Origin of the sequence: Allobosea sp. FBZP-16, from assembly GCF_002831785.1 — a bacterium.
GTDB lineage: Bacteria > Pseudomonadota > Alphaproteobacteria > Rhizobiales > Beijerinckiaceae > Allobosea > Allobosea lupini.
Map to the genome: position 1 here is coordinate 47,009 of NZ_LNCQ01000055.1, position 54,940 is coordinate 101,948.

The window sequence follows — 54,940 nt, forward strand, 5'->3', positions numbered from 1 at the left end:
CGCCTTCTGCGGTGAGGGCAGGCCCTCATCCCTGCCCTTCTCCCACACGGGAGAAGGGTTCCCCGCGCCCTTCATCCCGCTCCTCCCCCATGCGTCCCACGTAGAGCCTCCTGTCGCGCCCACCCTTGCCGCCGCCTCCCGCTTGAGCCCATAAGCCGCCCTGCTCCCGCAAGGCCTTGAACAGTGTCCAATCCCGCCTCCTCCCGCCTCGCCATCGGCTTTGCCTTCGGCATCCTCTCGGCCGTGATCTGGGGCGTGCAGTCGGTGGTCTCGCGGCAATCGGTGGTCGACGGGCTCTCGGCCGGCGACGTCACGATCCTGCGCTTCCTCGCCGCCGCGCTGGTGCTGCTGCCCTTCGCCATCGCGCGACTGAAACCCTTCCCGGTCGGCAAGCTCGGCTGGAAGCGGGCGCTGATCCTCACCGCCATCGTCGGCCCGAGCTACAGCCTGATCCTGGTCGGCGGCGCGCATTTCGCCCCGGCTCTGCACTCCTCGGTGATCTCGCCCGGGCTGATCCCGGTCGCCACCGCGCTGCTTGCCGTCTTCGTCCTCGGCGACCGGATCAGCCCGCTCAGGGTGATCGGGCTCGCCATCATCGTCGCCGGGATCGTGGTCTTCTCCTTCGAGGCGATGGCGAACACGCCGACCCGCGAGGGCGCCTGGATCGGCGACCTGCTCTTCGTGCTGATCGCGGTGCTCTGGTCGGTGTTCGGCCTGCTCGCCCGGCGCTGGGGCGCCGATGCGGTCGAGGTCACCATGGCGACCTGCCTGCTCTCGGTGCCGCTCCTGCCGCTGCTGGCGCTGGTCCAGCCGGTCAACCTGCTCTCGGTGCCGCTGCCCGCGATCGCGCTGCAGGCGCTCTATCAGGGCGTGCTGGTCGGCGCCGTCGCGCTCTTCCTCTACACGGAAGCCGTCGCGATTCTCGGCGCGGCCCGCGCCGCGCTGTTCCTGCCGCTGGTGCCGGTGGTCACGGCGCTGTCGGGCGCGATCATGCTCGGCGAGCAGGCCTCGACGCTGGAGATCGCCGGCATGCTGCTGGCGGTCGCGGGCATGGTGGTGGCGCTGAAGGCGCCGAGCAGCGCGTGAACCAATCGCAGCCCTCATCCTGAGGAGCCGCGCAGCGGCGTCTCGAAGGATGCTCGACCTGTTCCGGAGCCTCCTGAAGCATCCTTCGAGACGCAGCCTGAAGGCTGCTCCTCAGGATGAGGGCTGAGGATATCCTCAGCCCTTGTGGTCCTTGGCGATCGGCTCGACATAGGCCAGGCCCATGTCCCAGGGGAAATAGATCCAGGTGTCCTGGCTGACCTCGGTGACGAAGGTGTCGACCACCGGCACGCCGGCCGGCTTGGCGTAGACCGTGGCGAAATGCGCGTTCGGCAGCATCTCGCGCACGACGCGGGCCGTCTTGCCGGTATCGGTCAGGTCGTCGACGACGAGCACGCCCTTGCCCTTGCCGTCGCCGATGGCGCGGATCGAGGGGGCGATCTCCTTCATCACCTTGAGCTCCGACTGGTTCTTGTAGTCGTGATAGCTGGCGATGCAGACCGTCTCGATCAGGCGCAGGCCGAGCTCGCGGCAGATGATCGCCGCCGGCACCAGCCCGCCGCGGGTGATGCAGACCATCGCCTCGAACGGGCCAGCATCGGCAAGGCGCCAGGCGAGCGCGCGGGCGTCGCGGTGGAACTGGTCCCAGGAAACGGGAAAGGCCTTGTTGGCGGAAGCGTCAGCCATGGCGGCGGGTCCTGCGGCAGTCTGAAAAAGAGGCTTTCCGCAAAGCGCATTCGGCCGGCGCTGGCAAGAGCCGTGCAGCGATAATCCCCGCCGCGCAGCTCCTAAATCGCCTAGAACTCGGCCCAGCCGTCGTCGCCCCGGCCGCCATTGGCCACCCTGGCACGCGGGAACGGCACGGGTTTGCCCGGCGCGGCTGCCGCCTTCATCGCCGGCAGGACCGAGCGCAGATCCGCCGCCAGTCGCGCAGGCTGGTCGCTGCCGCCGAGCCGGAAGGCGCCGACCAGCGCCGCCAGCGCCTGCGTCTCGCCCTGCAGGTCGCGCGACAGCTTCGAGCTGGCGTCGGCCATCAGCGAGTTGCGCTGGGTGATCTCATCCATATGGGCGACGGTCTTGGCCATTTCCTCGACGCCATTGGCCTGCTCGGTCGCCGCGCTCGAGATCTCGGCGATGGTGCCGGCGACCCGGTTGGCCGCATCGACGATCTCGTCGAGCGTGCGGCCGGCATCCTTGACCAGCTGGACACCGGAGCGGACCTGCTCGCTGGAATTGGCGATCAGCGACTTGATGCCGTTGGCGGACTCGCTGGAGCGGCCGGCGAGCGCCCTGACCTCCGAGGCGACGACCGCGAAGCCCCGTCCGGCATCGCCGGCCCGCGCCGCCTCGACCGCGGCATTGAGCGCCAGCAGGTTGGTCTGGAACGAGATCTCGTCGATCATCGAGATGATGTCGGCAATCGAGGCCGAGGCCTGTTCGATCCGGCCCATCGCCGCCACTGCATCGGTGACGATCGCCCCGCCGCGCGAGGCGACGGTCTTCGCCTCGTCACCGAGCGCCGCCGCCTGGCGCGAATTGCCGGCGCTGGTCTTGATCGAGGCGGCGAGCTCCTCGGTCGTCGCTGCGGTTTCCTGCAGGCTTGCGGCCTGGGATTCGGCGCGTTCGGCGAGCTCGACGCTCTCGCTCGCCATCTTGTCGGCCGCGGCGCCGACCTTGCCCGAGATCGCGCCGACGGCGCTGATCATCTGCGCCATCGTCTCGATCAGCTCGTTGATGCCGCCGCAGAGGACGGCGACCTCGCCCTCCTTGCCGGCCATGTCGATGCGCGGGGTCAGGTCCTTGTCCTTGGCCCGGCCGATCACGCTCTGCGCCTCGCCCACCGCCTTGGCGAGCTGGCGCGCCGCCTTCTGCTCGGTGATGTCGGTGGCGTATTTCACCACCTTGGTCGGCCGCCCCTTGGCGTCCATGATCGGGTTGTAGCTCGCCTGGATCCAGACTTCGCGGCCGGCCTTGCCGAAGCGCTGGTACTGGCCGGAATCGTACTCGCCGCGGCCGAGCTTCTCCCAGAAGGCGCGGTATTCCGCCGAGCTGCGATAGGCCGCGTCGCAGAACATGGAATGATGCTTGCCCTTGATCTCGTCGAGCGAATACCCCGTGACGGCAAGGAAGTTCTCGTTGGCGTCGAGGATATGGCCGTCGAGCGTGAACTCGATCACTGCCATCGCCTTGCGGATCGCCGAGACCTGCCCGCCCATGTCGGCTTCGCGGTTCTTCTGGTCGGTGATAACGGTCGCGAACTTGACGACCTTGACCGGCTTGCCGCTGGAGTTGAGGACAGGGTTGTAGCTCGCTTCGATCCAGAGCTCGCGGCCATCGGCGCCGACGCGCAGGAACTGCCGCGCCTCGTATTCGCCGCGCGCCAGCCGCGCCCAGAAGTCCTTGTATTCGGCGCTCGCCGCTTCTTCCTTGGTTACGAAGATGCTGTGATGGCGCCCGCGTACCTGATCGAGCGTATAGCCCATCGCCTTGAGGAAGTTCTCGTTGGCGTCGAGGATCGTACCATCGAGCGCGAAGCCGATCACCGCCGTCGAGCGGTTCAGCGCCGCCATTTCCGCCGCGAGGTCGCGGCGCGAGGCGCCGCTCCTGAAAGGATTGAGCCGCATGCCTCTTGCCCCCATTAGAACAGGTCAAGAATGCAATTAATTCGTTTACGGACTGATAATGACAGCGCGAATGCTTGATACGGCAGCGCTGGAGCCTGACGAAAACGCTTGCACCTGCGCTGGCCCCCAAGGCAAGAGCTTTCGTGTGTATGCAAATGAGACAGTAACATGCAGATTGTATGGAAGATTAAGCCTCGATATCCAGGACGCGCGGCGGTGGCTGCCGGGAATACTGACCGGCTGGACTAGTAGCGCGGCACTCGATCGTTCATGAGCAGTACGTCACACTCGTAAAAAGTGTATTTTTATACGACACAACCATCGAGAAGTTCGCTCGCCTGGGTTGAATTGACCTGAGCCAGAGTGCTTTTGGTCAGAACGACAATGTCACTCCCGCCGCATCGCGACGCGCGCGGGAATGATGGTTCCGCCCAGCAGGCGACGTCTCTAACGGCGCAGCCGCGACCGCTCTGCCTCGACCATAGCCTTCACGGCTGCCGTTGCCAGCGCCAGCTTCTCCGGATCGCGCGAGCGGACGACGATATTGGTGTCCGGCCCGGTTTCCGACCAGAACGGGTAGGAGCCTATCGAGCAGTCGGGATGGGCTTTGGCGATCTCGGCGAGCGGCGTGCCGATATCGCCCTCGCGCAGGCCCGCCTGCACCGTCTCCGACAGGATCTTGGCACCGGTCTTCAAAGTCGGTCCGACGACGTCGAGCATGGCCTGCATGATCGCCGGCACGCCGGCCATGACATGGACGTTGCCGATCTTGAAGCCCGGGGCCTTCGACACCGAATTGGCGATCAGGTCGGCGCCGGCCGGAATGCGCGTCATCCGCATCCTGGCCTCGTTGAGCTGATCTTTGGGGAAGCGCTCCAGCAGCATGTCGATCGCGCGCTGGTCGTAATCGATCGGCACGCCGAAGGCGGCCGCGACCGCATCTGCCGTAATGTCGTCATGGGTCGGGCCGATGCCGCCGGTGGTGAAGACATAGGTGTAGCGCGAGCGCAGCGCGTTGAGCGCCGAGACGATCTCGTCGGTCAGGTCGGGCACGACCCGGACCTCGCGCAGCTCGATGCCGATATTGGTCAGGTACTCGGCGATGTAGCCGATGTTCTTGTCCTTGGTCCGTCCGGACAGGATCTCGTCGCCGATCACAAGGATCGCGGCGGTGATCACCGGCTGGAAGGCGGGCGATGGCTCTGCCGTCATGGGCTTTTCCTTGCTGTTTGATTTCGCCGCATGCGTGCCCCGATACGCCAGCGAGCTAAGCCGCTTGCGCACAAGTGCTCAAGCACCGCGCCAGTCGGAGCGGCCATGCGCGCGCGGCGCAGCCGCTCACGAGGTCGTGCGCTCGTAGACCAGGTTGAGCCGGGTCTGGGCGATCAGCCTGTAGCCCTTGCTTTCCAGCAGGGCCGGCAGGTCCGCCTGCCAGCGGCCGCGCGAATCCTCGACGATGATGAAGCCGGGCCAGAGCGCCTCGGGCGCATCGTGCAGGAAGGGTTCGAGGATCAGGTCCTCGGCGCCTTCGACATCGAGCTTGATCGCATCGATCCGCTCATAGCCCTCGCTCTGCACCAAAGCGAGCAGGGTCGTCGCCGGCACGCGGACCGAGTTCGCATTGCTGGAGCGCAGGATGCGCACGCTCGATTCGCCCTTGTTGGCGGGGTCGAGGAAGAGCGTCAGCTCGCCCGGCTTGTCGGCGAGCGCGCAGGCGATCGCCTTGACCGTGCCGAACGGGTTCTGGGCGATGTTGTAGGTCAGCCGCGCGAAGATGTCGGGCTGCGGCTCGATCGCGAGGATGCGCGCGCTCCGCCCCGCCCGCGCCGCGACGAACAGCGAGTAGGCGCCGATATTGGCACCGACATCGATGAAGCTGAAGCCGTCGCGGATGCGCGCGGCCAGGAGCTCGCGCTCCTGCGCATCGAAATATTGCGGCGTGAACAGCACACGCTTCTCGCAGACATTGCCCTCGGGATAGAGCCGCATCTGCGCACCGAGGGCCTCGATGTCGACAGGCTGGCCCTTGAGCCGGTTCAGCCCGAGGCGGCGCAGCGCGAAGGCGACCTTGCGTCCGAGGAAGGAGCCGGAGGCGCAGCGCGTCCAGCCGATGATGCGGGCGATGAGCCCCTGCGGCGCGAAAGTGCCGAAAGGCTGGTCCTCGACCGACCTGATCTCATTGAGTGCCATCGGCGGGCTGATACACCCCAAGCGCGGATGGCGCCAGCGGCTTCGTCGGCGATCCCGGCGGCGCATCCGCCTTGCACCGCACCCCAAACCCAATAAATAAGGAAACCAAGGAGCGGCCTTCCGGAATGACCCTGAACGAATCGATCTCGCGCGGGCGGCGCGATCCCGCCATCAAGCTGCATGGACCCGAAGCCTTCGCGGCGATGCGCAAGGCCGGGCAGCTGACCGCGCGCGGCCTCGACATGCTCGCCGGCGAGGTCAAGCCGGGTGTCACCACGCAGCGCCTCGACGACCTCGCCTTCCAGTTCGCCATGGACCACGGCGCCTACCCGGCGACACTGTTCTATCGCGGCTACACCAAGTCGATCTGCACCTCGATCAACCACGTCGTCTGTCACGGCATCCCCGACGACAAGCCGATGCGCGAGGGCGACATCATCAACATCGACTACACCCTCATCGTCGATGGCTGGCATGGCGATTCCAGCCGGATGTTTGCGGTCGGCGATATCCCGCGCAAGGCCGAGCGATTGGTCGAAATCACCTATGAGAGCCTGCTGCGCGGCATCCGCGCCACGCGCCCGGGGGCGACCACCGGCGATATCGGCTTCGCCATCCAGCGCTATGCCGAGGGCGAGCGCTGCTCGGTGGTGCGCGACTTCTGCGGGCATGGCCTCGGCCAGGTCTTCCACGACGCGCCGAACATCCTGCACTATGGCAGCCCCGGCGAAGGCGTCGAGCTCAAGCCCGGCATGCTCTTCACCATCGAGCCGATGATCAATCTCGGCAAGGCCAGCGTGAAGGTGCTCTCCGATGGCTGGACGGCGGTAACGCGCGATCGTTCGCTCTCGGCCCAGTTCGAGCATACGGTCGGCGTCACCGAGACGGGCTGCGAGATCTTCACGCTCTCGCCCGCCGGCCTCGACAACCCGCTCGCGCCGCGCCCATGAAGACCAGCGGCAACGGAAAATCAGCCCCGCTTGCCGCCGCTCCGGCCGAAGCCCCTCCGCATCATCTCGGCCATCGCGACCGCCTGCGCCAGCGCTTCCTCGACGCCGGCGATGCCGCCCTGCCCGACTACGAACTGCTAGAGCTGCTGCTCTTCCGCTCGATCCTGCGGCGCGACGTCAAGCCGCTCGCCAAGCAATTGATCCAGCACTTCGGCTCCTTCGCGGAGGTGATCGGCGCGCCGATCTCGCGGCTCACGGAGGTCAAGGGCGTCACCGAAAGCGTCGCGCTCGACCTCAAGATCGTCGAGGCAGCGCTGAAGCGCACGATGAAGGGCCAGGTCGCCAAGAAGCCGGTTCTGTCCTCTTGGTCCTCGGTGATCGATTATTGCCGCCTCGCCATGGCCTTTGCCGAGCGCGAGCAGTTCCGCATTCTCTTCCTCGACAAGAAGAACGCACTGATCGCCGACGAGGTGCAGCAGACCGGCACGGTCGACCACACCCCGGTCTATCCGCGCGAGGTGATGCGCCGGGCGCTGGAGCTCTCGGCGACCGCGTTGATCCTGGTGCATAACCACCCCTCCGGCGACCCGACCCCGTCCGGCGCCGACATGCGCATGACCCGCGAGCTGGTCGATATCGCCAAGCCTCTCGGCATCGCCATCCACGACCACATCATCGTCGGCCGCGACGGTCATGCCAGCTTCAAGGGCCTGGGGCTGATCTGAGGCTGCCCAAGCGCAGCACGCCGGGACTGGCGCGGCCGGTCACGTCTCCCGCATGACGATGCCGAACCCGGCCAGCCGCCGCATCAGATGGCCGGTTTCGACCAGCGTCTCCGGCAGATGCAGCCCCGAGGTCGGCCGCGGCTTGCCGGCCAATCCGAGCAGGCCCTCGATCACCACGGCGATGCCCTTGGCGCTCAGAGCGGCGTAGCCGTCTGGATCGACCAGCTCCCACCGGAAGCGCCCTTCCCGGCCGTCCTTGCGCAATCCGGTGATCTCGATGATCACCTCATGCGAGGGCTTCTCGCCACGCAAGGTGCTCGCCGTCTGCCCCTCGGCGAAATCGACGCGAACGCTCTTGGCCGCGCTCGCCGACAGGCTGAAGACGTCGACTAGGCCGACCGTCGCGCCCTGATGCGCGCGGCCGTCGATACCGGTAAAGCTGCGCTCGGTTTGCGGCGCGGCGATCCAGCGCCACAGCCCTTCCGATCTGACGAGAGGCGCTGGGCCGATCGCGCCGATCCGCTCCATGTCCACCTGCGAGGCCAGCCCCAGCGGATCGGCCGGATCGAAGACGAGGCCGACCTCGATCGCCTCGATGCGCTCGAAATCGGAAGCGGCGTGCAGTGCCGCGAGGGCTGGCACCGAGCCCATGCTGTGTCCGAGCAGGACGACCGGCGCAGCGCCCGGCTGGCGGATGAAGCCGGCGATCGCAGGGCCGATTTCGAAGACGCCGTCCGAGAGCGCGATATAGGCCGCGCCCTGCGCGGCGGCCCAGTTCTGCGTGCGCAGCGACAGATCGCGCACCGCCGTCAGCACGACCGCCGGCTTGAGATCAGCCGGCAGGCCGAGATCGTCGCGTTCGAGATCGAGCGGAGCGCTGATTGCGTGACCAAGCTCTGCTGCCAGCGCTTCCGCCTTCGCTGTGTCGCGCCCGGCAATCACCAGCGGCATTTCAGGATGAAGCTGACGCAGGGCGCGGGCCGTACGTGAGCCGACGCTGCCATAGCCGCCCAGGATGAGGACGGGGCCGAAAACGACTTCAGCCATTGGCGTTGCGCTCCGTGAAGACCGCGCCGAATTCCTTCATCCGGGCGAGGTAATAGGCAGGCTCGATGATGCTGTCGGGGAAGTAGAGGCCGGGCTTCAACGCCTCGCCGCCGGCCAGCCCGAGCGCGCGTTCGGTTGCGAGCGCGACGCCGAGCGCCGTCAGCGGCGCCTGGCCCTGCGGATGCACGACCTCATAGGTCCGGGCGCCGCGCTCGCCGGAGTACAGCACGCCCTCGATCGTGATCACGCTCTCGGTCGAGAACGGCCCGCCGGCCCGGCGGCTGGCCGAAACGTCGAAGGCCAGATCGAAGCGGATATCCTTGGCGTCGGTCGCGGTGGCGAGGCTGAGTACATCGAGCGGACCATAGGCCGTGGCCGGCAGCTCGACGCCGTCGACGCTGCGATAGCGCGCCTCGGCCTCCTCGCCCGCGATCCAGGCGAATCGGCCAGCCTTCAGCGTCAACGTCGCCGAGCCCGACTGCGTGATGCGTTCGTAATCGGCCAGCGCCGCCTGCCCGCCCATATCATGCTCGTCGAGCAGCACGCCGACGTGAATCCGATTGATCGAACGGAACGCCTTGGCGTACTCCAGCGCCGGAAACAGCGCCGCGCCAGCCAGCCACTGGCTGGCGAGCACGACCGGCGCCGCCTGCGGCTGATGGATGAAGCCGGCGGCCTCGATGCCGATCTCGAAGGCGCCGCTTGAGACGCTGAGATGCGGGATGCCCTGGCGCTGGGCGAAACGCAGCGCATTGCTCCAGTCGTCCTTGACGAAGACGATGATGGCGCTGAAGCGGCCGCTCTCCGGCAGGCCGAGATCGGGCTTGGAGAGATCGGCGGCAAGCGCCTCGACGCCGAGCTTCTCGGCGACGGCCTGCGCCTTGACGAGGTCGCGACCGGCGATCGTGACTGGCAGGCCGGGATGCAGACGGCGGATCGCCGCAGCGGTCTGCGCGCCGACGACGCCGGAACCGCCGATGATGAGGACTGGATTTTGGATATTGGGCACAGGAGGCCTCCGTCACGGAGCCAACGCCGAAGCGCCAGCTTTATTACTAGAAGTAACTTACTATAAGTAGGAATGCAATTTCCCTCTTGTCAAGCGCGCCTTCGCCGGGATTCTTGAATCGCCATGCCAGAGCCCTTCGCCGTCGCCTCAAGCCGCAAGCTGCCGAAGCAGGAACGCCGCGAGCAGCTGCTCGATTGCGCCCAGGAGATGGTGCGCGAAGAGGGCACCGATGCGCTGACGCTGGCACGGGTGGCCGAACGCGCGGGCGTCACCAAGCCTGTCGCTTACGATCATTTCGGCACGCGCGAGGCGCTGATGGCCGAACTCTTCCGGCGCATCGACGATCGGCAGACCGCCATTCTGGTGGAGACGCTGAAGGCGACCGCAGACGAGCTCGGTGCCGTGGCCGCGACGATCGCCGCGGCCTATATGAGCTGCGCCCGCGAGGTCGGCACCGAATGGTACGCGCTCTCGGCCGCATTGAGAGGCAGCGAGACGATGGAGGCGGTGCAGCGCGAGCTCACCGCCCGCTATGTCGGGATCTGGCAGGGCGCTTTTGCCCGGTGTGCAGGCCACCTTCCCGCTGACGAGTTGCAGCTGCGCTGCGTCGGCATCCTCGGCGCAGGCGAGGCGATCTCGATCGAGCTGCTACGCGGCCATGTCACCGAAGCACGGGCCGCGGCGACGCTGGCGACCCTGATCGCGGCGACCATCGGCGCGCCGGCCGCTGCTGCGGCGAGCTGACCTCTGCCCAAGAAAGAGGCAAGTCTAGCCAAAGTGCTTGGCAAAGGACCCCTTTCCGAACGCGAGCGAATACGCATAGGCTAGCCGAAACAGGGGAAGACGGCTGCATGGTCGCATTCGACGAGATGACCGGGGGAGAAGGCGGCCTGCGGGCGGCCTATGGCGAGCTCGATCGCTGGCTGAAGGAGGCGCCACCCGAGATGCTGGCGCTGCGCCGCTCACAGGCCGAGCTGTTCTTCCGCCGGATCGGCATAACCTTCGCCGTCTACGGCGACGAGGAATCGACCGAGCGCCTGATCCCCTTCGACATCATCCCGCGCGTGCTGACCAAGCCGGAATGGACAAAGCTGGAAAAGGGCCTGCGCCAGCGCGTAACCGCGCTCAACATGTTCCTGGCCGATGTCTACGGGAAGAAGGAGTGCCTGAAGGCGGGGATCATCCCGCCGGAGCTGGTCTATCGCAACGCCTGCTACCAGCTGCAGATGGTCGATTTCCAGGTGCCGCACGGCATCTACTGCCACATCGCCGGCATCGACATCGTCCGCGTCGACGCCGACACCTTCTATGTGCTCGAGGACAATGCCCGCACGCCGTCGGGCGTCTCCTACATGATGGAGAACCGCGAGGTGATGCTGCGGCTCTTCCCGGAGCTGTTCGCCACCCACCGCGTCGCGCCGGTCGACAATTACCCCGACCAGCTGCTGGCGACCTTGCGCTCGGTCGCCCCGCACTCGGCCTCCTCCGATCCGACGATCTGCCTCTTGACCCCCGGCCAGTACAATTCGGCCTTCTACGAGCACTCCTTCCTGGCCGACAAGCTCGGCGTCGAGCTGGTCGAGGGCTCGGACCTGCTGGTCAAGGACGACGTCGTCTACATGCGCACGACGCAGGGGCCGAAGCGCGTCGACGTAATCTACCGCCGCATCGACGACGACTTCATCGATCCGCTTGTCTTCCGCAGCGACTCGGTGCTCGGCGTGCCCGGCATCATCGGCGCCTACAAGGCCGGCAACGTCACGCTCGCCAACGCGGTCGGCACCGGCGTCGCCGACGACAAGGCCGTCTACAGCTACATGCCGGAGATCGTGAAGTTCTTCACCGGCGAGGAGCCGATCCTGAAGAACGTGCCGACCTACCGCTGCCGTGAGCGCGAGGCCAACGCCTATGTGCTCGACAATCTCGACAAGCTGGTCGTCAAGGAGGTCAACGGCTCCGGCGGCTACGGCATGCTGGTCGGCCCGCATGCCAGCAAGCAGCAGATCGAGACCTTCCGCAAGAAGCTGAAGGCGCAGCCCGAGGGCTTCATAGCCCAGCCGACGCTGGCGCTCTCGACCTGCCCGACCTTCGTCGCCTCGGGCGTTGCGCCGCGCCATGTCGATCTGCGACCCTATGTGCTGTCGGGAGCCAACGGCATTTCCTGCGTCCCGGGCGGGCTGACCCGCGTCGCGCTCAAGGAGGGCTCGCTCGTGGTCAATTCCAGCCAGGGCGGCGGCACAAAGGACACATGGGTTCTCGATGCATGAGCGAACGGGAGCGACCTCGATCCAACCTGCCCCCGACGCCAGGCGCTCGCGCGAACTACATCACGCCAAGAGACCGGACCTGATCATGCTTTCCCGTACCGCCGACAGCCTCTACTGGGTCTCGCGCTATGTCGAACGGGCCGAATACCTCGCCCGCATCCTCGACGCCACGACCCGCCTGACCAACCTCCCCTCCGCCTATGGCGGCGCCGGCACCGAATGGCAGAGCGCCGTCGCCACAGCCGGCTGCGAGGATACCTTCGCCAAGGCCTATGGCGAGGCGAACGAGCGCAATGTCTGCGATTTCCTGAGCTTCAATCCGGACAATCCCACCTCGATCCGCAACTGCTTCGCCCTCGCCCGCTCCAACGCCCGCGCAGTCCGCACCGCGCTGACCTCGGAGATGTGGGACGCGCTCAACGGCGCCTGGCTCGAACTGCAGCGCTTCGAGCGCAAGCGCATGGACCGCGAGGAGTTCGCCCGCTTCCTCGACTGGGTGAAGAACGTTTCACTGACCTTCGACGGCTCGGCCTACCGCACCATGCTGCGCGACGACGGCTACTGGTTCTCGCGGCTCGGCGTCAATGTCGAGCGCGCCGATAACACTGCCCGCATCCTCGACGTGAAATACCATGTGCTGCTGCCGGAGACCGAGCAGGTCGGCGGATCGCTGGATTATTTCCAGTGGACGACGATGCTGCGCGAGGTCTCGGCGCTCACAGCCTATCACTGGGTTTATCGCCAGGCGGTAAAACCCGTGCTGATCGCCGACCTCCTGATCCTCAACCGGCGCATGCCGCGCTCGCTGGCGAGCTGCTATGAGAACATCTCGCGCTTCCTCGACCAGATCGGCGACGCCTACAACCGGCACGGTCCGGCCCAGCGCCAGGCGCGCAAGACCCTGACCAATCTCGCCAACACGCCGATCGAAGCAGTGTTCCAGCGCGGGCTGCACGAGTTCATCGAGGACTTCATCACCGAGAACAACCGCCTCGGAAACGTCATTGTCGAACAATACCTGCAATAAGAGTCTCTAACAGAATCTGAGCAGGTCTGGATGGGTCTTGGAGGAGCCGAATGCCAGGAGGAACGCGCAGCCGATATCCTTCGATATCGGCAAGTCGGTCCGACGCCGCAGGCGGCCCTCCAAGGCCCACCTCCGGCGCCGGGAATTCGCCCGCCCGCGGCGTCGCGTCGCTTGCCGATACCAACGGTATCGGCTTCACGCCGCTCCTGGCGGATCGGACGAATTGCCGACGTCCAGACCTGCTCAGATTCTGTTAGAGGCTCTTAGAGCTTCCCTTCCGCGCTCGAATTTGGATTCCTCACCGCATGCGGATCCGGATCTCCCACAGCATCGCGTATTCCTATGCCGAGCCGGTGCGCCAGCTCAGGCAGGTTCTGCGGCTGACCCCGCGCGACCATGACGGTCAGCATGTCATGTCATGGCGCATAGCGCCCAATATCGATGGGCGCCTGCATGCCGGACAGGACCCGTTCGGTAACATCACCCACGACTTCTCGGCCGAAGGATCGATCGACGACTACACGATCGAGATCAACGGCTTGGTCGAGACCGTCGACCTTGCCGGCGTGGTCCGCGGCGTGACCGAGAAGGTGCCGCCGGACGTGTTCATGCGCGACACCCACCTGACGCAAGGCAGCGAGGCTTTGCGTGCACTCGCCGACAAGGCTGCCAGTCGCGACGGCAGCGACCTCACCAAGCTGCACGCCCTGATGGAGACGATCAACACCGAGATCCGTTGCGTGCCGACCGCCGACCATCTCGGCATCGGCGCCGCCGCCTGCGTCGAGGCCGGCGAAGGCATCCCGCAGGACGTCGCACATGTCTTCATGACCTGCGCCCGCCTGCTCGGCGCACCGGCGCGTTATGTCTCCGGCTATGTTGCGGCCTCCGACACCCTGCCTCACGCCGACGGCGCCCATGCCTGGGCCGAGGCCTGGCTGCCGGATTACGGCTGGATCGGTTTCGATGCCGCCAATGGACTCTGCCCGATCGACACCCATGTTCGCGTCGCCGCCGGGCTCGACTTCGCCGACGCCGCCCCGGTCCGCGGCACCCGTACGGGCGGTCAGGGCGAGAGCCTCCTGATCGAGGTCAGCGCCCAGGCAGCCAAGCCCCGTTTCCAGGGGCAGTAGCGGCACCACCGCATTGCCGCTGTCATGACGGCCTGATACCCAGCCTCTCGCGTGCCATGTCGGCGCGCTGCGGAGATCATCGTGACCTATTGCGCCGGTATCCTCGTCCAGGACGGGCTCGTGATGATCGCCGACACCCGCACCAATGCCGGGCTCGACGACATCTCGACCTTCCGCAAGCTGCACGTCTTCTCCTGGCCGGGCGAGCGGACGATGGCGCTCGCCACCGCCGGCAACCTCTCGCTCACGCAGTCGATCGTCAGCCTGCTCCATGAAGGCATTCCCAATCCGGAGACGGGCGAGGCCGAGACGCTGCAGAACGCGCCCTCGATGTTCCGTGCCGCACAGCTCGTCGGCCGCGCCGTGCGCATCGTGCGCGAGACCGATGGCGAGGCGCTGCGCGAGGCCGGTCTCAAATACGACATGTCGCTGCTGTTCGGCGGCCAGATCGTCGGCCAGCCGATGCGGCTCTTCATGGTCTATTCGGCCGGAAACTTCATCGAATGCGGCATGGACGCGCCCTTCCTGCAGATCGGCGAGCACAAATACGGCAAGCCGATCCTCGACCGCGCCGTCACCTTCAGGTCGCATCTCTACGACGCGCTCAAGGTCGGGCTGATCTCGATGGATTCGACCATGCGCTCCAATCTCGGCGTCGGCTTGCCGATCGATATCATCGTGCTCAGGCGCGATGCTGCAGCGCCTGAGCTGAACCGCCGCATCGAGGCCGGCGAGCCCTATTTCCATGATCTGCGCGAGCGCTGGTCGGCGGCTCTACGCGCCGCCCATATGGCGATCCCGCGCCCGCCCTACGAGCCGACCGGCGAATAGTCTCGGCGCGGCGATTTCGGCTGAAGAATCCGCAGCTTCGCTGATTTCTCGGCGATTCTGGAAACCGGATAGCAAGATTCCCCTGCCAAGGTCCGCTGTCAGCGTGCCGCTACAGGTCTGAGTCTTGCCGACGAACGTTAAGATGACGAACACCGAATCGTCGGCACGCATGCTGACACGCACGCTGGCGACCTTGGCCGGTGCGTTCGCGCTGGTTCTGGCGGCGGTACTCGGCGTGATGTCGGCCATGGTGAACGACACCAACCAGCTCGAAGCGACCCGCCAGCGCGACCGTGTCGAGACGGCACTGGCGACGCAGGTGCGCCTGCGCCAGCTGCGCTTCGAAAATCTGCAGGCCGCGGGCGTGCTGCAGCCGATCCTCAACAGCCTCCTGCCGAGCGTCACACTGCAATGGGCCTTCGCCCAGGTCAGCAATCGCTTCCTCGATTTCGACGGCACCTATCTGGTGACCGCCTCCGGCCGCATCCTCGCCGGCGTCCAACATGGCGAAACCGCAACCCAGGCCGACTACGACGCCCTGGTCCGGATCAGGCCGGACCTGCCTGGCGGCACGGCTCAGACGGAACCACACGGCATCGGCGAAGGTCCGGTCACGGCCAGGCTGATCCAGAACGGCCCCGACACCATCGGCGTCATGACCGCCGACCTGCGCAAGGGCGAGCAGACCGGCCGTCCCCAGTTTCCCGAAGCGGCAGCCTTCATCGTCGGCTATCGCAAGGTGACGCAGGCCCAGCTCAACGAGATCGGCCTGCGCTATCGCCTCCCCCAGCTGGCAGTCGTGACCGAACGCCCCGTCAACCCGCTGGGACGGCGCGACATCGCCTCGCCCGACGGCTCCGTCAACGCCTGGCTGAGCTGGACGCCGGAGCGGCCGGGCGATGCGATGATCCACCAGTTCGCCTGGGCGCTCGGCGCGGTCGTCCTGCTGTTCGTCGCTCTGTTCGCCTATGTCTTCCATCGCCTGCGGAGCGCCGCCCAGCAGATCGCCGCACGCGAGAGCCAGATCCATCGCCTCGCCGGCCAGGACGAACTCTCCGGCCTGCCCAACCGCCGCACCTTCGACCTCCGGCTCGACCAGGAGATCGCCCAGCTTGGTCGGACCAAGAGCGGGCTTGCCGTACTGCTGCTCGACCTCGATCGCTTCAAGGCCGTGAACGACACCTACGGCCACAATGCCGGCGACGAGCTGATCCGTCAGGCCGCCAAGCGCCTGACCACCGTCCTGCGGCTGGGCGACACGGTCGCTCGCCTCGGCGGCGACGAGTTCGGCATCATCCAGACCCATATGGAGGCGCCGAACGCCAGTGCCGTGCTCGGCCAGCGCATCCTCGACGCGCTGACGGAGCCTTTCGAGATCGGCGGCGTCGCCGTCAGCATCGGCTGCTCGATCGGCATCGCCCATGCACCGCGCGACGGCGCAGACCGCAGCACGCTGCTGCGCCTTGCCGACACCGCGCTCTATCAGGCCAAGAACGAAGGCCGGAACCGCTACTCCTTCTTCGAGCCGCAGATGAACCGGGCGCTGCATCTCAAGCGCATGGTCGAAGAGGATCTGCGCAACGCCATCGCCCGCGACCAGCTGCTGCTGCACTACCAGCCGCAGGTCTCGATCGACGGCTCCAGCATCGTCGGTGTCGAGGCGCTGGTGCGCTGGCCGCATCCCGAGCACGGGATGATCCCGCCGTCCGAGTTCATCGGCATCGCCGAGGAGCGCGGCCTGATCGTGCCGCTCAGCGAATGGGTGCTGCGCCGCGCCTGCGAGCAGGCCCGGCAATGGCCCGGCATCAAGCTGGCCGTCAACGTCTCGCCGATTCAGTTCCGCCACAAGGACTTCGTCGCGAGCGTGATCCGCGTCCTCGAGGAAACCGGCTTCGACCCCGAGCGGCTCGAGCTGGAGCTGACCGAGGGCGTCGTGGTCGAGGATGCCGATGCTGCCGAAGCCGCGATGATGGACCTGCGTGCCCATGGCGTCAGCCTGGCGCTCGACGATTTCGGCACCGGCTATTCGAGCCTGATCTATCTGCGCCGCTTCGCCTTCGACAAGATCAAGATCGACCGCTCCTTCCTCGAATACATGGAGGCGACCGGCGAATCGGCGATCCTCGTCCATTCGGTCGTGCATCTCGGCCGGGCGCTCGGCCTACGGGTCTGCGCCGAGGGCGTCGAGACGGCCGAGCAGCACCGTTTCCTGCAGGCGATCGGCTGCCACGAATTGCAGGGCTTCCTGTTCTCCAAGGGCGTGCCGCCCGAGGAGATCGACCGCCTGCTGACACTCGACCGGCCGTTCGAGCAGGCGCTCGCAGCCTGAGCGAGACGCTTAGAAGAAGCTCGCCAGCCAGCTCACCAGCGCATAGGCGAAGCCCGCCGACAAAGCGAGGCCGATCGCGCCGACCACGGCCCCGGCAATGATCAGCACGCCGTCACGCTCGACCAGACCGAGCCCGACCAGGCAGACCGCGAGCCCGAGCGGGATCTGGCCGATGAAGGGCGCGGCCACGATCAGCCCAAGCGCCAGGAACAGCAGCACCGCGCCGAGCACCGGCAGCGCGAAAGGGCCGCCGAGCATGGTCAGCCGCGGCTTCGAGAAACGCTCGAGCCGGATCAGCGGCGGCAAGGCGCGTCCGACGGCGCGCGCGAGGTCCGTCTGGGCAATGCTGCGGTTCAGCAGCCGTTGCGGCAACCAGGGCGTCGCCCGCGCCATCAGCATCTGCGCGGCGACGAAGGCGAGCACCAGGCCGCAGACCAGCGGGATCGGCGGCGGCATCGGCAGGCAGTTCGGCAGGCCGAGCAGCACGACGAGCAGCGCATAGGCCCGGTCGCGCAGCGCCGCGACGATGTCGCGGATGGCCACGCGCGGACCCGGCAGATGGGTCAGCGCGATCAGCAACCCGGAAGTGCGCAAAGGGGAGGACAAGCAGGCTCGCCAGGCGATGAGCAGGGCCTGCGGCCTAGCATGCCCCGCGCCAGGCCAACAACCCCACCGGCTGCATGCCCGTCAGTGCAAGGTCAGTACGCCGTTCACATTGACGATCTCGGCCGGGCGGATGAGCTGCGAATGCGCCACCGTGATCGAATGCAGCGGCCCGTCGAGCTCGCGCCGCCAGAAATCGAGGAACCGGTGCAGTTCCGGAAAACGCGGGGCGAGGTCGTAGTCCTGCCAGACATAGGTCTGGAGGAAGTCGGGGTGGTCGGGCATCCGGTAGAGAATCTTGGCGGTCGTCAGCCCGTAACCCGCCAACTGGCGAAGGAAAGCCTGCGAAACCATGACCTATACCCTCCTTGACCCAGGAAGACGATGAGCCGGCTGCCATCAGGCTGCGCCGTGATGGTTAACAAACACTTGCAGGAATTCTGCCAACTGCCACACTCATGACGTGTATTGGCGCCGTCTGAGTATGCGACGGAAGGGGCGTGGGCGTGGCGTTGGGGGTCGCGAAGCATTCGGGCGTGCTCGCCCGCGCCATTGGCGCGGCGGTTGCGCTCGCCTCATCGCCCTTGAAAGCCGATCCGGCGCTGATGGAGCGCAGCCCGCTCTCGCTGGCGATCTTCGGCTCGCTCGAAGCCGACGCCAGCAAGACCTACGGCTCCGTCGGGCTGAAATGGGCGTTTGGCAACAGCGGCGGGCTCGATGCCAGCGGCTTCCGCCTCGGCCTGAAATGGGGCGAAAGCGTCGAGCCGGCCCAGCGCAAGCCGACGCAGGGTCGCCTCTACAAGACCGAGTTCAGCGCCCTGCTCGGCTATGAATGGCGGATCGACGACACGTTTTTGTCGTTCTCGGCCGGTCCCGAGATCGAGGCGCGCTACAGCGAGAACCGCGGCGGGCGCAGCCTCGAGCAACGCGGCATGTTGCGCCTGCAGGCCGACCTCTGGTCGAAACTCGCCGAGAACTGGCTCGTGCAGGCCAATGCCTATGCGATCCCCGGCGACCGCAGCCGCTATTGGGCGCGCCTGGCCGGGGGCTGGCGGCTGATGGATGAGCTCTATTTCGGCCCCGAGATAGAGGGCTACCGCGAGCGCGACTATCACAAGCTCCGGCTCGGGCTGCATCTCACTGGCCTGCAGCTCTTCGGCCTCGACTGGCGCCTCGCCAGTGGCGTCCAGAAGACGCGCGACGACAAGGCCGGCGCCTATATCACGCTCGGGCTGCTCTGGAAGCGGTGAGCCCTCAGCGCGGCCCCTGCCCCGTCAGAGCCTGCAGCGCTTCGGGCGTATCGATGTCGAGCGCGATGGCGGGATCGTCGAGCGCGATCTCCTCGACCGCGTCGCCGGCGGCATCGAGCAGGCGGCGTGCACCCTGATCGCCATCGAGCTTGGAGACCTCCGGGAAGAGCTTTCGCGCCAGCAGCACCGGGTTGCCGCGCTGGCCGAGCAGCGTCGGCGCCACGGCAAGCGCATCGGCACGGTCGGCGAAGGCCTGGGCCAGCCGGTCGATCACCCCGGCGGTGACGTTCGGCATGTCGCCGAGCGAGACGACGACGCCGGGCACATCCTTCGGCAGCGCCGCGAGCCCGGCCTTGAGCGAGCCGGCGAGTCCGTCGGCGAAGGACGGATTGTGCACGAGGGTGACGTCGAGCCCGGCGAGCGCTGCACGGACCTCGTCCTGCTGATGACCGGTGACAACGATGACCGGCGCGGCGCGCGAGGCGAGCTGGGCCTCGACGGCATGGCGCACCAGCGGCTTGCCACGCACCTCCTGCAGCAGCTTGTTGCCGCCGCCCATCCGGGTCGAGCGCCCGGCCGCCAGCACGATACCCGCGATCGGAGCCACCTCGCCCCGGCCGGGCGCGCGCGGCTGCGGCCGCGAGACGATCTCCATCAAGAGCCCGCCGACGCCCATCTTCTGGATCTCGGCGCGCGTTACCGGCACCTTGGCGAGGCAGCGCTGCAGCACCCAGTCGAAGCCGTTCTCCTTGGGCGAGCGGGCACAACCCGGCGCGCCGATCACCGGCTTGCCGTCGAGTTCGCCCAGCATCAGCAGGTTGCCGGGATCGACCGGCATGCCGAGATGCTCGACCGTGCCGCCCGCTTCGACCAGCGCCTTCGGCACGACGTCGCGCCGGTCGGTGATGGCGGAAGCGCCGAAGACGACGACGAGATCGGCCGGCCCGGCCACCGCCTCGCGGATAGCCTGCGCCAGCGGCGGGCTTTCATGCGGGACGCGGGCGTCGCGTTCGATCGTGGCGCTGGCCGGCTCCAGCCGCTCGGCGATGGTCCGCAGCGTCTTGTCGACCACACTGGTCTTGAGGCCCGGCAGCAGCGTCGAGATCACCGCGACCGATGTCAGTTTGTATTCGGCGATCGCGATCGGCTTGGCGGCGCCGAGCCGTTCGAGCGCCTCGGCGATCCGCTTCTCCGGCACGGCATAGGGGATGATCTTGACCGTGCCGACCATCTCCCCGGCAACCACCGGCTTCAGCGCCGGCAGGGTCGCGACCGTGATCGCCTCGTCGACGGCGTTGAGCGCATCGATCACGCCCGCATCGATCTGCAGCACGCCCGGCGCAGCTGCGAACAGGTTGACCCGGCCGGTGAACGGCGCCTCGGTCACCACCGCCCGGCCGGCCAGCGCCCGCGCCAGTTGTTCTGCGGCCGCGTTCTCGTCGATGTCGCCGGTTTCGAGCTGCACCGCGACGACCTCGGTCAGGCCGGCGGCGGCGAGCTTGCGCACATCCTCCTCGCCGATCGTCGCGCCCTTGCGCACGATCGCCTCACCGGCGCGCACCGTATGGGCCGCGACCGCGCCGGCGGCCTCGGCGATAGGGATGGGACCGAACTTCATCGCACTATCATCCTCAAAGTCCGTCCTCCGCCCGCCCTCTCAGGTCGTCCCGGGCGACCGCAGGGAGACCCGGAATCCATTCCGGAGCCTTTCCGAAAGAGGTTCCGGAATGGGTCCCGGATCTCCGCTGCGCTCCGTGCGGGACGGCTCGCGAATGAACCCGGGGAACAGCCAAGTCCCTACATTCAAACCGGCTTGCGGCGCGGGCCACGCAGGGCCTGCACGATCTCGCCGAGGATCGCGAGCGCGATCTCGGCCGGCGAGACCGCGCCGATGTCGAGCCCGATCGGCGCATGGATGCGTTCCACATCGGCCTCGCCGAAGCCGGCCGCGGCGAGCCGCTCCAGCCGCTTGCCGTGCGTCTTCCGGCTGCCGAGCGCGCCGATATAGAAGCAGCTCGAGCGCAGCGCCGCCTGCAAGGCGGGATCGTCGATCTTGGGGTCATGCGTCAGCGCGACAAAGGCGGTATAGCCGTCGAACGGCACGCTCTGCAGCGCTTCCTCCGGCCACTCCGCCAGCAGCGTCACGTCCGGAAAGCGCTCCTGCGTGGCGAAAGCGGTGCGCGGATCGATGACGGTGACGTCGAGATCGAGCAGCTTGGCCATCGGCGCCAGCGCCTGCGAGATATGGACCGCGCCGGTGACGACTATGCGCGGCGGTGGCGCCTGCACGGTCAGGAAATAGGCTTTGCCGTCGACCTCGACAGTGCCGCTCTTGCCGCTGCGCAACTGCTTGTCGAGCGCCTCCGCCAGTTCATCGCCGGCGAAATCGGCCTCCTTGACCAGCCGCTGCTCGCCCGAGCCGAGCTCGGTGATGAGGACCGTCGCGCGGCGGGCGGCGCGCTCGCTGTTGAGCGTGGAGAGGAGCTGGATATCCACGGCGTCAACCCCTGTCGGTGGCGAGCTTGAGGCCGAGCCCGATCATCAGCGAGCCGCCGAGCCAGCGCCCGAAGGCGAAGCCGGCGCGGCTCGCCTTCATCGTCCTCATCACCAGGCTGGCGGCCAGAACGGTGACGAGGTCGGCCGACGAGAAGGCGAAATTGACGATCGTGCCGAGGATCAGGAACTGCGCCCAGACCGGCAGCGCCGCCGTGGGATCGACGAACTGCGGCAGGAGCGCGATGAAGAACAGCGCGACCTTCGGGTTCAGCACCTCGACGATGAAGGAATCGATCAGCGCGCGCCGGACCGTCTTGGCCGGCGCGACCGCCTGCACCTCGCCGCCGAGCCTGGAGCGGATCATGCCGATGCCGAGCCAGACCAGGTAGAGCGCGCCGACGATCTTCACTGCGAGATAGAGCTCAGGCACGTGCTTGAATACGGCAGACAGGCCGAAGGCCGCGGCGACGACATGGACATAGCAGCCGAGATGGATGCCAAGCATCGCCATCAGCCCGGCCTTGCGGCCATGGGCGATGGTCTGCGCCGCCGTATAGAGCAGCGCCGGACCGGGAAAATAGGCGATCAGCAGCGTCACCGTCGCGAAGGCGAGGAGCGTTTCCCAGGAGGCCATCGACGGTTTCCCTTAAGCCCGGACCGGCTCGACATAGACCTTGATCCGCCCACCGCAGGAGAGGCCGACCTGCCAGGCCGTCTCGTCGGCGACGCCGAATTCGAGCGTGCGCGGCCTGCCGTCGGCAATGACGTCGCCGGCTTCGGCCACGACCGCGCCCTCGACGCAGCCGCCGGAGACCGAGCCGAGGAAGTTGCCCTCGCTATCGATGACGAGATGCGAGCCGACCGGGCGCGGCGCCGAGCCCCAGGTCTCGACCACGGTGGCGAGCGCGACACCGCGCCCGGCCTTGGCCCAGGCCTCGGCGGTGGCGAGGATGTCGGTGTCGGTGCTGATCATGGCGCAACCTCGTGAAACGAGCAGATGGCCGCTTCCGTCATTGCGAGCGCAGCGAAGCAATCCAGGAGCGGCCGAGCTCTACGACTCCTGGATTGCTTCGTCGCTATGCTCCTCGCAATGACGTTGGGGCCATCGACAAAACAGATCATGCCTCAACCCGCCTTCTTCAACCACTGGCGCGGATCTGTGATCTGCCGTGCGTCGGCGGACAGCGCGGCGCAGAGATCAGCCATCGCCGCGAGATTGTGGATCGGCCGGAACTGGTCGACATGCGGCAGCATCGCCCGGATGCCGCTGGCCCGCGCCTCGAAGGCATCATAGCGCAGGAGAGGGTTGAGCCAGGTCAGTTGCCGGCAGGAGCGGTGCAGACGGTCCATCTCGAACGAAAGGTCAGGGCCGAGATGTCGTTCCAGCCCGTCGGTGAAGAGCAGCACCACCGCCCCGCCCGCCAGCACCCGGCGCGACCAGACCCGGTTGAAGGCGTGCAGCGCCGAGGCGATGCGCGTGCCGCCCTCCCAGTCCGGCGCCGCCTTGCCGGCGAGCGCCAGCGCCTCGTCCGGGTCGCGGGCGCGGAGCATGCGCGTCACATTGGTCAGCCGCGTGCCAAAGACGAAGGAATGCACGCGCCGGCGCTGCTCGGTGACAGCGTGCAGGAAATGCAGGAAGATCCGCGAATACTCCGCCATCGAGCCGGAGATGTCGACGAGCGCGACAACAGGCGGATGGACCTCGGCGCGCTCGCGGAAGGCGAGGTCGATCGAGGCGCCGCCCCCCCTGAGCGAGCGCCGGAAGGTGCGGCGCGGATCGATCCGCGCCCCGACATGGGCGGGCTGGAAGCGCCGTGTCGGCACAGCATCGTTGGGCAATCGCAGCTCGCCGATGAGCTGGCGTGCCTTGGCGATCTCGGCGGCGCTCATCTGGGCGAAGTCGCGCGATTTCAGCGTCTCGCGCTCGGAGACGGTGAGCCTGGCGCTGAGCTCGGTCAGCTCGACCGGGGGCTCCTCCTCCCGAGGCGGCGGGGTGAAGGCCTCGGCGACGCGCAAGGCGCCGGCTTCCGGCTTCTGCGGCTCGCTGTCGACCCGCGGCGTCACCGGCGACATCTGCGCCATCAATTTCTCGATCAGCCCGCGCCGGCGCCAGAATAGCCGGAAGGCCTGGTCGTAGACCGCCGAATCCTCGTGCTTCTTCACGAAGATCGCATGCAGCGCCCAATAGACGTCGTCGCGCTGCCCAAGTGCGCCATCGGCCAGCGCCTCGACTGCCTCGACCACGGCGCCCGGCCCGACGCGCAGGCCGGCACCGCGCAAAGCGCGGGCAAAATAGGCGACGTTCTCGGGCAGCTTGCCGGTCATCTCTCCACCGTCATGCTCGCCCCTGTGGCGAGCATCCACGTCTCGCATCGCCGATGAAGCACGAGCCGCCCTCTTCCTTCTCCCGGATGGGAGAAGGTGGCGCGGAGCGCCGGATGCGGGCCTGCCCTTTCCACGGAAGGCGCGGCGGCAACCGTCTTGCCCTCGTAATCGGCGGCGGTCCCCCACCCCTGCCCCTCTCCCACTCGGGAGAGGGGTTCCCCGCGCCCTTCCTGGCAGGACAGCTGCTCACGCCGCCGTCTCGGTCATGAACACCTTCTGCGCCACGACCCATTTGCCGTCGACCTTCAGGAAGGACAGAAGGTCGGTGAAATAACGCGGCGGCATCTGGCACTTGACCTTGACCAGCGCCATGGACGGCCCGACCAGATCGATCGCGAGGATATGATCGTCGCGCTCCAGCGCGGTCTCCTTCGGCGACTTGCGCCCGCGCACCGCCTCGAACCACTGCGCGCGCGGCACGACCTTGAGCTCGCCGTCGAGCGATTGGGTGAGCGCGCTGGTCGGATGAAAGACCGAGGCGAGCTTGTCGACATCGCCCTCATAGAGCCCGTCGAGATAGGTCCAGGTCGCGGCCTCGATCGCCTTGATGTCGTCGTTCATCGCTTGCTCCCGTCGTAGCGCGTCATGCTCGGCTCGTCCCGAGCACCTCGGAAACCAGTTTCATCTTGCCTGAGATTCTCGGGTCTGCGCTTCGCTTCGCCCGAGAATGACGGCGAAAGCTCATCCCCGCGCCGCCTGCTTGGCCTGGTCGAGTAGTTCCCCCACCTTAGAACCCTGCATCGCCTGGATGTCGTCCTGGTACTTCAGCAGCGCGCCGAGCGTGTCGGAGACGATGGCCGGGTCGAGCGCCACCGCGTCGAGCTCGACCAGCGCGCTCGCCCAGTCCAGCGTCTCGGCGACGCCCGGCGCCTTGAACAATTCCTCCTTGCGGATCGCCTGCACGAAGGACACGACCTGCTTGGCGAGCTTGGCGGGAGCGCCCGGCGCCTTCGCCTTCAGGATCGCGAGCTCGCGGGCAGCGTCGGGATAGCCGACCCAGTGATAGAGGCAGCGGCGCTTCAGCGCGTCATGGATCTCGCGGGTACGGTTCGAGGTCAGGATCACGATCGGCGGCTCGGCTGCCTTGATCGTGCCGAGCTCGGGGATCGTCACCTGCGCATCGGCCAGCACTTCGAGCAGGAAAGCCTCGAAGGCCTCGTCGGTGCGGTCGAGCTCGTCGATCAGCAGGATCGGCGCCCCGCCCTCCTGCGGCTCCAGCGCCTGCAGCAGCGGGCGCTTGACCAGATAGCGCTCGGAGAACAGGTCGCTCTCCAGCCGTTCGCGGTCGCCGGCGACGCCGCCGGCCTCGGCAAGGCGGATCGCCATCATTTGGCCGGCATAGTTCCACTCGTAGACGGCCGAGGCGAGGTCGAGCCCCTCATAGCATTGCAGGCGGATCAAGCGGCGCCCGAGCGCGGCGGACAGCACCTTGGCGATCTCGGTCTTGCCGGTACCGGCCTCGCCCTCGAGCAGCAGCGGCCGCTTCATCCTGAGCGCCAGGAAGAGCACGGTCGCCAGCGCCCTGTCGGAGACATAGCCCTGGGACTGCAGCAGGGACAGCGTGGCGTCGATGGAAGACGGAAGAGAGCGGCTTGCGGACATCGGCATCCAGTCTAAAAACTCATCTCGACGAGCGGCATGGCCGGACACGGGATCAGCGCGTCGACCAGGCGAACCATAGCGCGACCAGCGCCATTCCCACTGCCGCGCTTCGACGGATCGCACGCTCGCGCGACGGATGGAAGAGCAGCGCGCGCGAGGCGGAGGCACCGACCACAAGTGCGACGTGGATCACGGTTGCGATCACCACGAAGCAACCGGTGAGCAGCAGAAGCTGGTCGCGCGGTGCCGGCACCGGCAGGAACAGCGGAATCACCGCGACATAGAAGATTGCCGCCTTGGGATTGAGCAGATTGGTAACGAGGCCGCGCCGAAAGGACGGGCCGAGTTCGTCACCCGCCCCGGGCGGCGGATCGCGCCAAGCGTTATAGGCGAGCCAGAGCAGATAGGCGATGCCGGCCCAGCGCAGAGCCTGCGCAGCGAGCGGCACCTGCGCGCTGACGAAGGCGAACCCGAACGCCGCCGCCAAGCCGAGAAACGCAAGACCGAGCGCTACACCGGCAACCGCGGCAAGTCCCGCGCGCTGACCGCGCGCCAGGCTGAGCGCGACGAGATAGCCCATGTTCGGCCCGGGCGTGAGCTCGGCGATGACCGCGGTCAGCAGGAACTCCCAGAAGCGCACCCGACCTGGCCGGCGGCGCCACCTATTTCCCCGTCGCCTGCGCCACCGCCTGCTTCGCCATCACGCCGATGAGATGGGCGCGATATTCGGCATCGGCATGGATATCGCCATTGATGCCCTTGGCGGTGTGCTTGAGCCCGTCGAGCGATTTCACCGCAAAACGCGCCTTCAGCGCCGCTTCCGCCTCCGGCCAGCGGAAGACGCCGCCTTCGCCGGCGCCGATGATGGCGACAGCGACCTCGCTGCCGCGCTTGGCGACGAAGACGCCGACCAGCGCATAGCGCGAGGCCGGATTGCGGAACTTGGCATAGCCTGCCTTGGACGCGACCGGGAACGAGACCTTGATGATGATCTCACCCTCATCCAGTGCCGTCTCGTAGAGGCCGCTGAAGAACTCCTCCGCCGGCAGCTTGCGCTTGTTGGTCACCACCGTCGCGCCGAGCGCCAGCAGCGCCCCCGGATAGTCGGCCGCCGGATCGTTGTTGGCGACCGAGCCGCCGATCGTGCCGCGATGGCGCACATGTGGATCGCCGATATGGCTGGCGAGATAGGCCAGCGCCGGAATCGCCTGCTGCACCTCGGGGGATGATGCGACCTCGGCATGGGTCGTCATCGCGCCGATGACGAGGTTGCGGCCCTTGCGGGCGATGCCCTTGAGGTCGGCGCAGGACGACAGGTCGACCAGCGCGCCGGGCGAGGCCAGGCGCTGCTTCATCGTCGGCAGCAAAGTGTGGCCGCCAGCGAGCAGCTTGGCATCCTCCTTCTTGGCGAGGAGGCTGGCGGCCTGGCGCGCGGTCGCCGGGCGGTGATAGGTGAAGGCGTACATGGTCTCGTCCTTTCAGATCACTCGGCAGCCATGCGGCTGAGCGTTTTCTGCGCGGCGCGCCAGACGGCCTGCGGCGTCGCCGGCATGGCGATGTCCTCATGGCCGAGCGCGTCGGTGATGGCGTTGATGACCGCGGGCGGCGCGGCAATGGCGCCGGCCTCGCCGCACCCCTTGATGCCCAGCGGATTCGACGGGCATGGCGTGACGGTCATGCCGACCTCGAAGGACGGCAGATCGTCGGCGCGCGGCATGCAGTAGTCCATGAAGCTCGCGGTCACGAGCTGGCCTTCGGCGTTGTAGCGGGCGCCTTCGAGCAGTGCCTGGCCGACGCCCTGGGCGATGCCGCCATGGACCTGGCCCTCGACGATCATCGGATTGATGACATTGCCGAAATCGTCGACCGCGGCCCAGCGCTCGATCCTGGTGATGCCGGTGTCGGGGTCGATCTCGAGCTCGCAGATATGGACGCCGGCCGGGAAGGTGAAGTTGGTCGGGTCGTAGAACGCCCCCTCCTTCAAGCCCGGCTCGAGGTCCTGGCCGTTGAACTTGTGCGCGACATAGGCCTGCAGCGCGCAGGAACCGAAATCGAGTTTCCGGTCGGTACCCTTGACGGTGAAGTTGCCATCCTTGAAGTCGATATCGGCCTCGTCGGCCTCCAGCACATAGGCCGCGACCTTCTTGCCCTTGGCGATCACCTTGTCGATCGCCTTGAAGATCGCCGACATGCCGACCGCTCCGGAGCGCGAGCCATAGGTGCCCATGCCCATCTGCACCTTGTCGGTGTCGCCATGGACGATCGAGACATTCTCCAAGGGCACGCCGAGCCGATCGGAGACGAGCTGGGCGAAGGTCGTCTCATGGCCCTGGCCGTGGCTGTGCGAGCCGGTCAGGACCTCGATCGTGCCGACCGGATTGACCCGGACCTCGGCCGATTCCCATAAGCCGACGCCGGCCCCGAGCGAGCCGACCGCAGCCGACGGGGCGATGCCGCAAGCCTCGATATAAGCGGAGAAACCGATGCCGCGCAGCTTGCCATTGCGGGCGGAATCGCGCCGGCGCTTCGGAAAGCCTTTGTAGTCGATGATCTCCAGCGCCTTCTTCAGCGAGGCGCTGTAGTTGCCGGTGTCGTACATCATGATCACCGGCGTCTGGTGCGGGAACTTCCTGACGAAGTTATGCGTCCGGAACTTGGCCGGGTCCTTGCCGAGCTCGCGCGCCGCAACCTCGACCAGCCGCTCGACCACGAAGGTCGCTTCCGGCCGGCCGGCGCCCCTGTAGGCATCGACTGGAGCGGTGTTGGTGTAGACCGCGTCGACCTCGCAATAGATCGCCGGGATGTCGTATTGGCCCGACAGCAGCGGCGCGTAGAGATAGGTCGGCACCGAGGACGAGAAGGTCGAGAGATAGGCGCCGAGATTGGCGGTGGTGTGCACCCGCATCGCCAGCATCTTGCCGTCGCCGTCCATGGCGAGCTCGGCATGGGTGACATGGTCGCGGCCATGCGCGTCGGAGAGGAAGGCCTCGGTCCGGTCCGAGGTCCATTTCACCGGACGGCCGACCTTCTTCGCCGCCCAGACGCAGACCGTCTCCTCGGCATAGATGAAGATCTTCGAACCGAAGCCGCCGCCGACATCGGGGGCGATCACGCGCAGCTTGTTCTCCGGCGCGATGCCGATGAAGGCCGAGAGGACCAGCCGCGCCACATGCGGGTTCTGGCTCGTTGTGTAGAGCGTGAAGGCGCTCTCGCCCTGGTCGTAATCGCCGACCGCGGCGCGCGGCTCCATCGGGTTCGGCACCAGCCGGTTGTTGACGATGTCGAGCTTGGTGACGTGCTTGGCCGCCTTGAACGCGGCATCGGTCGCCCCCTTGTCGCCGAGATGCCAGTTGAACACCGTATTGTCCGGCGCCTCGGCATGGACCTGCGTCTTGGACTTCGCCGCGGTCGCGGTGTCGACCACCGCCGGCAGCACGCCGTAATCGACGATGATCGCCTCGGCCGCGTCGCGCGCCTGCGCCAGCGTCTCGGCCACCACCACCGCGACATGGTCGCCGACATAGCGGACCTTGCCCTGGGCGAGCGCCGGATGCGGGCCTGCCCTCATCGGCGAGCCGTCCTTGTTGTGGATCATCCAGCCGCAGATCAGCCCGCCGACCTTGTCGGCAGCAAGATCATCGCCGGTGAAGATGCCCAGCACGCCCGGCATCGCCGCGGCAGCTTTCGTATCGATCGCTTTCAGCGTGGCATGCGCATGCGGCGAGCGCAGGAAATAGGCGTGAGCCTGGCCCGGCCGGTTGATGTCGTCGGTATAGCGGCCCTGGCCGGTGATGAAGCGATGGTCTTCCTTGCGGCGGACAGAAGCGCCGATTCCGGTAGCGGACATGGATTCCTCCTGGCGTGACGCCTCTTATTGGGCGTTGAAGCGACTATGGCTGGATCACATCGGCGAGGCCCGCATCACGGCGCGGCCCGAGACGGCGCTTACTCGGCGGCCTGCCGCGGCGGCTCACGGTCCTTGGTCGAGCCACCCGCCATTGCCTGCGCGCCGGCGGCGATCGCCTTGACGATGTTGTGGTAGCCGGTGCAGCGGCAGATATTGCCATCGAGATCTTCGCGGATCGTCTTCTCGTCGAGGTGGTTGCCGCGCCGGTTCACGATATCGACCGCCGCCATGATCATCCCAGGCGTACAGAAGCCGCATTGCAGGCCGTGATGCTCGCGGAAGGCCTCCTGCATCGGATGCAGCGCCCCGCCATTAGCCAGCCCCTCGATCGTCGTCACCGAGGCGCCCTCGCAGGACAGCGCCAGCGTGGTGCAGGCCTTCACCGCCTTGCCGTCGAGATGCACGACGCAGGCGCCGCACTGGCTGGTGTCGCAGCCGACATGCGTTCCGGTCAGCCGGAGATTTTCTCTGAGGAACTGCACCAGGAGGGTGCGCGGATCGACAGTCGCGGTGACGGCTTTGCCGTTCACCGTCATGGACAGATTGGCCATGGGGCACTCCTCCGAAAGCCTGTTTTCTGAACGGCCCACGACATCTCGAAGACCGCACGATCCATGCGCCGGCCCGTCACGGGCCGGCGGAGAATTTCCTTGGAACAACTTCAAAAACCAATGTGGACCCGGGATTTTCCGCGGTCAAGCGCACCGCCATTCCGGAAGCCTGCTGTTTTGGCGATGTTTTTGCATGGTTTTGACGAAGGACACCTGAACAGCCGCTTCGCGATGCACCATCGCGGCGTCATCCCCTTTGCCGATTCTTAACCACGCCCATGCAACCTCGTGGACTGGAATGACGATCTCCGATCGTCGCGCTCATGGATGGCGCGGTTGGCCTCGATCCTCGAACACGTCCAGCGTCGCCTCAAGGCGATCGGCTATGACGAGCGCCAGCGGCAGCGCCTGCGCCGCTATCGCGCGATTGTCGAGCGGGTCATCACCGAGGTCGTCGAGCAGGATTTCGCGCGCGCCTTCGCCATCCATCCGATGCTGAAGCTCGCGGTCGAGCCGGCCGCCACCGAGCTCTACGCCGCCGAAGCCGACCACTTCCGCCTGCTCTTCGACGGCGATTTCGACCAGCGCTATTGCGATTCGCTCGAGCGGCTCACCATTCTCGAGCGGCACGGCCAGGTCGGCGCCCGTGCCCGCGCCTCGATCGCCTTCACCCTATTCCGGATCTTCCTGCAGGAGAGCCGCACGCGCCTCGTCTTCTCGCGGCGCGACATCCCGCACGACCTCTTCATCATCGAGCGGGTGCTGACCTACGACGTCAACACCGCCATGTCGCTCGACCGCGAATTCGAGGCGGCGGAGGCCCGCCGCCGCGGCGTCGCGCTCGACGAGGTCGCCGCGACGCTGACCTCGCGGATCGGCCAGCTCGACGGCGCGATCAGCAAGGCGGTCGATCTCTTCGTCGAAACCGCCGGCGAGACCTCGGCGGCCAGCAGCTTCATCAAGGATCAGGTCGGTTCGGTCACCCAGACATCGCTGCTCGTCCGCGAGAAGGCGATGCAGACCGCGGCCGCGACCGAGGAAATGTCGGCGAACATCGCCGAGATCGGCCAGCGCGCCCGCCAGAGCCTCGAGATCGCCAACCGCGCCGTCGCCGATGCCGAGGCGATGGACGAGGCGATCGCCCGGCTGCGCCACGTCACCAACAGCATCGGCACCGTTGTCGGCATGATCGCCGACATCGCCGCGCAGACCAATCTCCTCGCCCTCAACGCCACCATCGAGGCGGCCCGCGCCGGCGAATCCGGCCGGGGCTTCGCCGTGGTCGCGGCCGAGGTGAAGTCGCTGGCGACGCAGACCGCCTCGGCGACACAGGAGATCGCCGCCCAGATCGCCGAACTCTCGGCCAGCGCCGAAGCCTGCGGCGTCCGTGCCGCCTCGATCGGCGCGACCATCGGCGAGATCAAGTCGGATTCGGAGGCGATCTCGGACGCGGTCGCCCAGCAGAGCAGCGTCACCGGCGGCATCGCCCGGCACGCCGCCGAGGTCGCGCACGGTTCGGACGAGGCGATCGGCAGCGCGACCCGCGTCAACGACAGCCTCGGCACGACCGAGAGGGCGCTGGAACGCGCCAATGCCGCCGCGGCCGACATCGCCCTCCAGGTCGGCGCGGCCGAGGCGACGGTCAGCGAGGCGCTGGCAGCGCTCCGGCGGGCCTCGTGATCGTCAGCCCTCGCTGACCGCCTTGGCGAAATTGGCGAAGAACTCGTCTGCCAGCTTCTTCGAGACCGAATCGATCAGGCGCGAGCCGAGCTGCATCAGCTTGCCGCCGACCTGCGCATCGACCTCGTAGCGCAACAGGGTCTGCCCGCCTTCGGCGTCCTCCAGCATGACCTTGGCGCCGCCCTTGGCGAAGCCGGCGATGCCGCCCTCGCCTTCGCCGACGATGCGATAGCCGTTCGGCGGGTCGAGGTCCTGCAATTCGACCTTGCCCTTGAAGGTCGCCTTCACCGGGCCGAGCTTGACCTTCACCACCGCCGAGAAATGCGTTTCGTCATCCTTGTTGAGCTGTTCGCAGCCAGGGATGCAGGCCTTCAGCACCTCGGCGTCGTTGAGCTTTTCCCAGACCACCTGCTTGGCCGCGGGCAGCGTCGCCTCGCCGTTCATCGTCATCGCCATGGGCTGAGCTCCTCACCGTTCCCAGGATGGCCGGCAGGTTGCAGCCGGCCCCGCCTCGGGTCTATCCAAGTTCCCTTAATCCATGGCCGGAAATGACCGGCGCGCACAAGAGGACGAAGCTGGGATGTGGGTTGCAATGACCGCTCCGCACCAGGGCGCGCGCCGACATGGCTGAGGCCGGCCTCTATGGCGAGCTCTTCGCCGACCGCGAGATGGCAGCCGTCCTCGACGATCGCGCCGCGCTGCAGGGCATGCTCGATTTCGAGGCTGCCCTCGCCCGGGCCGAAGCGGAGGTCGGGGTCATTCCGCCCGCCGCAGCCGAGGCGATCGCTCCGCAGTGCAAGGCCGAACTCTACGACATCGCCGCGATCGGCAAGGCCGCCACGCTCGCCGGCAATCCGGCGATCCCGCTGGTCAAGGCACTGACGGCCCGCGTCGCCGCTGCCGATGCCGACGCGGCGAAATGGGTGCATTACGGCGCGACCAGCCAGGACGTGATCGATTCCGGCCAGGCCCAGCAGTACCGGGCCGCGCAGGAGCTGATCCTCGCCCGCTCGGCCCGCCTCGCCCATGCTCTTGCCGCCCTCGCTCGCGATCATCGCCGCACGCCGATGATCGGCCGCACCTTCCTCCAGCATGCGGTCCCGATCTCCTTCGGGCTCAAGGCGGCCAACTGGCTGGACCCGATCGTCTCCTTCCATGACGACTTCATGATCTGGGGGGAGTCGGCGCATCAGCTCGGCGGCGCCGCCGGCAGCCTCGCCTCGCTCGGCGACAAGGCCGATGCGGTCTCGGAAGCCTTCGCCCGCATCATGCCCTCGATCGGCGCCGTGCGCGTGCCCTGGCACACCCAGCGCCGGCGCCCGGCCCGGATCGCGACCGAGCTCGGCCTGCTGCTGGGCCATCTCGGCAAGATGGCCGGGGACATCGCCCTGATGGCGCAGACCGAGATCGGCGAGCTGGCCGAGCCGGAGGCTCCGGGCAAAGGCGGCTCCTCCGCCATGCCGCACAAGCGCAATCCGGTCCTGTGCACGCTGATCCTGACCGCGGCCAAGCGCGCGCCAGGATTGGTCGCGACCATGCTCGCGGCGATGCCGCAGGAGCATGAGCGTGCCATGGGCGGCTGGCATGCCGAATGGCCGACCTTGCGCGAGCTCTTTCTGGTCGCGGGCGCAGCGCTGAACCATGCGGTCGCCCTGGTCGAGGGGCTGCAGGTCTTCCCGGAGCAGATGCAGTACAATCTCGACCTCACCAACGGCCTCGTCATGGCCGAACGCGTCTCGCTCGCATTGGCGCAGACGATCGGCCGCGGCGAGGCCCATCATCTGCTGGAGGAGGCCAGCCGCGATTGCATCGCCAGCGGCCGCCATCTCAGGGATGTGCTGGCCGAGCATCCGACATTGGCAGGCAGGCTCACCGGCGAGGAACTCGACGACCTGTTCGACCCGACCACCTATCGCGGCGCGACCGATGCGATCATCGACCGCATCCTCGTGCTCTACGAGGAAGAACGGGAATACATGGGCGGCAATGGCTGAGCCGAGAGGCCTGTCTCAGAAGCCGCCGAAACGGCGATGGCGGTAGACCAGGCCTGGGCCGGAGCCGCCGCCGCCGAGCGCGACCACCTGTCCGATCAGGATGCGGTGGGTGGTGACGCGGTGAACCGCCGCCACCCGGCAATCGAAGCTGGCGAGCGCGCTCGCGAGCACGGGCGCCCCGGTCGAAAGCTCGCCCCATTCGCCCATAGCGAAGCGCTCTTCACCTGTCAGGCCGCGCCGGCCCGAGAACACCGTGGCGAGCTCATGATCGGCCGCCGCCAGCGTGTTGACGCAGAAGATGCCGCTCTCCTCGATCGCCGCCAGCGTCCGGCTGGCGGCCTCGATGCAGACCAGAACGGTCGGAGGCGCAACCGAAACCGAGCTGAACGCAGTCGCCGTCAGCCCCTGGCGGCCGGCAGCGCCGAGGGTCGTCACGATATGAGTAGCGCTCGGGACCTGCGCCATCGCCTCGCGGAAGGCCTGCGCATCGGGGAGCGCGGCGCGTAAGGCGGCATCGACCATGCTGTTCATCGCCCAACTCTGCGCGAGGTTACCGCCTTTTATCTAAGCGCGCAGGTGTAAAAGGCCAGTTGCATCAATTGTCGACATTCCCGGCGATTCTGCAGGAGGGTTAAGATATATCACGTTGGCGGAACGCGCTCACTCGCGCCTCAGGGCGGCGAGCAGCCCGGCACGCAGATGTCCCATCAACGCATCGCTCGCCTCGGTGGCCGCCTCCGCCTCACCTGCAACCACCGCCTGGGCAAGGATCACATGATGCTGCGCGGCCGGCACCAGATCGATCTGCCGGTCGAAGAAATACCAGGCTCGGCGGATCAGCGCCTGCAGCGGCTCGACGGCCCGGCTGGCATAAGGGCTGCGTGCCGCCGCCGCGACCAGCGTATCGAGCTCCTTGTCGAGGCGCATATAGGCGTTGACATCGTCGGCCTGCGCCGCCTCGCGCATCGCCCGGGCCTTGGCCAGGATGGCACTGCGCTCGGACGGGCCGGCGCGCCTGGCCGCCTCGGCCGCGATCAGGCGCTCCAGCACTTCGCGGGCATCGAGCGCGGCCATCACGTCGATCGCGTCGATGGCGGTGACGGCGACGCCCTTGCGCGGCAAAATCTCGACCAGCCCCTGCTGCGCCAGCCGGATCAACGCCTCGCGGACCGGCGTGCGGCCGACGCCGACGAGATCGATCATCTGCGCCTCGGTCAGCACTGCGCCCGGCCGCAGCGACAGCGTCACGATCGCTTCCTCGAGGCGGCGATAGGCCAGGTCGGACAGGCTGGCGGAGGCGCGGCCGCCGACGGAATCCTCGCCGGAAACGCGGGCATCCTCAGTCATGGGCAGCCCCCGTGATGCTTGACGCGTCGGACAGCATTGATATATCAGAACTTTCACCAGAACCGCAAGGCGGGCAAGCCGGCCGATCGACGGTAAATAATCCGCGCATGGAGGCGACATGGCGTTCACCTGCACGATCCCCGCCGTCGCCACGCTTCAGCAGGACGACGACACCGTGCGGATCACCCGCTGGGACTTCGAACCCGGCGCGGTCACTGGCTGGCACAGCCATGGCTGGCCCTATTTCGTGATCATGCTGGTCGCCGGGACCTTGCGCATCCATGACGGCACCAAGGAAACAGACGTGCCGCTGGCACAGGGCCAGGCGTATATGCGCCAGGCCGGCATCCAGCACGACGTGATGAACGGCTCGCCCCACCCGATCGCCTTCGTCGAGATCGAGGTGAAGCAGCCGGCCGCCCTCAAGCTGCTGCCCACCACATGAAGATCGCGATCATCGGCGCCGGTATCGTCGGCACGGCGACCGCCCACGCCTTGCTCGACGAGGGCCACGAGGTCCTTATCCTCGACAAGGAGGGGCCGGCCTTCGGTCCCTCGCGCGGCAATGCCGGCATCATCGCGCATACCGACGTGCTGCCGATCGCCAGCCCGAACATGCTGCGCAAGGTGCCGGGCTTCCTGCTCGATCCTCTCGGGCCGCTGGCGATCCGCCTCGGCTATCTCCCGCAATTGCTGCCCTGGCTGGCGCGCTTCCTGCTCGCGGCCCGCCCGGCCGCCTATGAGCGCTCGATCGCCGGCATGATCGCGATCCAGCAATTGGCGCTGCCGGCCTGGCTGGCGCGTGCCGAAAAGGCCGGCATCAGCAACCATATCCATCGCCGCGGCGCGCTCTACACCTACAGCAATCCGGGCGACACCGCCGGCCTCGAAGCGCTCGCCCGGCGCCAGCGCGCCGCCGGCATCGCCGTCGACATGCTGCCCCCGCAGGAGCTGCGCCAGCTCGAGCCGGCGCTCAGGGATCGCTTCGCTGGCGCCGCCTTCCATCCCGATTGCGCCCATATCAGCGACCCGCTCGCCCTCACCATGGCCCTGTTCGAGACGGCGCTCGCGCGCGGCGCCAGCTTCGAGAAGGCGGAGGTCACCAACATCTCGCTGGGCGAGCGCCCTGCCTTGGTCGGTCCCGATGGCTGGCAGCGCGTCGTCGATCGCGTCGTGGTCGCGGCCGGCGCCTGGTCGAAGCCGTTGGCGGCGGCGATGGGCGATACCATCCCCCTCGACACCGAGCGCGGCTACAATGTCAGCTTCCCGGGCGTGACCGGCCTGACCAGCCGCCCGATCGGCTTCAAGGATGACGGCTTCGTCATGACCCCGCTCGAAAGCGGCTTGCGCATCGGCGGTGCGGTCGAGTTCGGCGGTCTCAAGGCGCCGCCCAACCATGCCCGCACAAGGGCGCTCTACGACAAGGCAACGAGGCTGGTGGACGGACTGCCGGCTTTCGACAGCGGCAGGGTCTGGATGGGCTTCCGCCCCTCGCTGCCGGATTCCTTGCCGGTGATCGGCAAGGCAAGCCGCAACCCCAATGTCGTCTACGCCTTCGGCCATGGCCATTACGGCATGACCCAATCGACCGCGACGGCCGATCTGGTCGCCACGCTGATCGCCGGCCGTTCGCCGGCGATCGACGTCGGCCATTTCAGCCCACAGCGCTTCTGAGGCGGCAATGCCCGGCGCATAGCTCGGCTGACCGAATCGATCTCTCAGCCGACAGGGGCAAGGCCATGATCCGACTCAGCTTTGCGCTTCTGATTGCAAGCACCCTCGCCGGCTGCGCCGGCCTTGCGCCGCAGTCCTGCCTGTCCGGCCAACAGGCAATGCTCTCAGCCGAGCTGCTCTTCGGCCGCAAGATCGGCGACCGTATCGGCATCAGCGAAGCGGCCTTCCGCCGCTTCGTCGATGAAGAGCTGACGCCGCGCTTCCCTGACGGACTGACCATTCTCGACGCCAGCGGGCAATATCGTGACCGCGAGCGTGGCCGATTGATGCGCGAGCCCAGCAAGCTCGTCCAGATCGCGATCTCGGATGAACCTGCGAATCGTGACAAGCTCGCCGCCATCGCCGAAGCCTACAAGCACCGCTTCCACCAGCAATCGGTCGGAGTGATTCTCAAGCCGGTCTGCGCGTCTTTCTGAGCATCATCGAAAGAATCGGAAACCTTGCTACGAAAAGATCCAACCCAGTCAGTGGCGTAGGATCCATTCCTCAACTAGCCTGACACAACGGCATAGAAAAGGCCGACTAGGGGAAGCGCGCAATGCAGGGTTCGATCGTGACCGATCTGCTGTTGCCGCTCGCCATTGGCATCGTCATGCTCGGACTGGGCTTGAGCCTGACGATCGGGGACTTCCGCCGCGTTGCACGCTATCCGCTGGCGGTCGGCTTCGGTCTCTTCCTTCAGGTCCTGCTGCTGCCCCTCGCCGCCTTCGCGATCGCGATCGGCCTCAAGCTGTCGCCCGATCATGCCGTCGGGCTGATGCTGCTCGCGGCCGCGCCGGGCGGCGCGACGGCCAGTATCTACAGCCACCTCGCCCGCGGCGACGTCGCTCTCAACATCACGCTGACGGCGGTCAACAGCCTGCTCTGCCTGCTGACGCTGCCGATCGTGCTCGATCTCTCGCTGAGCTATTTCCTCGGCAACGGCCAGTACGTGCCGCCGCCGCATCGCAAGGTGATCGAGGTCGGCGCAATCATCCTGATCCCGGTCGCGCTCGGCATGCTGCTGCGGGCGCGCGCCGAACGCGTCGCCATTCGCGCCGAGAAACCTATCAAGATCTTCTCGATCCTGGTCCTCGCCATCCTGATCGCCGGTGCGATCTATATCGAGCGCAAGGCACTGCTGCCGAGCCTGATCGCAGTCGGCGGCGCCTGCCTCGCCTTCAACTTGGTCAGCATGCTCACCGGCTACCTCGCCCCGCTGGCGCTGCGCCTGCCCAAGGGCCAGGCGGTGGCCATCGCCATGGAGATCGGCATCCACAATGCCGCGCTGGCGATCTTCATCGCCCTCAACGTGCTGCGCAATCCGGCTGCAGCCGTGGTGCCCGGCATCTACAGCCTGATCATGTACGTGACCGCCTCGGCCTTCGCCGTCTGGCTGGTGCGGCGGAATGCGGCGCTGCGCCCCGCCTGAGATTCAGCCGAACCGCGCCGGTGCGAACGGCGTGGGATCGACGAAGACCTTCTGGCCGCTCACCATCTCGGCGACCATGCGGCCGGTCACCGCCGCCAGCGTCAGCCCATGATGGGCGTGGCCGAAGGAGAACCACAGGTTCCTGTGCTTCGGCGCCGGACCGATGATCGGCATCATGTCCGGCGTGCACGGCCGATTGCCGAGCCAGGGCTCGGCGTCGAGCCGCTCGCCCAGCGGGAACAGGGTCTTGGCGATCGGCTCGGCCCGGGCGAGTTGCACCGGCGTCTTCGGCGCGCCGCGATTGGCGAATTCGGCGCCGGTGGTGAGGCGCACGCCCTGGCGCATCGGCGCCAGGAAATAGCCGCGCTCGGTGTCGAGCACCGGATGATTCAGCACGGCGTTGCCGAGCGGCTTGTAATGCATGTGATAGCCGCGCTTGACCGCCAGCGGCAGGCGGTAGCCAAGCCGGTTCGTCAGCACGTCGGCCCAGGGGCCGAGCGCCACGATCGCGTCCATGCCGAGCGCCTTGGTGCCATCGGCCAGTGTCACGCTCCAGCGATCGCCGTCCTGCGCGAGCGTGCCGGCATCGCCCTGGGCGAAGCGCCCGCCGAGCTTTTGGAACAGCGCCAGATAGGCCTTGGACAGGCCAAGAGGGTCGATCACCGTCACCGGATCGGTCCAATGCAGGCCGCCGATCAGGCTCTGGTCGAGATGCGGCTCCTCGGCCCGCAAGGCCGCAACGTCGAGCGCGCGATGGTTCAAGCCGTAATCGCGCTTCCAGCGTTCGGCCTCGGCGAGCCGTTCATCCTGCTGCGCTTGCGTGCGGAAGACCTTCATCCAGCCCTTGCGGCGCAGAAGATCGGTCGCGCCGGCTTCCTGCGCCAGCGCGTCGTGCTCGGCGACACAATGCTCGATCAGGGTCGCGTATTTATGGGCGATCGCCTCGTGCTGCGAGGCGCGCGAATGCATCCAGTACGACCACAGGAAGGGGGCGAGCTTGGGGATCGCGTTCCAATGGTAGTGCGCATCGATGGTGTTGTTCATCGCATAGCGGATGAGCGCGCCGAAATCATGCGGGAAGCCGTAGGGGTAGACGCCTTCGCGCTGGATCAGGCCGGCATTGCCGTAGCTGGTCTCACCGCCGGGCTGGCCGCGATCGACCAGCAGCACCGAGCGGCCTGCCTTTTGCAGATGCAGCGCCACCGAAATCCCGACGATGCCCGCCCCAACAACGATCGCGTCCGTACGCATCGGCCCTGTCTCCGCCAGCCTTCCCCGCCAGCAAGAATAGCGCCAGCCGCAGCGCTGTCAGCCATTTCGTTGAATGTTGCGGATAAACCGGCAAAATTTCGCAGCTTCTGCCGCACCGATTGCAGTGCAGCGACCCGAGCTGGAATCCAAGCTGATCCTGCGCAATTTTCTGCACAGGCCTGCACTCGTCATTCCGCTGACGGGAAAGAACGCGGAATCAGATGCACTCCCGCGATCGTACAGCGGGTCGAACCACCGGCCCGCTCGATCGTCGGGAGCGCGAGCGGCAGCGGCCGCGCACTCTCGCCGATGATGCGAATTGTTCGGACGTCAAAGCGGAAAAGGCCATCGTCGACAAGGCGAGGACGCGCCCGTTCCGGCCCTGGAGCTCGATCGCATTGGCAGGTCAGTCGGCGGCGCGCTGCAGCATGCCGAAGAGATCGCGCGGCTCGTCCGGATCGGCGATCATGTCGAGGTTCTGGTAGAGGTCCGTGCCGGCGATGCGCTCGCGCAGATAGCGCAGCGCCGAGAAGTCCTCGATCGCGAAGCCGACGCTGTCGAACAGCGTGATCTGCGTGGGATCGCGCCGGCCCGGCGCCTGCCCGGTGACGACGCGCCAGAGCTCGGTGATCGGATAATCCTTCTCCATCTGCTGGATCTCGCCCTCGATCCAGGTTTGTGGCGGGTATTCGACGAAGGTGTCGGCGCGCAGCAGGATGTCGCGGTGGAGCTCCGTCTTGCCGGGGCAGTCGCCGCCGATGGCGTTGAGGTGGACGCCGCGCCCGACCATGTTGTCGGTCAGGATCGTCGCGAACTGCTTGTCGGCGGTGCAGGTGGTGATGATCTCAGCCCCCTCGACGGCTGCTTGCGCGGTGCCGCAGGCGGTGACCGACAGCCCGCTCCCCTGCAGGTTGCGCCGCGTCTTCTCGGTGGCGGCGGGATCGATGTCGTAGAGCCTGACCGCCTCGATGCCGATGACCGCCTTCATCGCCAGCGCCTGGAACTCGGCTTGCGCGCCATTGCCGATCATCGCCATGGTGCGGGCGCCCTTCGGCGCCAGGTACCGGGCCGCCATGGCGGAGGTGGCGGCGGTGCGCAGCGCGGTCAACAGCGTCATCTCGGTGAGCAGGACTGGATAGCCGCTGGCGACCTCGGCCAGCAGGCCGAAGGCAGTGACCGTCTGCAGGCCGGAGGCGACGTTCTTGGGATGACCGTTGACGTATTTGCAGCCGTAGATCGTGCCGTCCGAGGTCGGCATCAGCTCGATCACGCCGTCGCGCGAATGGCTGGCGATGCGCGGTGTCTTGTCGAAGCTCTCCCAGCGCCGGAAATCCTCCTCGATGCGGTCAGTGAGCTCGCGCAGCATTGTCTCGATGCCGCCCCGATGGACGAGGCGCATCATGTTGTCGACGCTGACGAACGGCACCATCGCCTTCGCGGAGGGAGGTAATGCGGTCATCGGCAGTGCCAGGTCCCGTGCTGTTGAGAGGCGATTCTACAGCTGGCGGCATGTTGGCCGAAAGATCAGAACTGTGTTATTTTCGACAATCTATTGAACAGATTGCTTACCTGAATTGCTCTTTCGGTCAGGAGCCTCGATGGTCGCAGAGATTGCCAAATATGTCCCCGACACGCTCGATCGCGCGTTGATCACGCATCTGCGGGCCGATGGCCGGGCCTCGCTCTCCAAGCTTGCGATCGTGCTGGGGGTCGCCCGCGGCACCGTCCAGAACCGGCTGGAACGGCTGCTCGAGACGGGAACGCTGCTCGGCTTCACCGCCCGCGTCCGCGACGACTACGATGAGAATGCCGTGCACGCGGTGATGATGGTAGAGGTCGTCGGCAAGTCGACGACGCAGGTCATCCGCAAGCTGCGCGGGCTGCCGGAGGTCCATACGCTGCACACCACCAACGGCAATTGGGACCTGGTCGCCAATATCCGCGCCGGCAGCCTCGCCGAGTTCGACCGCGTCCTGCGCGAGGTGCGGATGATCGACGGCGTCGCGAACAGCGAAACCAGCCTGTTGCTGAGCAGCGTCTAGAGCAATTCCGAGCGAAGTGGACGCCGGTTTGTGGCCACGGTCGCGCACTGACGACGTACCGCCCTGCGCCGCCCCCAGATGACGCCGCCCTTCGGATCGGCCAGTGTGGCGCCCCGTTTCGCTTTTCCGGTCTCGATGCTCGCCGCCCTCGCCTCCGCCCTCGCTCTGCTCGGCCGCTACGGCACGCAGGGCTTCGCGCTCTCGATCTTCCTTGGCCTCGCTCTGCCGCAATTCTCCGCGGCGGCGCGCCCGCTCTTGCCGATCACGATCTTCTGCTTCACCACCGTCGTGTTCATGCGCGCCGACCTGCGCGTCATCGGCGGTTTGGTGCGCCGGCCGGCGAAGCTGGTCGTGACCTGCCTCTGGCTGCTGTTCGTCCCCGCGCTGCTGATCGCCGCAGCCCTCGCTGTGCTCGGGCGCGAGGCGCTCGACCCCGGCCTTCTGCTCGGCATCGCCATCATGGGCGCGGCGCCGCCGATCATGTCGTCGCCTGCGGTCGCCATCCTCTACGGCTTCGAGCCTTCGCTGATCATCGCAGGGGTGATCGTCACCACCATCGTGAGCCCGATCATTGCGCCGTTCCTGGTGGACTGGCTGGCGGGGGCCGCCGTCCCGCTCGACCGGCTGGCGCTGGCCCTGCGGCTCGTCATGTTCATCGGCGGCGGCATGGCCGTCGCCTTCGCGATAAGGCGTTGGCTCGGGGCCGAGCGCATCCGGGAGCTCAAGCCCAATCTCGATGGCTTCGGCGTGCTGATGTATTTCGTCTTCGCCATCGCGGCGATGGACGGAGTGACCAAAGCGGCAATGGACCGGCCGGGGCAGGTCGCGCTGTTCCTAGCCGTCGCCTTCCTGGTCTCCGCGGTCGGCCTCGCCAGCGCCTGGCTCGCCTTGCGCCGCTTCCCCATCTCCGAGCGCTTCATGATCGGCTACGGCACCGGGCAGCGGAACATGGGCCTGCTGGTTGCGGCGCTCGGCGCCGGCGTGCCGCCGACCACCTATCTGTATTTCGCGCTGGCCCAGTTCCCGATCTATCTGCTGCCCTGGCTGCTGCGCGGTGTCGCAGCGCGGATCAGACGCAGGGAAGCCCCTGCTGACGTGGGCTGACTGCAAGCTTTGTCAGAGTTCCGGCAAGCAAAACCGGAGTTCCTGTTATGATCACGCTCTATTCGGGGCCGCTCAGCCTGTTCTCGCGCAAGGTCGAGATCGCGCTGCGCGAGAAAGGTCTCGCTTTCGAGCGCATCATGGTGCCGTTCAACCAGACGACCGGCTACGACCCCAAGCATCCCGAAGTCGTCGCTCTCAACCCCAAGCGGCAGGTCCCGGTGCTGAACGATGACGGAATCGTGCTCTACGATTCCACGATAATCCTCGAATATCTCGAAGACGCCTATCCTGAGCCGCCGCTCTTGCCGGTCTGCCCCGGCGCCCGCGCCCGCTGCCGGCTCGACGAGCTCTATGCCGACGAGATCATGCTGCAGGCGCTGAAGCCGCTGATGCACCGCACCAGCCCGCCGAGCAGCGACCAGACCAAGCGCCTCGCTCAGGAAGCCGATGCGCTGATCGCCGAGCACGCGCTCGAAAAGCACTATGCCGAGCTCGAAGACCGGCTCGCAGGCCGTGAGTTCTTCGGCGATGCTGTCTCGGTCGCGGATATCGCCCTGTTCATGAGCGTGCTGTTCTCGCTTCGGCTCGGCGGCCCCTCGCTCGCGCCGTTCGACGGCCTGTCACGCTGGTTTGAGCGGCTGAAGCTGCGTCCCGCCTTCACCCAGGCCGCCGTCGAGATCGCCGAGGCCGACCGACGCCTGTCGTTTCCGCTGAAGCGGGCCTGACGGCAGCCTTTCGCGATTGCGAGAGCAGCAGCGCGGCGCTAGACCACTCCGCATGAGCACGATCCGCATCGCCCCATCCATCCTCTCCGCCGATTTCGCCAAGCTCGGCGAAGAGGTCCGCGCCATCGACGAGGCCGGCGCCGACTGGATCCATTGCGACGTGATGGACGGGCATTTCGTGCCCAACATCACCTTCGGCCCCGACGTGCTGAAGGCGATCCGGCCGCATACCAAGAAGTTCTTCGACGTCCACCTGATGATCGCGCCGGTCGATCCCTACATCGAGGCCTTCGCCAAGGCCGGCGCCGACCTGATCTCCTTCCATGTCGAGGCCGGCGCGCATCCGCACCGGACGCTGCAGGCGATCAAGGCGCAGGGCAAGCAGGCCGGCATCGTGCTCAACCCAGGCACGCCGGCGAGCGCGGCCGAGCCGCTGATCGGCGATGTCGACCTGATCCTGCTGATGACGGTCAACCCAGGCTTCGGCGGCCAGAGCTTCATCCATTCGGTGGTCGAGAAGATCGCGCAGGTGCGCGCCTTGATCGGCGAGCGGCCGATCGCGCTCGAGATCGACGGCGGCGTCACGCCGGAGACGGCGCCGCTCTGTATCAAGGCCGGCGCCGATACGCTGGTCGCCGGCTCGGCGGTGTTCAAGGGCGGCCCCTCGGCCTATGCCGGCAACATCGCCGCCATCCGCACGGCGGCGGAGGCGGCGCGCGGCGACTGGGTCTGACGCTCTAAAGATCGATCGCGGCGAAGCCGCCATAGATCATCCGGGCACCGTCGAAGGGCATCGGGTTGGCGCCCGGCGCCATGCGCGGATCTTCCATCATCTTCTGCCAAGCGGCGTCGCGCGCCTCCTTGCTCGGCCACTCGACCCAGGCGAAGACCACGACCTCGTCATCCTTGGCCGCGACGGCGCGATAGAAGTCCGTCTGCTTGCCGTGCTGGACATCGTCGCCCCAGTTCTCGGCGACCCGCGTAGCGCCGAATTCCTTGAAGATCGGCGCCATCTTGCGGGCGTGCTCGGCATAAGCGTCGCGATTGGCGGCAGGCACGGCCGCAACGAAACCATCGACATAGGACATCGGTCTTTTCCTCCTTGGGTCTGTCGACGCTCCGGAAACGAGGAGCATCCCGCCCAGCCGGCGCGGACGCTAGGCAGGACGGGGGTCCGAAGCTGTCAGCAGCGGCCCTCCGGCATTCCGTCGGCGGCCCGTCCGTGCTAGCGAGCCGGCGAGCCTTTCATCGTCACGTCGCGAGCCCGCCATGATCCCCCGTTATTCCCGCCCCGAGATGGTCGCGATCTGGGAGCCGCAGACGCGCTTCCGCATCTGGTTCGAGATCGAGGCGCACGCCACCGACAAGCTCGCCGAGCTCGGCGTCGTGCCGAAGGAGGCGGCGGCGACGATCTGGGCCAAGGCCAGGGACGCCACCTTCGACGTCGCCCGCATCGACGAGATCGAGCGCGTCACCAAGCATGACGTCATCGCCTTCCTGACCCATCTCGCCGAGATCGTCGGCCCCGAGGCGCGCTTCGTCCACCAGGGCATGACCTCCTCGGATGTGCTCGACACCACGCTCTCGGTGCAGTTGGCGCGCGCCACCGACATCCTGATCGCCGATGTCGACGCCCTGCTCGCCGCCATCAGGCGCCGCGCCTTCGAGCACAAGCTGACCCCGACCATCGGCCGCTCGCACGGCATCCATGCCGAGCCGGTGACCTTCGGCCTGAAGCTCGCCCAGGCCTATGCCGAGTTCGACCGCTGCCGCGCCCGGCTGGTCGCCGCCCGCGCCGAGATCGCGACCTGCGCCATCTCCGGCGCCGTCGGCACCTTCGCCAATATCGATCCGCAGGTTGAGGAATATGTTGCCGAGAAGATGGGCCTGACGCCCGAGCCGGTCTCGACCCAGGTCATCCCGCGCGACCGCCACGCCATGTTCTTCGCCACGCTCGGCGTCGTGGCCTCCAGCGTCGAGCGCCTCGCCACCGAGATCCGCCATCTCCAGCGCACCGAGGTCTACGAGGCGGAGGAGTATTTCTCGCCGGGCCAGAAGGGCTCCTCGGCGATGCCGCACAAGCGCAACCCCGTCCTGACCGAGAACCTGACCGGCCTCGCCCGGCTGGTGCGCGGCATGGTGACGCCTGCGCTGGAGAACGTCGCGCTCTGGCACGAGCGCGACATCTCGCATTCCAGCGTCGAACGCATGATCGGCCCCGATGCGACTGTGACGCTCGATTTCGCGCTGGCCCGCCTCACCGGCGTCGTCGACAAGCTGCTGATCTATCCGCAGAACATGAGGAAGAACCTCGACAAGCTCGGCGGCCTGCACAATTCGCAGCGCGTCCTGCTCGCTCTGACTCAGGCCGGCGCCAGCCGCGAGGACAGCTACTCCATGGTCCAGCGCAATGCGATGCGCACCTGGGAGCATGGCGAGGATTTCCTCACAAACCTCAAGGCCGACAAGGACGTCACCGCCAAGCTCTCGGTGGCGCAACTGGAGGCGATGTTCGACGAGGGCTATCACTTCAAGCACGTCGACACGATCTTCCGCCGGGTGTTCGGGGAAGCCTGAGGCGCCTGCTGGATTTCACGGAACCGAGCGCTATCTAGCGGCTATGAAAACCTCCGACACCGACATCCTGATCGTCCCCGGCTGGTCGGGCTCCGGCCCCGACCATTGGCAGAGCCGTTGGGAAGCCAAGCTGCCCACCGCCCGCCGCGTCGAGCAGGAGGACTGGTACAAGCCGACCCGCGACGGCTGGGCAAACCGTATCGTCGCCGCCGTGCGCGCCGCGACGAAGCCGGTCGTCATCGTCGCCCATTCGGCCGGCTGCAGCGCCGTCGCGCATGCGGCCGAGCATCTGAAACCGCATGAGGTCGCCGGCGCCTTCCTGGTCGCCCCGGCCTCCGAGCGCGCCAAGCGCGCCATCCCCGGCATGGCCGACGATTTCAGCGCGATCCCGCAAAAGCCCCTGCCCTTCCGCTCGGTGCTGATCGCCAGCGCGACCGACCCCTATTGCACGCCGGACGAGGCCAGGGCGTTGGCCGAAGCCTGGGGCTCGGAGTTCGTGGATGCCGGCGACAGCGGCCATATCAACACCGAATCCGGCCATGGTCCCTGGCCGGACGGGCTGCTGCGCTTCGCCGGCTTCATGAAGAACCTGACGGCGGTCTGATCGACGCAGGCCTGTGCTGGCCGTCAAAGGAGCGAGGCTCGCTCCTCAGGTTCAGGCGGCTCTGGCAAAGACCGCCTGGCCCTTGCCCGCCGCCTTGGCAGAATACAGCGCGCGGTCTGCCGCCTCCTTGACCTGCTGTCCATCGACGGCGTGCCCGATCTCCACGACCTCGAAGCCGATCGAGATCCCGACGATCGCCGGCGCGCCGAGCACGGCGTAGGGTAGCCCGACCAGCGCCACCGCCCGATCGGCAATCGCTTTCACCGCAGCCGTGTCGGCGGTCGGCAGGATCGCGGCAAATTCGTCCCCGCCGAGGCGTGCCAGCATGTCGCCAGTCCTCAGCATGCCGGAGAGCCGTGCCGCGACCTGGTGCAGAAGTTCGTCGCCGGCGGCGTGGCCCAGGCGATCGTTCACCGCCTTGAAGCCATCGAGATCGAGCAGCAGCAAAGCGAAGCCCCCGGTGGCTGAAGCCTCGGCGAGCGCCTCGTCGAAAGCGCGCCTGTTGGCGAGGCCGGTCAGGGGATCTCGTCTTGCCGCAGCCTCGAGTTCCCGTTCTGCGATGAGAAGCGCCTCGACCTGGCCGACGATATGGCGCGACGACTCGAAGATCGAAAACAGGTAGAGCGCGAACAATGCGGCAATGCCGATCCGGACCGGATCGGCAGACAAAAGGAGCATCACGATCAATACGGTCAACGCGATGGTCGAAAGCGTTGCGCAGAGCCAATAGCGCAAGGTCCGCGCGCAGGAGCCGGCCGTCAGCGCCATGGTCAGGCCGACCGCGAGGATTTCACCATTGGTCCAGCCGGCAGCGAAGACCCTGACGGTCAGAAGGGCAATGCCGACCGTGAACGCGAGGGCCGGAAGCGAATAGGCACGCTCCCAGCGCCGCGCCTGCTCCAGCGTCATCGGTTTCGGCGCCCAGCGCCGATAGGCCAGAATGCCGGCGATACGTGCGACGCTCGTCGCGATCGCGACGCCCAGGATCGCCCACGTCCAGGCATCGCCGGTTTCCCAGGCGATGAAGATCGTCCCGGCGACGAAACAGGTGGTTACGAAGCCGATCTGGGGCAGAGCGTTGAACAGACGAGAAATGATCTCGGCTTCGACCGCTGCCGGCAGGGGATGACTCTGCTTGTTGAACATCGCGCTCCCACGTCTCGAGGGCTCGATACTCGACAGACGTTAAGAACCCGGCTTCGATTAGCTTCAAATCCCGCACCGGCAGAGCCGCACGACGTCCCGTCCCAGCGCTGCTTCAACCCGCCGATGAGGCCGCGAACACTGCTCGCTGAGCCTCGAAAGCGCGCTGGTAAGCCGGTCGCGCCTCGGCGCGGGCGACATAGGCGGCAAGGTTCGGCCGCTCCTCCAGCAGGCCCGAACCCTGCAGCCGGCGCAGCACCGTCACCATCAGGAGATCCCCCGCACTGAATGCACCGTCGAGCCAATCCGCATCGCCGAGATGGCTGGAGAGGCCCTCTAGGCGCTTGCGTATGATCTCGTCGAGGGCGCTCAGGCGCTCCTCGTACCAGGGCTTGTCGCGCTCGAGGATCCTGACCAGGCTGCGGTCGAAGATCGGCGGCTCCAGCGTGTTGAGCGCCGCGAACATCCACATGATCGCCCGCGCCCTGGCCTTCGCCTCGTCCGGCAGCAGGCCGGGATGGCGCTCCGCGACATGAAGCACGATCGCCCCCGACTCGAACAGGGTGAGATCGCCATCCTCATAGGTCGGGATCTGCCCGAAGGGCTGAATCGCGAGATGCGCGGGCTCCTTCATCGTCTTGAACGACAGCAGCCGGACCTCGTAGGGCTGGCCGGCCTCTTCAAGCGCCCAACGCACGCGCATGTCGCGCGCCAGGCCATTGCCCCGGTCGGGCGAGCGTTCAAAGGCGGTGACGGTGACGGTCATCGGCAGGCTCCCACGGACTGCTTGACGGGCTCGGCATCCAAAGGACGAAAAGCCATCGCGGCTCCCGACAATCCGCGCGTTCTTTTTCTGCTTCGTGGCCCGGTGATCCGATGGAAGGCAGCCCCAAGAAAAACCCGCCCCGGATCGCTCCGGAGCGGGCTCGTCTCATGCCTTGCGGCGATCAGCGCCGATCAGTTCTCGACGTAGCCGATCTTGCCGTCGGCACCCTTCTTCCAGGTGTAGACGGTGTAGTCCGGGCGGGTGATGTCGCCCTTCTTGTCGAAGCCGATCTTGCCGATGACGGTATCGACCGGCTGGCCGCCGTGCAGCGCCGCAGCGATCTTCTTGGGATCGACCGAGTTCGCACGCTTGGCGCCTTCGGCCATGATCTGGACAGCGGCGTAGCTGTACAGCGTGTAGGCTTCCGGCTTGAACTTGCGGGCCTCGAACTTCTTCAGGACCGCAGCCGCCTCGGGACGCTTCTGCGGATCCGGCGGGAAGGTCATCAGCGTGCCTTCGACGCCCGGGCCGCCGATCGTGGCGAACTCGTCGGTGGTGATGCCGTCGCCGGAGATCATCACGGTCTTCAGGCCCTGGTCGCGCATCTGGCGCACGATCAGGCCGCCCTCGGTGTGCAGGCCACCCCAGTAGAGGTAGTCGGCACCCGTCGACTTCAGCTTCGAGATCAGCGCCGAGAAGTCCTTCTCGCCGGCGTTGACGCCTTCATAGAGCACGTCCTTGACGCCGGCCTTGGTCAGGCCCTTGCGGGTCTCGTCGGCGAGGCCCTGGCCATAGGTCGTCTTGTCGTGAACGATGGCGATCTTCTTGCCCTTGAGATTCTTGGCAATGTACTCGGCCGCCACCGAACCCTGCTGATCGTCACGGCCGCAGGTGCGGAACACGTTCCACAGCCCGCGCTCGGTGATCTTCGGGTTGGTCGCCGACGGGCTGATCATCAGGATGCCGTTCTCGGCATAGACTTCCGACGCCGGCATGGTGACGCCGGAGTTGAAGTGGCCGAGCACCAACTTGACGCCGTCGCCGACGAACTTGTTGGCGACAGAGACGCCCTGCTTCGGATCCGAGACGTCGTCACCGACCACGACCTGGATCTTCTGGCCGAGGATGCCGCCGGCCGCGTTGATGTCTTCGGCAGCCTGTTCCGCCCCGTTCTTCAGCTGCGCGCCGAAGGCCGCATTCGGCCCCGTGATCGGGCCGCCGACGCCAAGCTTGATCTGTGCGTTCGCTACGCCCGAAAAGGCGAGGACCGCGCCAAGGGCAATACCGCCCAAGAGCAGCTTCTTCATGCGTTGTGACTCCCCTGTGAGTATATTACGGGTCGGCCTGGCCGTCCCGTCTCGGCGCGTGGTGCCACCGGAATGCGCAGTCTTGCGCTTTTTCGAGGTGCTGTCACGCGGCAAGCCCGGTGAACTTTCGTGGTGTTTGCGCGGCGTCAGGAGCTCTCGCGAGCCCTCCAGCTGAAGGGCCCGGTGCGCTCGTAGAGCCAGCGATACTGCATCGTCATCTGCCGTGCCCGGTTGTAGCGCCAGCCCGCGACGGCGAAGGCGAACAGGACCAGCGTGTCGACGATGTAGTAGTGCAGCGTCAGCAGCGTCGCCTCGAACAAAGCGAAATGGATGAAGCGGATCACCAGCCCGAGGATCAGCGTGTAGAAGACGAGCTGGATCGGCGGGCGCCAGGTGATCGCCACCGCCCGGCCGGCCATCCAGGCGGCCCAGCCGCCCATCACCACCGTCACCAGCAGGAAGAGCCAGATGGTCGGCTCCTCGTAGAGAATGCCCTGCATCATCGTGCTCCGTTCAAGCTCGCGGCGCTCAATGCCGCCCGCCTTCGAGATAGGCCGCCCGCACTTGCGGATTGGCGAGCAGCTCCTTGCCGGAGCCGCTCATGGTGATGACGCCGTTGACCATGACATAGCCGCGATGGGCGAGCTTGAGCGCATGGAAGGCGTTCTGCTCGACCAGGAACACGGTCAGCCCTTGGCTGTGGTTGAGCTCCTTGATCGCCTCGAAGATCTGCTTGACGATCAGCGGGGCGAGGCCGAGCGAGGGCTCGTCGAGCATCAGGAGCTTCGGCCGCGCCATCAGCGCGCGGGCGATCGCGACCATCTGCTGCTCGCCGCCCGAGAGCGTCCCGCCGCGCTGCTGCAGCCGCTCCTTCACGCGCGGAAAGAGCGCGCAGATCTTCTCGAGATCCTCGTCGAAATGCTGCATGCCGGCGACGGCCGCACCCATCTGCAGATTCTCGAACACCGTCATGCGCGGGAAGATGCGGCGGCCTTCCGGCGATTGCGCGATGCCGAGGCGCGAGATCTGATGGCTCGGCATCTTGGTGATGTCGCGCCCCTCATAGGTGATGGTACCTTCGCGCGCCTGCGGAGTGCCGAAGATCGTCATCATCAGCGTCGACTTGCCCGCACCGTTGGCGCCGATCATGGTCACGATCTCGCCCTGGCGGACGTCGACGTCGACACCCTTCAGCGCGATGATCTTGCCGTAATAGGTCTTGACGCCGCGGACGGAGAGAAGCGCCCCTGCTTCGCTCATAGGCCGACCTCCGCTTCCACCGCCTCGACCTCTTCGTCGTCGACGCCGAGATAGGCCGCGATCACCTTCGGATCGGCCTGGACTTCGGCCGGCGTGCCGTCCGCGATCTTGGTGCCGTAGTCGAGCACCACGACATGATCAGAGATTTCCATCACCACCGACATGTCGTGTTCGATCAGGAGCAGCGCCGTGCCGTGGTCCTTGCGGATCGACAGGAGCAGATTGTTGAGGTCGAGGCTCTCGCGCGGGTTGAGGCCCGCGGCCGGCTCGTCGAGGCAGAGCAGCACCGGATCGGTGCACATCGCCCGCGCGATCTCGAGGCGCCGCTGGTCGCCATAGGGCAGGTCGGCGGCCGGATCGTCGGCACGATCGATCAGATTGATCTTCTCCAGCCAGAATTTGGCCTTCTCGATCGCTTCCTTCTCGCGCGCCTTGTAGCCGCCGATGCCGAGCACGCCGAGGAAGGTGAAGCCCGAGGCGATCATCAGCGGGTTGTGCTGCGCGACCAGCAGGTTCTCCAGCACCGTCATGCCGCCGAACAGGCGGATGTTCTGGAAGGTGCGGGCGACCTTGGCCTTCCAGGCGATGCGGAAGTCCGGCATGCGCTCGAGCAGATAGCTGTCCCCGCTGTCCTGCGTCAGCGTCATCATGCCTTCGGTCGGCTTGTAGAAGCCGGTGATGCAGTTGAACACCGTGGTCTTGCCGGCGCCGTTGGGGCCGATCAGTGCGGTGATGTCGCCCTTGCGGGCCTCGAAGGAGAGGTCGTTGACGGCGGTCAGGCCGCCGAAGCGCATGGTGACATGCTCGACCTGAAGAAGCGGCTTGGTCGTCATCAGCCGTGCCCCTCCTGGACCATGTCCGCCGAGATGACCTTCTTCTCCTTCAGGAAGGCGGTCGGCTCGCGGGTCGAGATCAGCCCGCGCGGCTTCCAGATCATGATCACCACCATGGCGAAGCCGAAGATCAGCATGCGGTATTTGGTCGGGTCGAAATCGGGACCGAAGATCTGCTTCAGCCAGTCGAGTTCGCGCAAGAGCTCGGTGCCGCCGATCATCGCGATCGCGGCGATGGCGCAGCCCCAGAGCGAGCCCATGCCGCCGAGCACGACGATGGCGAGGATCACCGCCGATTCCATGAAGACGAAGGATTCAGGGGAGATGAAGCCCTGCCGCGCCGCGAAGAACGAGCCGGCGAAACCGCCGAACATGGCGCCGAGCGAGAAGGCCGTCAGCTTGGTATTGGTGGTGTTGATGCCGAGCGAGCGGCAGGCGATCTCGTCCTCGCGCAGCGCCTCCCAGGCGCGCCCGACCGGCAGACGGCGCAGGCGCAGGCTGACATAGGCGGTGAGCAGCGCCAGGCACAGAATGACATAGTAGAGGAAGATCGTCCGGTAGAGCGGCGAGAATTCGAGCCCGAATACCGCCGCGAAGCCGTCATCGCCGGCCGTGAACGGTATCCCGAAGAAGCTCGGCCGCGGGATGCCGGAGATGCCGGCATAGCCGTTCGAGAAGTCCGTCCAGTTGATCAGGACGAGGCGGATGATCTCGCCGAAGGCCAGCGTCACGATGGCGAGATAGTCGCCGCGTAGCCTCAGCACAGGGAAGCCGAGCAGCATGCCCCAGAAGGCGGCGAGGATGCCGGAGAGCGGCAGCAGGATCCAGAAGGACAGGCCGAAATTCTTGGCGAGCAGCGCGTAGGAATAGGCGCCGACCGCATAGAAGGCGACATAGCCGAGGTCGAGCAGGCCGGCGAGGCCGACGACGATGTTCAGCCCCCAGCCGAGCATGACGTAGATCAGGATCTGGACGCCGAAATTGTCGATCCATTTCAGCGCCCCGCCCCAGCCCGCGAGGGTGATCGCGATGATCGGGAAGGTGAGCAGGAAGCCCAGGCCGAACACCGAGAAGATTCGCGAATGGCGCTGGAAGAACCCGATCGTGCCATGCGGCAGCAGCCGCACCGCCGACTTGCCTTCACCTCGCTTCTGCTGGCGCAGCGCCATCAGGAAGCGGCCGACGAAGATGATTGCCACGGCCCAGGCCACCGCGTCCCAACGCGGATCGAGCACGAGCTGGTTGTCGAGATTCTGGCGGGTGCCCCAGGCGATGATCGGTATGCACAGGCCGAAGGTGACCAGCGCCGCGAAGGCCGCCTCCTTCAATGCCTTCATCATGTCAGCCTGGCGCTTGGCCGGGGTCGATGCCTCTCCTGCCATGAGCGTCAGACCTTCTCGACTTCCGGCCGGCCGAGGATGCCGGAGGGCATGAACACGAGGACGACCGCGAGGATGCAGAAGGCGGCGACGTCCTTGTAGTCGATGGTGAAATAGGCCGACCACATCACCTCGATCAGGCCGATCAGCAGCCCGCCGAGCACCGCGCCGGGCAATGAGCCGATGCCGCCCAGCACGGCCGCGGTGAAGGCCTTGACGCCGGGCGTGAAGCCGTCGGCGAAGTTCACGACGCCGTAGAGCACGAGGTACATGACGCCGGCGACCGCCGCGAGCGCCGCGCCCATCACGAAGGTGATCGAGATCGTGCGATCGACGTCCACGCCAAGCAGCGAAGCCATCTTGCGGTCCTGCTCGCAGGCGCGCTGGGCCCGGCCGAGCGGCGTCTTCTGCACCAGGTACCAGAAGGCTGCGAGCAGCACGATCGTGGTCACGATGATGACGATCTGCTTGTAGGAGATCGAGACTGGATAGGTCGCGCTGTCGATCAGCAGGATCGACTGGTTCAGCATCGGCGGGGTCGGCTTGTTGCGCGGCCCCTGAACGACCTGGACGAAGTTCATCAGGAAGATCGACATGCCGATCGCCGAGATCAGCGGCGCCAGGCGGAACGAACCGCGCAGCGGCCTGTAGGCGACGCGCTCGATCGTCCAGTTCCACAGCGAGGTGAAGAACATCGCGAGGATCAGGACGAAGATCAGCGCCAGCACGATCAGACCGGCCCCGAACCAGGCCGAGATCAGCATGAAGAAGATCAACGCGATGAACGCCGACAGCATGAAGACGTCGCCATGCGCGAAGTTCACCATGCCGATGATGCCGAAGACCATCGTGTAGCCGATGGCGATGAGGCCGTAGATTGACCCCAGGGTCAGCCCGTTGATGAGCTGCTGGACGAATACTTCCATTGAACGACGCCTAACCCCTCGAATCAGTTACCCGTTCTTTTTTGCGCGATATGATACCGGCGCATGCGGGATGCGATTACGGCGCAGAGCTACCAACCGTCTGCGCGCTCGACAATCACTCCGCGCCACATTTCTGTCAAAAGCAATCTGCGTCACATTGCATATGCAATAGGCAGCCAATGCTGCGGCCCTGCGCGCATTCGGCGCAAGATGATTGCTCGGCATGCAGTACACGATCCTGCGATACCGGCTCCTTATGGGCCCGATGTCGCACCACCCCAGCGCGAGATACCGGAATGGCGGCCTCTATCGCGTTCACGGCATGCGCTTTTTGGCCTCGCGCCGGGAACCGGGCGCTGCCACGATCACCCCTTGCGAATCCCGCTTCCCGAAACCTGCTTCCCAGGTGCGCCATGGTCCTCGCCGCCGCTCCCGTCACCGATGCCGCCTATGACATGGCGCTCGCTTTGCTCGACCGCGTCCCGCTGATCGACGGCCACAACGACCTTCCCTATGTCGTGAGGCTCGACCGGACGGCGAAGGGCGATCTTTCCGCCTATGACCTTGGCAAGGTCCATCCCGAGACCGACACCGACATCCCGCGCATGCAGGCCGGCAAGCTCGCCGGGCAATTCTTCGCGGCCTATGTCCCGCCGAATCACCCCAAGCCCGCCGGCTTCGCGCTGGCGCAGATCGCGCTGATGCGCCGAATCTGGGAGCGCCATGCCGATGTCTTCAGGCCGGGCCTGTCGGCCGACGACGTCGAGGCCGCCAGGAAGGAAGGCCGCATCGCCCTGTTCATGACGATCGAGAACGGCTCGGCGCTCGACAACGAGCTCGACGCGCTCGACGCCTATTGGGATCTCGGCGTCCGGCTGATGACGCTC

General features: G+C 66.8%; 56 protein-coding genes (1 of these 56 only partly in view). 23 read left to right on the plus strand and 33 right to left on the minus strand.

The genetic code is table 11. From position 1 onward, the window contains the following. The first annotated feature begins 183 nt into the window (after positions 1–183). Entirely contained in the window at positions 184–1,086 is a 903-nt protein-coding gene (locus CXY91_RS26935; RefSeq protein WP_100964927.1) for a DMT family transporter, read from the plus strand. A 135-nt stretch (positions 1,087–1,221) separates the two neighbouring features. Here the strand turns inward: CXY91_RS26935 and gpt are convergent, their stop codons facing one another. The 4 genes from gpt to CXY91_RS26955 form a co-directional block, all read right to left on the minus strand. Next, a complete protein-coding gene (gene gpt / locus CXY91_RS26940) occupies positions 1,222–1,731 on the minus strand; it encodes a xanthine phosphoribosyltransferase (protein WP_100964930.1) in 510 nt (169 codons plus the stop codon). Between the two features lie 110 nt (positions 1,732–1,841). After that, positions 1,842–3,668 (minus strand): methyl-accepting chemotaxis protein, encoded by a 1,827-nt coding sequence (locus CXY91_RS26945; protein ID WP_158673600.1) that lies wholly within the window; start codon positions 3,666–3,668, stop codon positions 1,842–1,844. A gap of 447 nt (positions 3,669–4,115) precedes the next feature. Beyond that, complete coding sequence (locus tag CXY91_RS26950; protein ID WP_100964934.1) at positions 4,116–4,880, minus strand: competence/damage-inducible protein A; 765 nt, start codon at positions 4,878–4,880, stop codon at positions 4,116–4,118. A gap of 126 nt (positions 4,881–5,006) precedes the next feature. Next, positions 5,007–5,858: an FkbM family methyltransferase gene (locus CXY91_RS26955; RefSeq protein ID WP_100964936.1), complete on the minus strand. Its 852-nt coding sequence runs from the start codon at positions 5,856–5,858 to the stop codon at positions 5,007–5,009. Positions 5,859–5,983: 125 nt separating this feature from the next. Between CXY91_RS26955 and map the strand changes: the two genes are divergently transcribed. Continuing rightward, positions 5,984–6,808, plus strand: coding sequence for a type I methionyl aminopeptidase (gene map, locus CXY91_RS26960; RefSeq protein WP_100964938.1), 825 nt, complete (start codon positions 5,984–5,986; stop codon positions 6,806–6,808). Continuing rightward, positions 6,805–7,533 carry a RadC family protein gene (gene radC / locus CXY91_RS26965; protein ID WP_100964940.1) on the plus strand — a complete coding sequence of 243 codons (729 nt, stop codon included), beginning with the start codon at positions 6,805–6,807 and terminating at the stop codon, positions 7,531–7,533. The genes map and radC overlap by 4 nt, the downstream gene beginning before the upstream one ends. Before the next feature lie 39 nt (positions 7,534–7,572). On the opposite strand, the gene CXY91_RS26970 is transcribed toward radC, so the two are convergent. Continuing rightward, complete coding sequence (locus CXY91_RS26970) at positions 7,573–8,580, minus strand: saccharopine dehydrogenase (protein WP_100964942.1); 1,008 nt, start codon at positions 8,578–8,580, stop codon at positions 7,573–7,575. Next, positions 8,573–9,589, minus strand: coding sequence for an NAD(P)-dependent oxidoreductase (locus CXY91_RS26975; protein ID WP_248307656.1), 1,017 nt, complete (start codon positions 9,587–9,589; stop codon positions 8,573–8,575). The genes CXY91_RS26970 and CXY91_RS26975 overlap by 8 nt, the downstream gene beginning before the upstream one ends. Before the next feature lie 123 nt (positions 9,590–9,712). On the opposite strand from CXY91_RS26975, the gene CXY91_RS26980 reads away from it, so the two are divergent. From CXY91_RS26980 to CXY91_RS27005, 6 genes are all read left to right on the plus strand, one after another. Next, positions 9,713–10,333, plus strand: coding sequence for a TetR/AcrR family transcriptional regulator (locus tag CXY91_RS26980; RefSeq protein ID WP_091841142.1), 621 nt, complete (start codon positions 9,713–9,715; stop codon positions 10,331–10,333). Between the two features lie 107 nt (positions 10,334–10,440). Beyond that, positions 10,441–11,856 (plus strand): circularly permuted type 2 ATP-grasp protein, encoded by a 1,416-nt coding sequence (locus CXY91_RS26985; RefSeq protein WP_091841139.1) that lies wholly within the window; start codon positions 10,441–10,443, stop codon positions 11,854–11,856. Between the two features lie 85 nt (positions 11,857–11,941). Beyond that, the gene (locus tag CXY91_RS26990; RefSeq protein ID WP_091841137.1) at positions 11,942–12,883 is read left to right on the plus strand and encodes an alpha-E domain-containing protein; all 942 of its coding nucleotides are present in this window, start codon (positions 11,942–11,944) and stop codon (positions 12,881–12,883) included. Between the two features lie 305 nt (positions 12,884–13,188). Continuing rightward, entirely contained in the window at positions 13,189–14,016 is an 828-nt protein-coding gene (locus CXY91_RS26995; protein ID WP_100964944.1) for a transglutaminase family protein, read from the plus strand. Positions 14,017–14,097: 81 nt separating this feature from the next. Beyond that, positions 14,098–14,847 carry a proteasome-type protease gene (locus tag CXY91_RS27000; protein WP_091841132.1) on the plus strand — a complete coding sequence of 250 codons (750 nt, stop codon included), beginning with the start codon at positions 14,098–14,100 and terminating at the stop codon, positions 14,845–14,847. Between the two features lie 142 nt (positions 14,848–14,989). After that, positions 14,990–17,176, plus strand: coding sequence for a putative bifunctional diguanylate cyclase/phosphodiesterase (locus CXY91_RS27005; RefSeq protein ID WP_100964946.1), 2,187 nt, complete (start codon positions 14,990–14,992; stop codon positions 17,174–17,176). A gap of 9 nt (positions 17,177–17,185) precedes the next feature. Here the strand turns inward: CXY91_RS27005 and CXY91_RS27010 are convergent, their stop codons facing one another. Beyond that, on the minus strand, positions 17,186–17,782 hold the full coding sequence (locus tag CXY91_RS27010) for an exopolysaccharide biosynthesis protein (RefSeq protein WP_100964948.1): 597 nt from the start codon (positions 17,780–17,782) through the stop codon (positions 17,186–17,188). 81 nt (positions 17,783–17,863) lie between these two features. Beyond that, on the minus strand, positions 17,864–18,133 hold the full coding sequence (locus CXY91_RS27015) for an usg protein (RefSeq protein WP_100964950.1): 270 nt from the start codon (positions 18,131–18,133) through the stop codon (positions 17,864–17,866). 152 nt (positions 18,134–18,285) lie between these two features. Between CXY91_RS27015 and bcsS the strand changes: the two genes are divergently transcribed. Beyond that, positions 18,286–19,029, plus strand: coding sequence for a cellulose biosynthesis protein BcsS (gene bcsS, locus CXY91_RS27020; RefSeq protein ID WP_158673601.1), 744 nt, complete (start codon positions 18,286–18,288; stop codon positions 19,027–19,029). A 4-nt stretch (positions 19,030–19,033) separates the two neighbouring features. Here the strand turns inward: bcsS and CXY91_RS27025 are convergent, their stop codons facing one another. The 11 genes from CXY91_RS27025 to CXY91_RS27075 all read right to left on the minus strand — a co-directional run bounded on the left by CXY91_RS27025 (position 19,034) and on the right by CXY91_RS27075 (position 29,970). After that, positions 19,034–20,647, minus strand: coding sequence for an NTP transferase domain-containing protein (locus tag CXY91_RS27025; protein WP_100964954.1), 1,614 nt, complete (start codon positions 20,645–20,647; stop codon positions 19,034–19,036). Between the two features lie 185 nt (positions 20,648–20,832). Beyond that, positions 20,833–21,525, minus strand: coding sequence for an XdhC family protein (locus tag CXY91_RS27030; RefSeq protein ID WP_100964956.1), 693 nt, complete (start codon positions 21,523–21,525; stop codon positions 20,833–20,835). Positions 21,526–21,529: 4 nt separating this feature from the next. After that, positions 21,530–22,159, minus strand: coding sequence for a LysE family translocator (locus CXY91_RS27035; protein WP_100964958.1), 630 nt, complete (start codon positions 22,157–22,159; stop codon positions 21,530–21,532). 12 nt (positions 22,160–22,171) lie between these two features. Further along, the gene (locus CXY91_RS27040; protein WP_100964960.1) at positions 22,172–22,498 is read right to left on the minus strand and encodes an XdhC family protein; all 327 of its coding nucleotides are present in this window, start codon (positions 22,496–22,498) and stop codon (positions 22,172–22,174) included. 152 nt (positions 22,499–22,650) lie between these two features. Further along, on the minus strand, positions 22,651–23,850 hold the full coding sequence (locus CXY91_RS27045; RefSeq protein WP_100964962.1) for a vWA domain-containing protein: 1,200 nt from the start codon (positions 23,848–23,850) through the stop codon (positions 22,651–22,653). Between the two features lie 246 nt (positions 23,851–24,096). Beyond that, positions 24,097–24,471, minus strand: coding sequence for a nuclear transport factor 2 family protein (locus CXY91_RS27050; RefSeq protein ID WP_100964964.1), 375 nt, complete (start codon positions 24,469–24,471; stop codon positions 24,097–24,099). Between the two features lie 120 nt (positions 24,472–24,591). Continuing rightward, the gene (locus CXY91_RS27055) at positions 24,592–25,512 is read right to left on the minus strand and encodes an AAA family ATPase (protein WP_100965161.1); all 921 of its coding nucleotides are present in this window, start codon (positions 25,510–25,512) and stop codon (positions 24,592–24,594) included. Positions 25,513–25,564: 52 nt separating this feature from the next. After that, positions 25,565–26,152, minus strand: coding sequence for a LysE family translocator (locus CXY91_RS27060; RefSeq protein WP_248307657.1), 588 nt, complete (start codon positions 26,150–26,152; stop codon positions 25,565–25,567). 22 nt (positions 26,153–26,174) lie between these two features. Continuing rightward, positions 26,175–26,978, minus strand: coding sequence for an FAD binding domain-containing protein (locus CXY91_RS27065; RefSeq protein WP_100964966.1), 804 nt, complete (start codon positions 26,976–26,978; stop codon positions 26,175–26,177). 17 nt (positions 26,979–26,995) lie between these two features. Then, positions 26,996–29,359: a xanthine dehydrogenase family protein molybdopterin-binding subunit gene (locus tag CXY91_RS27070; RefSeq protein ID WP_100964968.1), complete on the minus strand. Its 2,364-nt coding sequence runs from the start codon at positions 29,357–29,359 to the stop codon at positions 26,996–26,998. A gap of 98 nt (positions 29,360–29,457) precedes the next feature. Next, the gene (locus CXY91_RS27075; protein WP_100964970.1) at positions 29,458–29,970 is read right to left on the minus strand and encodes a (2Fe-2S)-binding protein; all 513 of its coding nucleotides are present in this window, start codon (positions 29,968–29,970) and stop codon (positions 29,458–29,460) included. A 336-nt stretch (positions 29,971–30,306) separates the two neighbouring features. Here CXY91_RS27075 and CXY91_RS27080 point away from each other — a divergent pair, with 336 nt between their 5' ends. Further along, positions 30,307–31,650 carry a methyl-accepting chemotaxis protein gene (locus tag CXY91_RS27080; protein ID WP_158673602.1) on the plus strand — a complete coding sequence of 448 codons (1,344 nt, stop codon included), beginning with the start codon at positions 30,307–30,309 and terminating at the stop codon, positions 31,648–31,650. A gap of 3 nt (positions 31,651–31,653) precedes the next feature. On the opposite strand, the gene CXY91_RS27085 is transcribed toward CXY91_RS27080, so the two are convergent. After that, positions 31,654–32,106 (minus strand): SRPBCC family protein, encoded by a 453-nt coding sequence (locus CXY91_RS27085; protein WP_100964975.1) that lies wholly within the window; start codon positions 32,104–32,106, stop codon positions 31,654–31,656. Between the two features lie 167 nt (positions 32,107–32,273). Here CXY91_RS27085 and pcaB point away from each other — a divergent pair, with 167 nt between their 5' ends. Next, entirely contained in the window at positions 32,274–33,644 is a 1,371-nt protein-coding gene (gene pcaB / locus CXY91_RS27090) for a 3-carboxy-cis,cis-muconate cycloisomerase (protein WP_100964977.1), read from the plus strand. Positions 33,645–33,659: 15 nt separating this feature from the next. Here pcaB and CXY91_RS27095 read toward each other — a convergent pair whose 3' ends face one another. Together CXY91_RS27095 and CXY91_RS27100 are read right to left on the minus strand one after the other, a co-directional pair. After that, on the minus strand, positions 33,660–34,175 hold the full coding sequence (locus tag CXY91_RS27095) for a flavin reductase (protein ID WP_100964979.1): 516 nt from the start codon (positions 34,173–34,175) through the stop codon (positions 33,660–33,662). Between the two features lie 129 nt (positions 34,176–34,304). Continuing rightward, positions 34,305–34,991, minus strand: coding sequence for a GntR family transcriptional regulator (locus tag CXY91_RS27100; protein WP_158673603.1), 687 nt, complete (start codon positions 34,989–34,991; stop codon positions 34,305–34,307). Positions 34,992–35,109: 118 nt separating this feature from the next. Here CXY91_RS27100 and CXY91_RS27105 point away from each other — a divergent pair, with 118 nt between their 5' ends. From CXY91_RS27105 to CXY91_RS27120, 4 genes are all read left to right on the plus strand, one after another. Next, positions 35,110–35,436, plus strand: coding sequence for a cupin domain-containing protein (locus tag CXY91_RS27105; RefSeq protein ID WP_100964983.1), 327 nt, complete (start codon positions 35,110–35,112; stop codon positions 35,434–35,436). Continuing rightward, positions 35,433–36,665: an FAD-binding oxidoreductase gene (locus tag CXY91_RS27110; RefSeq protein WP_100964985.1), complete on the plus strand. Its 1,233-nt coding sequence runs from the start codon at positions 35,433–35,435 to the stop codon at positions 36,663–36,665. The genes CXY91_RS27105 and CXY91_RS27110 overlap by 4 nt, the downstream gene beginning before the upstream one ends. A 65-nt stretch (positions 36,666–36,730) precedes the next feature. Next, on the plus strand, positions 36,731–37,141 hold the full coding sequence (locus CXY91_RS27115) for a DUF3574 domain-containing protein (RefSeq protein ID WP_100964987.1): 411 nt from the start codon (positions 36,731–36,733) through the stop codon (positions 37,139–37,141). A 122-nt stretch (positions 37,142–37,263) separates the two neighbouring features. Then, a complete protein-coding gene (locus tag CXY91_RS27120; RefSeq protein ID WP_100964989.1) occupies positions 37,264–38,136 on the plus strand; it encodes a bile acid:sodium symporter family protein in 873 nt (290 codons plus the stop codon). Between the two features lie 3 nt (positions 38,137–38,139). Here the strand turns inward: CXY91_RS27120 and CXY91_RS27125 are convergent, their stop codons facing one another. Beyond that, positions 38,140–39,387, minus strand: a complete 1,248-nt coding sequence (locus tag CXY91_RS27125; RefSeq protein WP_100964991.1) for an NAD(P)/FAD-dependent oxidoreductase — start codon at positions 39,385–39,387, stop codon at positions 38,140–38,142. A gap of 406 nt (positions 39,388–39,793) precedes the next feature. Further along, positions 39,794–40,846: an ornithine cyclodeaminase gene (locus CXY91_RS27135; RefSeq protein ID WP_100964993.1), complete on the minus strand. Its 1,053-nt coding sequence runs from the start codon at positions 40,844–40,846 to the stop codon at positions 39,794–39,796. Positions 40,847–40,985: 139 nt separating this feature from the next. On the opposite strand from CXY91_RS27135, the gene CXY91_RS27140 reads away from it, so the two are divergent. From CXY91_RS27140 to rpe, 4 genes are all read left to right on the plus strand, one after another. Next, positions 40,986–41,429: an Lrp/AsnC family transcriptional regulator gene (locus tag CXY91_RS27140; protein WP_100964995.1), complete on the plus strand. Its 444-nt coding sequence runs from the start codon at positions 40,986–40,988 to the stop codon at positions 41,427–41,429. Positions 41,430–41,534: 105 nt separating this feature from the next. Beyond that, positions 41,535–42,533 carry a hypothetical protein gene (locus CXY91_RS27145; RefSeq protein WP_158673604.1) on the plus strand — a complete coding sequence of 333 codons (999 nt, stop codon included), beginning with the start codon at positions 41,535–41,537 and terminating at the stop codon, positions 42,531–42,533. A 47-nt stretch (positions 42,534–42,580) separates the two neighbouring features. After that, positions 42,581–43,258, plus strand: coding sequence for a glutathione S-transferase family protein (locus CXY91_RS27150; protein ID WP_248307658.1), 678 nt, complete (start codon positions 42,581–42,583; stop codon positions 43,256–43,258). 52 nt (positions 43,259–43,310) lie between these two features. Continuing rightward, on the plus strand, positions 43,311–43,991 hold the full coding sequence (gene rpe, locus CXY91_RS27155; RefSeq protein ID WP_100964999.1) for a ribulose-phosphate 3-epimerase: 681 nt from the start codon (positions 43,311–43,313) through the stop codon (positions 43,989–43,991). Positions 43,992–43,995: 4 nt separating this feature from the next. Here the strand turns inward: rpe and CXY91_RS27160 are convergent, their stop codons facing one another. Then, positions 43,996–44,346, minus strand: coding sequence for a DUF1428 domain-containing protein (locus tag CXY91_RS27160; protein WP_100965001.1), 351 nt, complete (start codon positions 44,344–44,346; stop codon positions 43,996–43,998). A gap of 181 nt (positions 44,347–44,527) precedes the next feature. Between CXY91_RS27160 and purB the strand changes: the two genes are divergently transcribed. Both purB and CXY91_RS27170 read left to right on the plus strand, forming a co-directional pair. Beyond that, complete coding sequence (gene purB / locus CXY91_RS27165) at positions 44,528–45,835, plus strand: adenylosuccinate lyase (RefSeq protein ID WP_100965003.1); 1,308 nt, start codon at positions 44,528–44,530, stop codon at positions 45,833–45,835. A 43-nt stretch (positions 45,836–45,878) separates the two neighbouring features. Beyond that, on the plus strand, positions 45,879–46,439 hold the full coding sequence (locus tag CXY91_RS27170; protein WP_100965005.1) for an RBBP9/YdeN family alpha/beta hydrolase: 561 nt from the start codon (positions 45,879–45,881) through the stop codon (positions 46,437–46,439). 51 nt (positions 46,440–46,490) lie between these two features. Here the strand turns inward: CXY91_RS27170 and CXY91_RS27175 are convergent, their stop codons facing one another. The 8 genes from CXY91_RS27175 to CXY91_RS27210 all read right to left on the minus strand — a co-directional run bounded on the left by CXY91_RS27175 (position 46,491) and on the right by CXY91_RS27210 (position 54,053). Next, the gene (locus tag CXY91_RS27175) at positions 46,491–47,585 is read right to left on the minus strand and encodes a GGDEF domain-containing protein (RefSeq protein ID WP_100965007.1); all 1,095 of its coding nucleotides are present in this window, start codon (positions 47,583–47,585) and stop codon (positions 46,491–46,493) included. A gap of 112 nt (positions 47,586–47,697) precedes the next feature. Further along, the gene (locus CXY91_RS27180) at positions 47,698–48,348 is read right to left on the minus strand and encodes a glutathione S-transferase family protein (protein ID WP_100965009.1); all 651 of its coding nucleotides are present in this window, start codon (positions 48,346–48,348) and stop codon (positions 47,698–47,700) included. A gap of 191 nt (positions 48,349–48,539) precedes the next feature. After that, positions 48,540–49,655: a branched-chain amino acid ABC transporter substrate-binding protein gene (locus CXY91_RS27185; RefSeq protein ID WP_091841050.1), complete on the minus strand. Its 1,116-nt coding sequence runs from the start codon at positions 49,653–49,655 to the stop codon at positions 48,540–48,542. A gap of 146 nt (positions 49,656–49,801) precedes the next feature. Then, positions 49,802–50,155 (minus strand): DUF6867 family protein, encoded by a 354-nt coding sequence (locus tag CXY91_RS27190; protein ID WP_100965167.1) that lies wholly within the window; start codon positions 50,153–50,155, stop codon positions 49,802–49,804. 28 nt (positions 50,156–50,183) lie between these two features. Continuing rightward, positions 50,184–50,915 (minus strand): ABC transporter ATP-binding protein, encoded by a 732-nt coding sequence (locus tag CXY91_RS27195; RefSeq protein ID WP_100965011.1) that lies wholly within the window; start codon positions 50,913–50,915, stop codon positions 50,184–50,186. Continuing rightward, complete coding sequence (locus CXY91_RS27200; RefSeq protein ID WP_091841044.1) at positions 50,912–51,748, minus strand: ABC transporter ATP-binding protein; 837 nt, start codon at positions 51,746–51,748, stop codon at positions 50,912–50,914. The genes CXY91_RS27195 and CXY91_RS27200 overlap by 4 nt, the downstream gene beginning before the upstream one ends. Next, complete coding sequence (gene livM, locus CXY91_RS27205; RefSeq protein ID WP_091841041.1) at positions 51,748–53,130, minus strand: high-affinity branched-chain amino acid ABC transporter permease LivM; 1,383 nt, start codon at positions 53,128–53,130, stop codon at positions 51,748–51,750. The genes CXY91_RS27200 and livM overlap by 1 nt, the downstream gene beginning before the upstream one ends. A gap of 5 nt (positions 53,131–53,135) precedes the next feature. Beyond that, entirely contained in the window at positions 53,136–54,053 is a 918-nt protein-coding gene (locus CXY91_RS27210) for a branched-chain amino acid ABC transporter permease (RefSeq protein ID WP_091841039.1), read from the minus strand. Between the two features lie 413 nt (positions 54,054–54,466). Between CXY91_RS27210 and CXY91_RS27215 the strand changes: the two genes are divergently transcribed. After that, positions 54,467–54,940 carry the start of a dipeptidase gene (locus CXY91_RS27215; protein ID WP_158673605.1) on the plus strand. The gene runs 669 nt beyond the window's last position, so 474 of the gene's 1,143 nt are visible here — the first part of the coding sequence; it begins with the start codon at positions 54,467–54,469; its stop codon lies beyond the right edge, outside the window.

What these genes read in the sequence shown, in the direction of transcription:
- gpt (WP_100964930.1), bottom strand. Translation starts at nt 1,731, where the DNA reads ATGGCTGACGCTTCCGCCAACAAGGCCTTTCCCGTTTCCTGGGACCAG.
- CXY91_RS26945 (WP_158673600.1), bottom strand. Translation starts at nt 3,668, where the DNA reads ATGCGGCTCAATCCTTTCAGGAGCGGCGCCTCGCGCCGCGACCTCGCG.
- CXY91_RS26950 (WP_100964934.1), bottom strand. Translation starts at nt 4,880, where the DNA reads ATGACGGCAGAGCCATCGCCCGCCTTCCAGCCGGTGATCACCGCCGCG.
- CXY91_RS26955 (WP_100964936.1), bottom strand. Translation starts at nt 5,858, where the DNA reads ATGGCACTCAATGAGATCAGGTCGGTCGAGGACCAGCCTTTCGGCACT.
- map (WP_100964938.1), top strand. Translation starts at nt 5,984, where the DNA reads ATGACCCTGAACGAATCGATCTCGCGCGGGCGGCGCGATCCCGCCATC.
- radC (WP_100964940.1), top strand. Translation starts at nt 6,805, where the DNA reads ATGAAGACCAGCGGCAACGGAAAATCAGCCCCGCTTGCCGCCGCTCCG.
- CXY91_RS26970 (WP_100964942.1), bottom strand. Translation starts at nt 8,580, where the DNA reads ATGGCTGAAGTCGTTTTCGGCCCCGTCCTCATCCTGGGCGGCTATGGC.
- CXY91_RS26980 (WP_091841142.1), top strand. Translation starts at nt 9,713, where the DNA reads ATGCCAGAGCCCTTCGCCGTCGCCTCAAGCCGCAAGCTGCCGAAGCAG.
- CXY91_RS26985 (WP_091841139.1), top strand. Translation starts at nt 10,441, where the DNA reads ATGGTCGCATTCGACGAGATGACCGGGGGAGAAGGCGGCCTGCGGGCG.
- CXY91_RS26990 (WP_091841137.1), top strand. Translation starts at nt 11,942, where the DNA reads ATGCTTTCCCGTACCGCCGACAGCCTCTACTGGGTCTCGCGCTATGTC.
- CXY91_RS26995 (WP_100964944.1), top strand. Translation starts at nt 13,189, where the DNA reads ATGCGGATCCGGATCTCCCACAGCATCGCGTATTCCTATGCCGAGCCG.
- CXY91_RS27005 (WP_100964946.1), top strand. Translation starts at nt 14,990, where the DNA reads ATGACGAACACCGAATCGTCGGCACGCATGCTGACACGCACGCTGGCG.
- CXY91_RS27015 (WP_100964950.1), bottom strand. Translation starts at nt 18,133, where the DNA reads ATGGTTTCGCAGGCTTTCCTTCGCCAGTTGGCGGGTTACGGGCTGACG.
- CXY91_RS27025 (WP_100964954.1), bottom strand. Translation starts at nt 20,647, where the DNA reads ATGAAGTTCGGTCCCATCCCTATCGCCGAGGCCGCCGGCGCGGTCGCG.
- CXY91_RS27035 (WP_100964958.1), bottom strand. Translation starts at nt 22,159, where the DNA reads ATGGCCTCCTGGGAAACGCTCCTCGCCTTCGCGACGGTGACGCTGCTG.
- CXY91_RS27040 (WP_100964960.1), bottom strand. Translation starts at nt 22,498, where the DNA reads ATGATCAGCACCGACACCGACATCCTCGCCACCGCCGAGGCCTGGGCC.
- CXY91_RS27045 (WP_100964962.1), bottom strand. Translation starts at nt 23,850, where the DNA reads ATGACCGGCAAGCTGCCCGAGAACGTCGCCTATTTTGCCCGCGCTTTG.
- CXY91_RS27050 (WP_100964964.1), bottom strand. Translation starts at nt 24,471, where the DNA reads ATGAACGACGACATCAAGGCGATCGAGGCCGCGACCTGGACCTATCTC.
- CXY91_RS27055 (WP_100965161.1), bottom strand. Translation starts at nt 25,512, where the DNA reads ATGTCCGCAAGCCGCTCTCTTCCGTCTTCCATCGACGCCACGCTGTCC.
- CXY91_RS27065 (WP_100964966.1), bottom strand. Translation starts at nt 26,978, where the DNA reads ATGTACGCCTTCACCTATCACCGCCCGGCGACCGCGCGCCAGGCCGCC.
- CXY91_RS27070 (WP_100964968.1), bottom strand. Translation starts at nt 29,359, where the DNA reads ATGTCCGCTACCGGAATCGGCGCTTCTGTCCGCCGCAAGGAAGACCAT.
- CXY91_RS27075 (WP_100964970.1), bottom strand. Translation starts at nt 29,970, where the DNA reads ATGGCCAATCTGTCCATGACGGTGAACGGCAAAGCCGTCACCGCGACT.
- CXY91_RS27085 (WP_100964975.1), bottom strand. Translation starts at nt 32,106, where the DNA reads ATGGCGATGACGATGAACGGCGAGGCGACGCTGCCCGCGGCCAAGCAG.
- pcaB (WP_100964977.1), top strand. Translation starts at nt 32,274, where the DNA reads ATGGCTGAGGCCGGCCTCTATGGCGAGCTCTTCGCCGACCGCGAGATG.
- CXY91_RS27095 (WP_100964979.1), bottom strand. Translation starts at nt 34,175, where the DNA reads ATGAACAGCATGGTCGATGCCGCCTTACGCGCCGCGCTCCCCGATGCG.
- CXY91_RS27100 (WP_158673603.1), bottom strand. Translation starts at nt 34,991, where the DNA reads ATGACTGAGGATGCCCGCGTTTCCGGCGAGGATTCCGTCGGCGGCCGC.
- CXY91_RS27105 (WP_100964983.1), top strand. Translation starts at nt 35,110, where the DNA reads ATGGCGTTCACCTGCACGATCCCCGCCGTCGCCACGCTTCAGCAGGAC.
- CXY91_RS27110 (WP_100964985.1), top strand. Translation starts at nt 35,433, where the DNA reads ATGAAGATCGCGATCATCGGCGCCGGTATCGTCGGCACGGCGACCGCC.
- CXY91_RS27115 (WP_100964987.1), top strand. Translation starts at nt 36,731, where the DNA reads ATGATCCGACTCAGCTTTGCGCTTCTGATTGCAAGCACCCTCGCCGGC.
- CXY91_RS27120 (WP_100964989.1), top strand. Translation starts at nt 37,264, where the DNA reads ATGCAGGGTTCGATCGTGACCGATCTGCTGTTGCCGCTCGCCATTGGC.
- CXY91_RS27125 (WP_100964991.1), bottom strand. Translation starts at nt 39,387, where the DNA reads ATGCGTACGGACGCGATCGTTGTTGGGGCGGGCATCGTCGGGATTTCG.
- CXY91_RS27135 (WP_100964993.1), bottom strand. Translation starts at nt 40,846, where the DNA reads ATGACCGCATTACCTCCCTCCGCGAAGGCGATGGTGCCGTTCGTCAGC.
- CXY91_RS27140 (WP_100964995.1), top strand. Translation starts at nt 40,986, where the DNA reads ATGGTCGCAGAGATTGCCAAATATGTCCCCGACACGCTCGATCGCGCG.
- CXY91_RS27150 (WP_248307658.1), top strand. Translation starts at nt 42,581, where the DNA reads ATGATCACGCTCTATTCGGGGCCGCTCAGCCTGTTCTCGCGCAAGGTC.
- rpe (WP_100964999.1), top strand. Translation starts at nt 43,311, where the DNA reads ATGAGCACGATCCGCATCGCCCCATCCATCCTCTCCGCCGATTTCGCC.
- CXY91_RS27160 (WP_100965001.1), bottom strand. Translation starts at nt 44,346, where the DNA reads ATGTCCTATGTCGATGGTTTCGTTGCGGCCGTGCCTGCCGCCAATCGC.
- purB (WP_100965003.1), top strand. Translation starts at nt 44,528, where the DNA reads ATGATCCCCCGTTATTCCCGCCCCGAGATGGTCGCGATCTGGGAGCCG.
- CXY91_RS27170 (WP_100965005.1), top strand. Translation starts at nt 45,879, where the DNA reads ATGAAAACCTCCGACACCGACATCCTGATCGTCCCCGGCTGGTCGGGC.
- CXY91_RS27175 (WP_100965007.1), bottom strand. Translation starts at nt 47,585, where the DNA reads ATGTTCAACAAGCAGAGTCATCCCCTGCCGGCAGCGGTCGAAGCCGAG.
- CXY91_RS27180 (WP_100965009.1), bottom strand. Translation starts at nt 48,348, where the DNA reads ATGACCGTCACCGTCACCGCCTTTGAACGCTCGCCCGACCGGGGCAAT.
- CXY91_RS27185 (WP_091841050.1), bottom strand. Translation starts at nt 49,655, where the DNA reads ATGAAGAAGCTGCTCTTGGGCGGTATTGCCCTTGGCGCGGTCCTCGCC.
- CXY91_RS27190 (WP_100965167.1), bottom strand. Translation starts at nt 50,155, where the DNA reads ATGCAGGGCATTCTCTACGAGGAGCCGACCATCTGGCTCTTCCTGCTG.
- CXY91_RS27195 (WP_100965011.1), bottom strand. Translation starts at nt 50,915, where the DNA reads ATGAGCGAAGCAGGGGCGCTTCTCTCCGTCCGCGGCGTCAAGACCTAT.
- CXY91_RS27200 (WP_091841044.1), bottom strand. Translation starts at nt 51,748, where the DNA reads ATGACGACCAAGCCGCTTCTTCAGGTCGAGCATGTCACCATGCGCTTC.
- livM (WP_091841041.1), bottom strand. Translation starts at nt 53,130, where the DNA reads ATGGCAGGAGAGGCATCGACCCCGGCCAAGCGCCAGGCTGACATGATG.
- CXY91_RS27210 (WP_091841039.1), bottom strand. Translation starts at nt 54,053, where the DNA reads ATGGAAGTATTCGTCCAGCAGCTCATCAACGGGCTGACCCTGGGGTCA.